The following is a 57,671-nucleotide window of genomic DNA, read 5'->3' on the forward strand; positions in this document are numbered from 1 at the left end:
GCACTCGTCGGGGCGGTGGGGGCTGCCATCGCCATGATCCCGCTGGGCCTGGTCCTGATGACCAGCGTGGCGTTCGCCGTGGGCGGTGCACGGCTGGCCCGCCTCAACGTGCTGGTCCAGGAGCTCGCAGCCGTGGAAGGACTGGCCCGCGTGGACGTCCTGTGCATCGACAAGACCGGCACCCTCACCGAGGGCAGGGTTGTCTTCGACGACGTTCACGACACCGGCCTTCACGGCACCGGACAGGAGCTTCCCCGGGGATGGCGGGAGGCCCTGGGATGGTTCGGTTCCGACCCCCACGCCAATGCCACCGCCCGCTGCCTGGCACCCGCGTTCGCGTTCGAGGGCGGCGCAGCACCGGCCGCCGTCGTTCCGTTTTCGTCTGCACGAAAATGGAGCGCCGCCAGTTTTGACCGCCCGCACGCCGCCGCCGGAACATGGGTACTTGGGGCCCCGGACATGGTGTTCGGGGCCGGCAGCCCGGCAGGCGCGCCCAGTGAGGCGCTCCTGGGTCAGTCCCGCCGGCTGGCGTCCCTGGGTTTGCGCACCCTGGTGCTGGCGTACACGCCCCACATGCTCCCCGGCGAGGACTCCGACGACGTTCGTCTGCCCGCCGGGCTGGCTGCTGCCACCCTCCTGACGTTCCGCGAAAAAGTGCGTCCGGACGCGGCCCGGACCCTCGCCTACTTCCGGCAGCAAGGTGTCGACGTCAAGGTCCTCTCCGGCGATGACCCCCGGACGGTAGCGGCCGTGGCACGGGAGGTGGGGCTCGGCGTTAGTGCCGGCTACGATGCACGGCACCTGCCGTCAGACCCGCATCTGATGGAAGAAACGCTGGACAGCTTTTCCGTTTTCGGCCGGGTCACGCCAGCACAAAAGAGGGACATGGTCCTGGCGCTCCAGAGAACGGGCCACACCGTTGCCATGACGGGAGACGGCGTTAATGACGCCCTCGCCCTCAAGGAAGCGGATATCGGGATAGCCATGGACACCGCCGCGCCGGCCACCAAAGCGGTGGCCCGCCTGGTGCTCCTGGACGGACGTTTCAACCGGCTTCCGGCCGTACTCGCCGAAGGCCGCCAGGTCATCGCCAACATCGAACGGGTCTCGGTGCTGTTCCTCAGCAAAACAACCTATGCAGTCTGCCTCTCAGTGATCTTTGGAGCACTCATGTGGAGTTATCCGTTCCTGCCGCGGCAGCTCTCCGCCACGGACGGCCTCACCATCGGCATCCCGGCGTTCTTCCTGGCTCTGATGGGAAACGCCCGCCGCTACAGGCCGGGATTTCTGCGGCGCTCACTGTCCCTGGCCATCCCGGCAGGGATTATTGTGGCGGCGGCGGTCATCGCCGTCCAGGCGTATGCCATGGCAGCGGGCGGCTTCACTGCCGGCGCGAACCGGACAGCATCAGTGCTGACACTTTCCCTGGTGGCCCTGACGATTCTGATGGCCGTCAGCCGCCCCGTCAGCGGCCTCCGTCTGGCTGTCGTCGCGGCCATGGCCACAGGGGTTGTCCTGCTGCTGACCGTCCCGTTCCTGACGGATTTTTTTATGCTGGAATGGCCTCCGCCCGGGCTCCTGGCCGCGTCCCTTACGGCCTCGGCCGCCGCCATCCTGGGCGTGCTCGTGCTGAGCCGGATCCACGCACGCAGGTACCCGGTCGGCCACGCCACGGAGCCGCCCGCTTAGAGCCAGTCGGCCGAAAAGTCCTGCGGCGGCCACCAGCGCGTCCGCGGAGACACCGCAAACCGCCGGCCCGAGATCTCTGCCGGGCGGATCTGCACCAGATGCTCCTTGAGGCCGGCCTGCCACGGTTGGCGGTCGGGCCCGGCTTCCTGCAGGCTGGCCGGATCCCCGCTGAAAACTCCCGGCTCCCCTTTGACCACAACGCTCCACACTTCGGTGCCGTAGGGGTTCAAGCCATCCACCTCGAAGGCCACGGCAGTGCCGCTGAGGAGGGCGCGGAACTTCGTGCCGGGCGCCGTCCGGAAGACCACCGTTTCGTCGACGACCACAAAGTTCACCGGAAAGATCTCCGGGACCGCACCGTTGATCACAGCCAGCCGCCCGATGTAGGAGGACTGCAGGTACTGCCAGCAGTCAGCCGGTCCGAGAACTTCGGCGTGCGACTCTGAGGTGGGGTTGCTCATGCACTGATCCTAGCCTCCAATCCCCGCACCGCCGGAGGGACCAAAGACTCTTGGTACCTCCGGTGCGTGGCCGGAGGCTTAAGTAGCCGGGCACTATCCATCCCCCGGCGCGGTCATCATTGCAAGGAGGCAAACAATGGCTGATTTGATGAAGTGGTTTGACACCCGGCGCTCCCCCGTCGAGATGATTGAAAGGCTGTTCGAAGGTGACACCGCGGCCTCGGGGATCCGGGTCGAGGAGTCAATCGAAGGCAATACCCTGGTGGTCCGGGCTGAACTGCCGGGCATTGATCCCGAGAAGGACGTCAACGTTTCCATCGTTGACGGGGCCCTGGAGATCAAGGCCGAGCGCAGGGAACAGTCTGAACAGAAGGAAAAGAACAGCTACAGGTCCGAGTTCCGGTACGGCTCGTTCGTCCGCCGGCTGGCCCTGCCTGAGGGCGTCCGGGGCGATGACATCACCGCCTCGTACAAGGACGGCGTGCTGGAGGTCAGGACTCCCGTTCCGGAAAAGGCCCAGCAGCCGCCCGCACGGAAGATCGAGATCACCCGCGGCTGACGGCGCCCCGCCCGCTCACCCGAAGCCCATGCTCAGCCGAAGAGGACCGCTGCCTCCTGGTAGCGGTCCTCCGGCACGGTCTTAAGCCGGCCAAGCGCGGCTTCGAAACCGACGTTTACAATGCTGGTGCCCCGCAGGGAGACCATGGTTCCCCACCGGCCCTCCGCAGCCGAGGCCACGGCCGCCATCCCCAGCCGGGTCGCCAGGACCCTGTCAAAAGCTGTCGGTGCGCCACCCCGCTGGATGTGCCCCAGGATGGTTGCCCTGGTCTCGATTCCGGTCATCGCCTGCAGCTCCTGTTCCAGCAGCAGGCTGATCCCGCCGAGCCGGGGCCTGCCAAAAGTGTCCAGGCCACGCGGCGAATACGGCGCCTGCCGGCCTTCGGGGACGAATGCCTCCGCCACCACCACCAGTGGTGCCCGTCCGCGGTGGTGCGCGGACTGCACCCACCGGGCCACCTGCTCCAAGGAAACCCTCTGCTCCGGGATGAGGATGGCGTGCGCACCGGACGCCATCCCCGAATGCAGGGCGATCCAGCCGGCGTTCCGGCCCATTACTTCGGCGATCATGCAGCGGTGATGCGACTCGCCAGTGGTACGGAGCCTGTCGATGGCATCGGTCGCCGTCTGGACTGCCGTGTCGAACCCGAACGTGACATCGGTGGCATCAAGGTCGTTGTCGATGGTTTTCGGAACGCCGATGACTTTGATCCCCGCGTTGGCCAGTTCCTGCGCTGCCGCCAGTGTGCCCTCTCCCCCGATGGCCACCAGGCCATCCACGCCCACCTCCTGAAGGCTTCTGCGCACCGCCTCTATCCCGCCGTTTTTGAGCGGGTTGGTGCGCGACGTACCCAGGATGGTCCCGCCCAGGCGGGCAAGCCCCCGAACGGCGTGGCGCGGCAGCGGGATCAGGTCCCGGTCAAGCACCCCCTGCCAGCCGTCGCGGAACCCGACGAAACCGTAGCCGTACGTTATGACTCCCCGCAGCACGGCACCGCGGATCACAGCATTGATTCCCGGGCAGTCCCCGCCGCTGGTGAGTATGCCGAGGCGGGTCACTGAATGGACTTCTCGGCGGAGGCAATCACGTGGACGGTCTTAAGGAAGGTGTCCGGGTTCAGCGAGATGGAATCAATGCCCTCCCGCACCAGGAACTCCGCGAAATCAGGATGGTTGCTGGGGCCCTGGCCGCAGATGCCCACCTTTGTTCCGGCTGCGTGGGCTTTGCCAATGACCTGCGCAATCATCGAGGTGACAGCTTCATCCCGCTCATCGAACAGCCCCACGAGTTCCTCGGAATCCCGGTCCACGCCGAGAACCAGTTGGGTCAAATCGTTGGAGCCGATGGAGAAGCCGTCAACGCGCCGCGCGAACTCCGTGGCGAGAATGACGTTTGAGGGGATCTCGCACATCATGTAGACCTGCAGGCCCTGCCGGCCGCGGGTCAGGCCGTTTTCCGCCATTTCCTTGATCACCAGGTCTGCCTCGAGGGGTGTGCGGCAGAAGGGAACCATGACAATGACATTCGAAAATCCCAGTTCCTCCCGCACCCGCTTCAGCGCCCGGCACTCGAGGGCGAATCCTTCCCGGTAACGCTCGTTGTAATAGCGTGAAGCGCCGCGAAAACCCAGCATGGGATTCTCTTCGGCAACTTCGAAGGAACTGCCTCCGATCAGATGGGCGTACTCGTTGCTCTTGAAGTCGCTGAGCCTGACGATGACAGGGTTCGGGTGATACGGCGCTGCGATCTTGCCGATGCCGGTGGCGAGGACGTCCACGAAGTACTCCTGCAAGTCCGGATAGCCGTGGGCGAGCTCCTTGATGCGCTCAGCCTCGCCGGGGCTGGTCACCCGTTCCGGGTGTACCAGGGCCATCGGATGGATCCGGATGAGGTTGCTGATGATGAATTCCATCCGCGCCAGGCCCACGCCCGCTGCCGGCAGGCGCCACCACTGAAAGGCGGCGGAAGGACTGGCGATGTTGACCATAATGGCGGTCCGCGTCTCCGGTAGCGTCCCGAGGTCAACCTCCTCGACGTCGAAAGCCAGCGTGCCCGCATAGACCTGCCCGTTCTCTCCCCCTGCACACGAAAGCGTAATTGGTGCCCCGTTCCCGAGCACCGAGGTTCCGGTGCCGGTACCCACAACGGCAGGAACACCCAGTTCCCTGCTGACAATCGCGGCGTGGCTGGTGGGGCCGCCATGGTCGGTGACGATGCCGGCGGCGCGTTGCATGATGGGAACCCAGTCAGGATCGGTCATCCGCGTGACCAGAATTGAGCCGTCCCGGAAATCGTCGATGTCTTTGGCGTCCCGCACCACACAGGCGAGGCCGTGCGCAATGGATTCGCCGACTGCGGCCCCTTCCGCCAGGAGCCGGCCCGACTCGCGGAGGTGATAGACGCTGAAGACTGAGCCGCTGCGCCTCGCCTGGACGGTTTCCGGCCGGGCCTGCACCATAAAGAGCTCTTCGGTGGAACCGTCCCTGGCCCACTCCATGTCCATCGGGCGGCCGTAGTGTTCCTCCACGGCTACTGCCCAGCGGGCCAGCGTCACAATCTCGGAGTCGGTGAGCACAAAGGAACGGCGCTCCTGCTCAGAGGTTTCAACGGTCCTGGTACGTGCATGCCCGCCGCGGCTGTAGACCATCTTGCGTTCCTTGGCGCCCATGGTCTTTTCGATGATCGGCATAAAGTGCCCGTCAGCCAGTAAAGGCTTGAACACCTGGTATTTATCGGGATTGATGCTTCCTTGAACCACGGTTTCCCCCAGCCCCCACGCGGCGCTGATCAAGACGCTGCGCGGGAACCCGGACTCCGTATCGATGGAAAACATCACCCCGGATGCGCCCAGGTCCGAGCGCACCATCCGCTGCACACCTACGGACAGGGCTACTTCCAGGTGGTCGAACCCCTTGATTTCCCGGTAGGAGATGGCCCGGTCGGTAAACAGGGAGGCGTAACACCGGCGGCAGGCCTCCAGGAGTTCCCGTTCCCCGGAAATGTTCAGGAACGTTTCCTGCTGGCCGGCGAAGCTCGCATCGGGGAGGTCTTCGGCCGTTGCGCTGCTGCGTACAGCCACCGAGGCCCTGGTGTGGCCCGTGCGTTCGGAGAGTGCCCTGTAGTGGTCCCTGATGGCGGCGGCGATCTCGGGCGGGAACTGGCTTTCGAGGATGAGCTCCCGGATGGATTCCCCGGTCTCGCGCAAGGTTGCCCGGCCTTCGCGGTAGTGCCCGATCGAGGTACGTATTCGCGGTTCGAGGCCGTTGGCCGCAACAAAGGAGCGGTAGGCGGAGGCTGTGGTGGCGAAGCCCTCGGGCACCCGGACCCCGGCATCCATCAGCGACCGGGTTAGTTCACCCAGCGACGCATTCTTGCCGCCGACGGCCGGAACGTCGTCCATTCCCACGTCCTCGAACCACACCACGTGATTGCTGTCCGTCGGCGTCATATCGGCCATGGCTCGATCCTTCCGGGCCGGCGGGCCGGGCATCAGAGTCTTTGGTCCCGTGCCGTGCGGGGTCATGCGGTGCTAACGCACACTGTTGGCAGCCTGCCTTAGCCTCTTGTGCGCCCAGTCCGCGGCCAGGACCGCAGGAACTGCCAGCGCGGCGAGGGCGAATCCGATGGGCGGCGGCGGGAGGTGCCCGAGCGCTGCGGACACGGGACCAACGAAGAGGCACACAGCGAGGGCACCAATTTCGGCAAGCACCGCCCAGAGCAGCAGGTGGTTCGTGAACCAGCCTTGGGTCCAGGGCGGACGGGTGGCGCTTCGGCAGGCGAACGCATTCGCCAGCTGACCAAGCACAACGGCTGTGAAGGCGGCCCCGGAAGCCGCCATCAGCAGGCCGGCATCGTGCTGTTCCCCGCGCATCCAGCCGCCGGAGAACAGCACTACCGAAAATGCTGTCATGGACACCGCCGCTTCGACCGGACCCAGCACGCAGAACACCCGGAACATCAGCCGGCGGTCCATCAGGTGGCGTCTCTCCGGTGGCCGCTTGAGGACTCCCTTCCCCGGCGGTTCCCCGCCGAGGGCGAGGGCGGGCAGCAGATCGGTGCCGATGTCCAGGGCCAGGATCTGAAGTACGCCAAGGGCGAGGGGAAACTGCCCGCCCGAGAGTGCCCAGATGATGAAGGGCGTCAGCTCGGCAACGTTGTCCGTCAGGTGGTAGGTCAGAAATCTGTGAATGTTGGCGTAGGTGGCGCGGCCCTGTTCGATTGCTGCCACGATGGTGCCGAAGTGGTCGTCCAGGAGAACCAGGTCTGAGGCTTCACGGGCAACGTCTGTTCCGCTGAGGCCCATCGCCACCCCGATGTCGGCTTCCTGGAGGGCGGGACCGTCATTTACACCGTCACCGGTCATGGCCACGATGTGGCCCCTGCTTTGCAGGGCCCTGGCTACGCGGAGCTTTTGTTCCGGGGAGACCCGGCTCACAACAATGCCGTCGCGGTCCAGCATGGCGCCAAGGATCTGTTCATCCTCGGGCAGTTGCGATCCTTCCAGAACCACTTCCGGTGTTCCGACAAGTCCGATTTCGCGGGCGATGGCGGCGGCTGTTGCCGGATGGTCACCCGTGATCATGCCGATCCGGATGCCGGCGTCCCGGGCGGTCCGGATCACCTCGTCGACGCCCTGCCTTGGCGGGTCGTGGAGGGCGATCAGCCCGAGCAGGACAAGGTCCGTTTCGGCTTCCTCCGCCCGGCATTCCAGCCAGTCCTGCAGAGGTCCGGGCAGGTCACGCGCAGCCACCGCTATGACCCGCAGCCCGCGCGAAGCCATGGCTTCAACTTCCTCCGCCGCAGCGTCCGCGGACGCGCCGCAAAGGGGCAGCACTGATTCCGGCGCCCCTTTGACAAAGAGGGTTGTGCCGGCCACAACTGACTCCCGGCGGCGCCTCGGGTCAAACGCGAACCGCCGGGCGGGCTTCGCAATCCCCGGGGCGTTTGGTGCAAGCCTGCGGGCCAGGACGTCAAGGGCGGCCTCCATCGGATCACCGTCAGCGCGCCACTCCCCGCCATGCAGGACGGCCCGGCCCTGGGAGGCTGCGCGTGCTGCGAGCGCGGTCCGCGTTGCGGCTGCCACCGCGGTTCCGCCGATCTCAGCTACCGGCCCGTACCCCTCCCCGGACACGGTTACCCTGCCGTCCGCCGTGAAGACTTCGACGGCGTTCATCCGGTTTTGCGTCAGGGTTCCTGTCTTGTCGGTACAGATGAAAGTCGTGGACCCCAGGGTTTCCACCGCTTCCAGGTTGCGGACCAGTGCGTTGCGCCCCGCCATCCGTTGGGCCCCCATGGCAAGGGACAACGTCACGGTCGGCAGGAGCCCTTCGGGGACCAAAGCAACGGCGACGCCGATGGCGAAGAGGAAGGCAGCGCTCCAGGGGATGCCCACCAGCAGCGACACAACAAAGAAAACCGCGGCGACAGCCAGTGCCGCAGCCGCTATGAGGCGGACGATCCTGCGCAGTTCGCGGGCCAGGGGGGTTGGCGGAGATACGGTCCCGCTGGTCAGCTTCGCAATGCCGGCCAGCCTGGTGTCCGCGCCGGTGCGGGTCACGACGGCCTCTGCCTCGCCATTGACCAGGAATGTCCCGCCCCAGGCAGGCTCGCCGGCGGCTTTCGGCACGGCGTCACTTTCGCCTGTCAGCAAGGACTCATCCAGGGCGCAGCCTGAGCCGAGAACCAGGACGACGTCGGCCGGCACCCTGTCGCCCGCCGTCAGGATAACGGCGTCCCCCGGGACCAGTTCGCTGGCGGGGATCCGCCGCGGGTGCCCGTCCCTGAGGACAGAGACCTCTGCCGGCAGCAGCCCGCGCAGTTTAGCTGTTGCGTGCTGCGCGCGTTCCTGCTGGATGTGGGCGAAGATCCCGTTGACCACCACTACCACGATGATTGCAGCACCCAGCTGCGGCATCCCGCCGACGAAAGCCAACACAGCGGCGCACCAAAGCATCAGGGCAAAGAAATGCGTCAGCTCGCCCACGAGCTTGCGCCACTGAGGCACCGGTTTCGCCGCCGGCAGAACGTTTGGCCCCGACTCCCGCAGCAGGGCGGCGGCACGGTCGGAGGTCAAACCGGTCGCGTCCGGCCCCGTCGGGGGCGGACCCTCGCGTTGCGCCACTGCTGCTCCATCGTCGCCGAAGCCTGGTCCGCTGACAGGCTGCACCCGCGGCGCAGCACTGACTAGGGCCAAAGGTCATTCGCGTCCTTCGCAGGAGCGGGAGGGGTGGTGACCTTGGACCCTGTTGGTCCAAACGGGCCGGGAACATGCTGTGAGGAAGCTGTGCACGCGAGGAGGCAATCATGGCCAAAGGCACTGAAGAAAAGATCATCGTTGGCGTCGATGGTTCAGCGGCTTCCGTCGAGGCCCTCCGGCTGGGGAACCGCCTGGCCATGGGTCTTGGGGTTCGCCTTGAAGCTTGGGCGTGCTGGGAGTACCCGGCGGGGTACGAAGGCTACCTGGCGATGGGCGTGGAAGGGTTCGCCCGCGAAACCGAGGAGAATCTTGAGCGTGCGCTCACGGAAGCCTTCGGTGCGGAACGTCCCAGGCATGTCACTGCCAGGCTCGTGCACGGGTCCGCACGGACGTCATTGGTTGATGGCAGCAGCCACGCCCTGATGCTGGTGGTCGGAAGCCGCGGTCACGGCGGTTTCACAGGACTGCTGCTCGGGTCTGTCAGTGCTGCGTGTGTTCACCACGCGCACTGCCCCGTCCTCGTGGTGCACACACCCAAGCCGGAAAAATCAGTGTGACCGAACAGGTGCTAGCCGGGGGCGAGGGTGAACTGCCGTGTGTCGCCGGCGCCCAGGAGGACGCGGTCGGAGCCCACCTGCAGCCAGATGGCGGGTGCATCTCCGGGAGCTGCTGAGAGGGTCAGGAGACCGTGTTCCAGGGTCACCGCCAACAGATGGTCCCGGTAGCGGACGTGGAATGACACCGTTCTTATCCCCTTGGGCATTCTGGGTGCGAAGAGGAGCGCGTCACCGGTAATCCTGAGGCCGGCAAAGCTCCGCTGCACAACATCTATTGTTCCTGCCATGGCACCAAGATGAATCCCCGTCCGGGTGGTACCGCCCTGGGTATCGTCAAGGTCTGCGCTGAGGGCTTCACGGAAGGTATTCCAGGCCCGGTCCGGATCCCTGGCGGCGAGTACTGACGCGTGGGCAACGCGGCTGAGGGTGGAGCCGTGCGCCGTGCGGGCGAGATAGTAGTCCACCGTCTTTTCAATTTGGGGACCGGAAACGTCATAGCCGAGGCCGGCCAGGAACCGGGTCAGTTCCTTCTCGCCCAGGACGTAGAGCAGCATGAGCACATCCGCCTGCTTGGCCAGGCGGTACCGGTTGGTGCTGTCCCCCTCGGCTTCCAGGATCAGGTCCAGGCGTTCGATGTTTGTGTACGCGGTCCGGTAGTGATCCCAGTCGAGTTCCAGCAATTGTTCGTAGCCGGCAAACTGGCTGATGATGCCGTCATGGAACGGTACGAACATTCTGGTGCTGATTTGGCTCCACCGTGCCACTTCGGCAGGGTTGACGGCCAGCCGTGCCTGCAGTTCTTCGAGGTCGTGTCCCTGGAGAGTTGTCATGATGCTGCAGGCCTGGGCACATGCCCAGGCGGCCATCACGTTTGTGTACGCGTTATCGTCAAGGCCTGCACCGGGGCTGTCCGGGTATCCCGTGTGATATTCGTCAGGGCCCATGATGCCCCGGAGATGGAACCTGTCAGCTTCCCGGTCATATTCGGCCATGGATGCCACCAGCCGTGCCACTTCCAGGACCAGTTCTGCGCCGTGCCGCAGGAGCCATTCCCTGTCCTGCGTGGCCAGGAAGTACTGCCACGCATTGAAGGCGACGGCAAGGCCTGCGTGCCGTTGCAGGTGCGAGTAGTCCGGCACCCACCGGCCCGAGCGCCGGTTGAAGAGCCAGAGGGGCGTCTCCTCGCGCCCGTCACTGCCGCTCTGCCATGGAAAAAGTGCTCCCTGAAGCCCTACTGCGGCGGCGGCTTCCCGGGCCGCCGGGAGCCTGCGCCAGCGGTAATTGATCAGGGAGCGGGCCACGAAGGGCATCCTGGACGTGAGGAGGGGAAGGACAAAGAGCTCGTCCCAGAAGATGTGCCCGCGGTAGCCCTCGCCGTGCAAACCCCGCGCGGGCACCCCCGCGTCCACTTCCGCGGTATGCGGGCTGAGTGTTTGGAGCACATGAAAAACGTGGAGGTTCAGGATGAGTTGTACCTGCGGGCTGCCGTCAATTTCGATGGCGAACAGGCCCAGGAGCCGTCCCCAGGCTTCCTCGTGCCCGGCGAGCAACTTCTCAAAATCGTGGCCGGCAGTCCGGAGCACGGACCTCGCAGCCACGGCAGGCGAGGAAATTGCGTGGTCGCGGGAGGTGACCACTGCCGCCGTCCTGGTAATCACTACGGGCGCTGCATCATGCAGCTCAAGATGCCAGGCGCGGAAGTAGACCCCTTCCTCCTCACCCGGCCCGCCGTCGTCGTCCTTCCCGGAGATCTCGGTGCGCACGGCAGTGGCGATCCGGATGTGGCTTTGGCTGGTTTTCACTTCCACAACCGGAACCGGCCCGTCCGCGTCTGACACTCCCAGCCGGACCAGATGGTGGTGGGACAGGAGCGCGTCCTCCGGGAGGTTCTCATTGGTAACTCCGCAGTCCACGCCGCTGCGGATCTCTGCCGTGCCGCTCCACCCCAGGGCAGTCAGGGATGTGCTGAGGCCCATCAGGTGCGGCTGGGCCATCGACACGAACCTGCGCTGGCTCACCCCCAGCCGCCGCCCGTCCGGTGCTTCCAGAACCACGTCCCGTTCGAGGATGGCCCGGCGCATGTCGAGCACCCGCCGCTCCCGCAGCACCTTCAGGCCGCCCCTGGACCACCAGTCCGAACCTTCCAGCCGGATGTCCAGCACCAGCCAGTTGGGGGCGTTGACCATATGCTCGTCCTCGACATCCTGCTCCTGGACCCGGCTCACAAGCCTGTTATAGATCCCGGCAAGATACGTTCCGGGGTAGTGGATGTCACTCATCCGGCCTTCGGGAGCAGCGCCCCGGACCGCCAGGTACCCGTTCCCCAGTGTGGTGAGCGCCTCCCGATGCCCCTCATGGGCGGGATCGTAGCCTTCATAGACGAGGCGCCACGGGTCGGTCAGCACCCGGCCCAGGTCCAGCTGGCCCACATCGGTCAGGACGACGTCGGCGCCCGCCGCCTCCAGTTCGGCCCGCCTTTCGGCCCTGTCGATGCCGACAACAAGGCCAAAGCCGCCGCGCCGGGCAGCCTCGACTCCGGCGATGGCATCCTCGATCACCACCGCGCGGGCCGGCGGGACGCCCAGACGGTGCACGATTTCGAGCAGCACCGCGGGGTCGGGTTTGCCGGGCAGCCCCAGTTCGGCGGCAATCACTCCGCCCATCACCAGGTCGAATGCGCCGGAAAGGCCGGCGGCCGCCAGGACAGCGGAGGCATTCCGGCTCGAGGTTGCCACGGCCACGGGGATCCGTGATGCCCGCAGCCGTTCGATCAGGTCCACCGTGCCGGGAAAGGTCCGGACACCATCGCGTCCCAGCAGTTCCTTGAAGATCCGGTCTTTAAGCCTGGCCAGGCCATGAACCGTGAGTTCCCCGGGGGCATCGCTGCGCCTGCCAACCGGCAAGGTGACACCCCGGGAGGCCAGGAAGGACTTCACGCCGTCTTCCCGCGGCCTGCCATCCACGTACTTCAGGTAATCATCGGCGCTGAACGGGTCTTTGCGGGCTGCATCGGGAATCCCGGGGTCTTTCAGCACGCCGTCAAAAAGTTGCTTCCAGGCTGCTTCGTGGACTGTGGCTGTATCAGTCACCACACCGTCGAGGTCAAAAATCACCGCGTCAAAGGGCGACAAAGCTGCAGAGGCTGTTGGCGAGCCGGCCATGGCTTATCCGTTCAGAGCCCGGACGGCTGGTTCACTGGGTGCCTCCCGGCGGACCGTCGAGAACCGTGGGGACGTACTCGAGCAGCTGGATCCGGCCGTCGAACGTCCTGCTGTCCGCCATCTCAAGCGAAACGTCCGGGTAGCCGTCGTAGATCCGCTCACTGCCGGTGCGGCCTGTAATCACCGGGAAGATGACCACCCGGAATCTGTCCACGAGGCCGGCGGCCAGCAGGGATCTGCAGAGGCTGAGGCTGCCCAGGGTGCTCAGGGGCCCGGTCCTGGTCCGTTTGATGTCCCTCACGGCCTCCACGGCATCCCCGTTGACCAGTTCCGAGTTGGGCCACGCCAGGGGCGCCGTCAAAGTGGAAGAGAAGACGATCTTTGGAACAGCTGCAAGTCCGGTCAGGCTGGCGCCCTCGTCCGCGGAGAAACCGGAGCCTTCAGCTGCGGCTTCCTCCGACATGCCGGACATCAGCCGATAGGTGTTGGCCCCCATCAGGAAGGTATAGCCCTTCTTCTCCTCCTGCCCGAGCCAGGCCAGGTACTCGGGCCCCTCCAGACCCCACCAGCCGGGCCACCCCTCAGCCGAGGCATACCCGTCCAAGGAAATGATCAGGTCGATCATCAGGGTCGCTGACGATGCTTCTGCAGATATGTTGCCCATGACCGTCTCCTCATTCGGATCCCCGCCCGTGGCGGCCATCGTATTCCTGCGCGATCAGGCGTTCAAGGGGCCGGTGCTAGGGGCTCGGCTGCTTCGGCCGGTCCGGGCCAGACCCGTTCGGCAAGTGCGAGGACCGGGGAGGAGCGCCACCGGTAGGAAGCCGTCACCGAAGTGTCCACCCATCACGGCGCTGTATTCAGAGTGATGGATGGGTCACAGGCAGAGGTGTTCCAATACAGCCCCCGCCGCTGTCCGCGGATAAAGCCGGCCCGGCGATCTTGAGCAAACCTTTCGCCAAGTTAGGTTGATTGCTGATTCTTTTGCTGCAGTATCAAGGCAGCATCCGGGAAATTCCCTCGATATGGTGTTCGCGGTATGAGAGTAAGGTGACCTGCCATGACAACGGATGACCCGCCGTCGGGACCCCCCGACGAATTCCCGTCAGACCAAGCGGCCCCATCCATGGGCACCCTCGTCATCCGCACCTGGGACGAACCGGACCAGCTGCCCGGTTTTCGCGCCCGGCTGACGTATAGCCAGGCTCCGGACGGCGTGACAACCAGTGTCTCGACAGCTGACCCCGAAGAGGTCCTGAGAATAGTGCGCCAATGGCTCAGTGCCCGGCCGGGGTCTCCGCACGGGGCCTAGTGCTTTCCCGCTCGACGCGCTCCAGGGGCACAGCCCCGGGAATGTCCGATACGAGGCGCCGGACGGCCTCGGACGGCGTCAGGCCCATGTCCCCCTGGAGTTTGGACGCATATCTTTCATAAGCGCGAAGTGCAACGGCATCATTGCCGCGCCGCCGTTCAGCCTGGATAAGGATCCCGACAGCACTTTCATAGAGCGGTTCAAGTTCCAGTGCCCCCTCCGCAGCTTCGAGGGCGGACTCATAATCACACCGTGCCAGGGACTCGCGGGCGATGACATGGTAGGCGTGGAGCCGGTCCTGCTGCAGCCTGCTCTGTTCGAAGAGCACCCAATCGTCATACCAGCCGGGCAGCAGGTCTGCATCCCGCAGCTGCTGGAGGCACGAGGGGACGTTTCCATTCAGTCCTGCCAGGCTCAGCTCCCGGATCTGCGCGCGCAGCCGGTGCAGGTCCACATCCACAAGCTCGCTCAGGGACAGCGTGGTTCCCCCATTGGTAAGCAGGCCGGGGATTTGCCGGGTGATCAGGTGTACGGTGACGCGAAGGCTTTCGAGGCCCCTGGACTCCGGGCTCTCAGGCCACAGCAGGCCGACCAGGTAGCTTCTGGGCCGCGACCCGCTGATTGCCAGCGCCGTAATAAGGCGTTGCTGCCGTACTGCGACATGTACTACCTCGGCGTCCCGACGAAGTTGCCACGATTGCAGCAGCCGCAACTGGAATCCATAGCCGTCATTGCCCATGGGTACCCCCAAATCCAGCGTGGGGCTGAAGAGCTGGAACAGATGTAACAACCACTTTCCGCAGTCCGGTGCGGCCTGTCAATGGCCTGCGCATCATCCGGCAGGGGGTGGCCCCTCACGGTCCTGCGTCTGCAGGCAGTCCACGAACCGGGCAAGCTCCCCCCGGAGCACCTTCCACCCGCGGGGGTCCAGGCTGGAGGGGAAGGCATGGGTGTGCGCGTGACGGACTGCGTTGAGGGCCGTACGGCCCGCGTCCGTAAGCCCTATAACCAGTTGGCGCCGGTCCCGGCGATCGCGTGTCCTGCTCACCAGGCCTTCACTCTGGAGGCGCGTCAGAATCTTGCCGAGCGTCTGGCTCTTGGCATGAACGGCAGCCGCAAGCTGCTCCTGATTGAGCGGGCCGGCCGCGAGGCCTTCCATGGCCACCGCGGCCGCCCAGGTCAGTCCCAGTGGCGCCAACACCTCATTGTGGCGGCGCTGTACCAGCCGTGCGGCCTGGGACAGGAGACGGTAGCCATCCTCGAGGTCATGCCCGGAGTCGGTGGTCATCGCGAACGGTCCTTCCCTAAGTATGCGGGTGTGCCGCGCTGGTATCTGTCTATCTGCGCAGTCCGTGCACGGCCTACCATAAGCATGCTTAGTATCAGCTTGGCAAGCGCATTTGCCGCCACCCCTTTCCGGCCCCGCCTAGCCAAAGCTCTTAATCGAACTCCGGCCGGCGTGAAGGCGGAAGCATTGCGCATCGCATAGCAAGTGTGCTTAGTATCTAATTAGTAACCTTGCTTACTAATTGGGAGCCAGCAGGACTGGCAGCTCCTCACGGCGAACTCCTTCACGAAAGAGAGCGATCATGACTGAAAACCAATGGCCACAGGCAGCACCGACCACAGGTGACCAGCTGGACCAGTACGGCAACCCGGCCCCGGCCACGACTTCCGGACCACAGGGCACGTCCGCCTCCAAAACCGGGGCAGCCAAGTCAGAGGCAACGGAAGTAGCCGGGCAGGCAGCCGGCGCGGTCCGTGACGTGGCAGAGACGGCGAAGGCGGAAGCAGCCGGCGTCGCCGCGGAGGTGAAAACCAACGCCCGGGACCTCCTGCACCAGGCCAAGTCGGACCTGACCAGCCAGGCAGGCACCCAGCAGCAGAAGGTCGCCGAGGGAATCCGTTCCATCTCCACCGAACTGCGCACCATGGCGGACACCTCCGAGCAGCCTGGCGTAGCAGCGGATCTGATCCGGCAGGCTGCCGACCGGTCCCAATCCGTGGCGTCGTGGCTTGACGGCCGGGACCCCGGCTCACTGTTGAACGAGGTGCAGACGTTCGCCCGGCGGCGTCCGGGAACGTTCCTTCTGCTGGCCGCCGGTGCGGGCATTCTGGCGGGACGGCTCACCAAGGGACTGGCGGCCGGCGCGCCGGAGGCACAGCGGAGCGCAGCCGGGCAGACATACCCTCCCGCACCCACGACAGCCCCGGCACAGAGGGGCGTCATCCGCCAGGAAACAGTATTCGCCGCCGGGGACGACCGTGGCCTCTTTGATGAGCCGGTGATCGCCGGCGCCAGCCCCGTCTCGACGCAGACCCTGCCGGCGGGCGGCCCTGCCGACACGCCGCTGCGGGAAGACGATGACCCGTTCCGCAACACCCCCGGCCGACGCACGGAAGGACGCCCCCTGTGAGCAGCCAGATACCCGGGACTCCCCCGTCGGAGGCACACGTGAAGGCGGACAACACATCGCTGGGTGATCTGCTCGGTGAGGTCACCCGCGACCTGTCCACGCTGATGCGGCAGGAAGTCGAGCTGGCCAAAGCCGAACTCAAAGAGTCCGCGTCCAAGGCCGGCAAGGGCGGCGGCATGCTCGCCGGCGCCGGCGTGGCCGGGCACTTCGTCCTGCTGTTCCTCTCCATCGCCCTCTGGTACGCCCTGGGCGAGCTGATGGGACTGGGCTGGTCCGCGGTCGTCGTCGCCCTCATCTGGGGCATCATCGCCGCCATCCTGGCCTCCATGGGCAAGAAGGAACTCAAAACGGTCAAGGGCATGCCCCAAACCACCGAAACACTCTCAGAAATCCCCCCAACCCTGAAACCCGGTGAGGTAAAACGATGAGCGAGAACCCGGACGCAATCCGTTCAGACATAGAAGCAACCCGCGCACGCCTGGGCACCAACGTGGACGCCGTGGCCGACAAAGTCTCCCCGTCCAACATCGTCCACCGCCAAACCGACAAAGTGAAAGAAGCCGTGTTCGGCGTGAAGGAGAAAGTCATGGGAACAGCCGACGACGTCACCCACCGCGTCCAGGGCGGGGTCCACACCCGCACCGACAGCGCCGGGAACGCCCTGCATGACGCCGGCGCAGCCATCAGCGACGCACCGCAACAGCTGAAGGCCAAGACCCAGGGCAACCCGATGGCCGCCGGCCTGATCGCCTTCGGCGCCGGCATGCTGCTGTCCTCCCTGATCCCGGCCAGCGAGAAGGAACGCGAAGCAGCGGACGCCATCAAAACCGCCGCCGAACCCATGACCACCCAACTGACCGAGGCCGCCAAGGACATGGCCGAAGGCCTGAAGGAACCGGCACGCGAAGGGATGGAAAACGTCAAGGCCACCGCCACCGACGCCGCCGACCACGTCAAAGCCGAAGGCCAGGTCGCAGCAGCCGACGTCAAAGACCGCGCCACCGACGCCAAGGACACCGTCCAGAACACGTAGGGCGGATTGAAGCCCTCAGGGCCGCCCTTCCTCCGCGAAGGGCGGCCCTGACGGCTGACCCGCCAGGACAGCCGGTCAACCGACGGGCTGGCTACACGAGACAAAGGGAAACAAGCCTCATGAAAAAACTGCTGCTCGCCCTCCTTCCCGCCATCATCAGCCGCGTGCTCCGCGCCCGGCGCGCGAAACAGAACCGCACCGCGACCGACCCCCGCCGGAACCGGTACTAAGGCCGGTCCGCCGGGCAACTCCGCGCGAAAGTTCGTGGTTGTCAGCGGTCACTACTAGAGTCGGATCGATGCAAGGCAATCTGAATGCTTCCGAACTGACGGGGCCGATCCTGCCCACTCTTGCTCCCGACCACACCGCGGATGGCTTTGTCCGGGTCCGCGGCGCGCGTGAGAACAACCTGCGCAACGTGGACGTGGACGTGCCCCGTGACGCCATCGTCGCGTTCACCGGGGTATCCGGCTCGGGTAAATCGTCCCTGGCGTTCGGCACCATTTACGCCGAGGCGCAGCGCCGCTACTTCGAATCGGTGGCGCCCTACGCCCGCCGGCTCATCCAGCAGGGGCACAACCCCAAAGTGGAACAAATCACCGGGCTGCCTCCCGCCGTCGCGCTCCAACAGCGGCGCGGTACACCGAGTTCCCGGTCCACCGTTGGCACGGTCACCACGCTGTCCAACTCGCTGCGCATGCTGTTCTCCCGGGCGGGCAGCTACCCCAAAGGCGCCAGCCAGCTGGATTCCGACGCCTTCTCCCCCAACACGGCGGCCGGTGCCTGCCCGGAATGTCACGGCCTGGGCACCGCCCACACCGTCAGCGAAGCCTCGATGGTCCCGGACACCTCCCTCAGCATCCGTGACGGCGCCATCGCCGCCTGGCCCGGCGCGTGGCAGGGTAAAAACCTGCGCGACATCCTGATCCATCTGGGGTACGACGTCGACACGCCGTGGCGGAAGCTGCCCAGGAAGCAGCGCGACTGGATCCTCTTCACGGCGGAACAGCCGGTGGTGGAGGTGACGCCGGAACGCGACCGCGTGGAGAAACCGTACAAGGGCCGGTTCTGGAGCGCCAAAAGCTACGTGATGCACACCCTGCTGGACTCCAAAAGCACCGCCATGCGCGAGAGGGTTCTGCGCTTTATGGAAACCGGTCCGTGTCCGCGCTGCGGCGGCAGCGGGCTGAGGCCGGAAGCCCTGGCTGTGACGTTTGCCGGGCGGACCATCGCCATGCTCAATTCCGTGTCGATGACCGAACTGGCCGAGATCATCCGTCCCACGACGGAGCTCACGGCAGCCGGGACAGCCTCGCGCAAGCAGGCCTCAGGTGAAGGCAACGAGGTGGCCGTCGCCATTACCCGGGACCTGCTCGCGCGCGTTAATGTCCTGCTGGACCTTGGTCTTGGCTACCTCGCACTGGGCCGTGCCACCCCGACACTCTCGCCGGGGGAAATGCAGCGGCTCCGGATCGCCACCCAGCTCCGTTCCGGCCTGTTCGGCGTGATTTACGTGCTGGACGAGCCCTCCGCCGGGTTGCATCCGGCCGACGCCGAGCCCCTCCTCGCGGTCCTGGACCAGCTCAAATCCTCCGGCAACTCCGTGTTTGTGGTGGAGCACAACATGGATGTGGTCCGCCGTGCCGACTGGCTGGTGGACGTCGGACCCCGGGCGGGGCAGGGCGGTGGCGAGGTGCTCTACAGCGGCCCCGTTGACGGTCTTGCCGGGGTGGAACCGTCAGTGACGCGTCCGTTCATGTTTCCGGACGGGTCCAAGTCGAAGAACGACGGCGGCGCCCGCCGCAGTGCCACGGGCTGGCTGGAGCTGCGGGACATCAGCCGCCACAACCTCCGCGGCCTCGATGCCGAGTTCCCCCTGGGCGTGCTGACGGCGGTGACGGGAGTCTCCGGCTCAGGCAAGTCGACGCTGGTCAGCCAGGTGCTGGCCGGTGTGGTCGGCGCCAGGCTGCATCCCGAAGGCGAAGCGGCGAAACCGGCCCAGGAGGACCCCGACGCCGGCGTGTCCGCACCCGTCACCGCGGGACCGGTGTCCGGGCTGGAACAGCTCGACAGGCTGGTGACGGTAGACCAGAAGCCAATCGGCCGTACCCCGCGCTCCAACCTCGCCACCTATACAGGACTGTTCGACGCCGTCCGCAAGGAATTCGCGGCCACGGACGCTGCCCGCGCCCGCGGTTTCAGTGCAGGACGCTTTTCCTTCAACGTGGCCGGTGGACGCTGCGAGAAATGCCAGGGCGAGGGCTTCGTGGCCGTCGAACTCCTGTTCCTGCCCGGCAGCTACGGCCCGTGCCCGGAATGCAACGGCGCGCGCTACAACCCCGAAACCCTTGAGATCACGTACCGCGGAAAGAACGTGGCCGATGTGCTGGGCATGAGTGTTGACACCGCCGCCGGGTTCCTGGCGGACGTGCCCGCAGCCGCGCGCAGCCTCAAGACCCTCCAGGAGGTGGGCCTGGGCTACCTGCGGCTCGGCCAGCCCGCCACCGAACTCTCCGGCGGCGAGGCCCAGCGGATCAAGCTCGCCACCGAGCTGCAGCGCGCCCAGCGCGGCCATTCGCTGTACCTGCTGGACGAACCCACCACCGGCCTGCACCCGGCCGACGTCGAACTCCTGATGGCCCAGCTCAACCGCCTGGTCGACGCCGGCAACACGGTGATCGTGGTCGAACACGACATGGACGTTGTGGCGTCAGCGGACTGGGTGATCGACATGGGCCCGGCAGGCGGTGACAAGGGCGGCAGGATTATCGCCACGGGGACACCCGCCGTCGTCGCCCGTTCGCTGGACAGCCGGACGGCGCCGTACCTCGCCACCGCAGGGCGGTGAGCAGGGCTAAGCCGGCCGGAGTCCTGGCCTGAGGTTCAGGTTCCGCAGAAGGTCCGGTACGGGCCGAAGCTTTCCGGGGCCGGCGCAGCGTAGTGCTCGAGGCCCGGGCGCTCAACGTAGGGGGAAGCCACAGCGTCCATCAGCCGTTCCAGCGGTCCGGTGTCCCCGCCGGTAGCGGCCGTCAGGGCTTCCTCCACGAGGTGGTTCCGCGGAATGTATACGGGATTGACGCGGTCCATGGCGTCAGCGTCCGGAGTCAGAGCCCGCCAGCGCGCCAGCCAGGCATCAAACGCTGCCAGGTCCAGCATCGTGCCGCGGGCAGGTTCCGCCTGGCCGCGGGCGGCCTTGCCGAGGTGCCGGAAAAACGACGTATAGTCCGGGCGGGACTCCTGCAGCAGCGCCACCAGCCCGTCCACAACAGGTGACGTGACGTCGTCGTGCAGTTCTTCACGCAAACCCAGTTTGGCCCTCATGCCCGCAGCCCAGGCGGCGCTGTACTGCCCGCGGAACCCCTCGAGTGCCTCGACGGCCAGGGCCAGTGCGGTTTCCTCGTCCATGTGGAGCAGGGGCAGGAGCGACTCAGCCAGCCGGGCAAGGTTCCACTCCGCCACCAGCGGCTGGTTGCGGTAGGCGTAGCGTCCGGTCTCGTCGATGGAACTGTAGACGGCCGCGGGATCGAAGCCTTCCATAAAGGCGCACGGCCCGTAGTCGATGGTTTCGCCGGAGATTGTCATGTTGTCCGTGTTCATGACCCCGTGGACGAAGCCCGCAAGCATCCAGTGTGCGACGAGCGTTGCCTGCGCGGCAATTACTGCCTGGAGCAGTGCGAGGTAAGGGTTTTCGGCTGACGCCGCGGACGGGTAGTGACGGTTGAGTGCATGGTCGGCCAGGCGGCGCAGCAACCCGGTGTCCTCGGTGGCCCGCGCGTATTGGAAGCTGCCGACGCGCAGGTGGCTGCCGGCAATCCGGGTCAGGACGGCACCCGGCAGGAGTGCCTCGCGCTGCACCGGATTCCCTGTCCCGACGACGGCGAGGGATCGTGTTGTGGGGATGTTCAGGGCGTGCATGGACTCGCTGAGGATGTATTCGCGCAGCATGGGGCCGACCACTGCCAGACCGTCGCCGTTTCGTGCGAACGGGGTCCGCCCTGAGCCTTTCAGGTGAATGTCGCGGAGCTGCCCGTCAGCGTGCGGGATTTCGCCGAGCAGGAGTGCCCGCCCGTCTCCGAGCCGGGGCGAGTACCAGCCGAACTGGTGCCCGGCGTAGGCCTGAGCCACCGGTGTAGCCCCGGCGGGCAGGGCATTGCCGATCAGCAGCCGCAGCCCCTCAGGGCTCCGGAGAAAATCCGGATCGAGGCCGAGTTCGGCAGCGAGGGCGTCGTTGAGGACCAGGAGTCGGGGGTCCGGAGCCTCGTCCGCCCGCCACGGAATGGCCATCTCCTTGAAATCCCGGGCGAAGCGGCTTTCGAATGTGACCGTTGCAGGCGCTGTGTCACTCATCCCTCAAGGATACCGGCGGCGGCGTCGGCTCATGCCGGCGGCGCCCAGCTCTGCAGCTCGACGGCGTTGCCTTCGGGGTCCGTGACGTAGCACCAGGTGACCCGGCGCCCGTCGGCTGTGGTGAGGGTGACCACCTCGCCCACCGGGCCCCCGCCGTCGTCGAGGACGCGGCGTCGGGCGGTGTGCACGTCCGCCACCGCAAACGCGATGTGGCGGAAGCCTGGCCGGTCAATGCCCGTTTCCGATGCGCCGTCCGCCGATGAAGAGGCGTCCTCTGTCGAGGCGAACGTGTAAATCTCGAGCGTCGGGCCGTCCTCGCCGTGGCCGGGCAGCCGCAGATGCACACCCTGGAGGGCGGCATTGGGCACGGCAGTGCCCCGCTCAAGGTCCGCCCCGGCATAGTCGCGAACCGGGGGAACCGGCGTGCAGCCAAAGAGGCGCACGTACCAGTCGGCGAGGCTGCGCCAGTCGCGGGCGATCAGGTTCGTATGCCCGAAGCGGGCACCGTCGATGGGTCCATGTGCGTCACCGGTCATGGACGCATCGTACCCATTGCCGGCCCCGGAATGAACCAGCTCATGAGAATGCCCGCCCGGGGGTTCCCCCGGGCGGGCATTCAGAGTGGCACAGAGGGTCAGCGCGAGCCGGCGCCTACAGCCGCACCGGCCTCGGCGCCGTCGGCCGCGCCGGCGAGCCTGAGCCACGTATCCACCACGGTGTCCGGGTTCAGGGAAACGGAATCGATGCCTTCCCCGACCAGCCATTCGGCGAAGTCCGCGTGGTCGCTGGGGCCCTGGCCACAGATGCCGACGTACTTCCCGCGTGCCTTGCAGGCCTTGATGGCCATGGTCAGCAGCTTCTTGACTGCGGGGTCGCGCTCATCGAAACTGTGCGCGATGGTTGCCGAGTCCCGGTCCAGGCCCAGGGAGAGCTGGGTCATGTCGTTGGATCCGATCGAGAATCCGTCGAAGTATTGGAGGAATTCATCGGCAAGCAGCGCGTTGGACGGAATCTCGCACATCATGATCACCTCAAGGCCGTTTTCGCCTCGCCTCAGGCCGTTCTCCGCCAGCAGCTCGATGACGCCGCGGGCCTCGTCCAGGGTGCGCACAAACGGGATCATCAGCTTGACGTTGGTCAGGCCCATCTCGTTGCGGACGAAGGACAATGCCTCGCACTCAAGGTCGAAGCAGTCCCGGAAGGACGGATCCAGGTAGCGTGAGGCACCGCGGAAGCCGAGCATCGGGTTTTCCTCGTGCGGCTCGTAGGCCGGCCCGCCAATGAGGTTGGCGTACTCGTTGGACTTAAAGTCGGACATACGCACAATCACCGGTTCCGGCGCGAACGCTGCCGCGATGGTGGCCACGCCTTCGGCGAGGCGTTTGATGTAGTAGTCCCGCGGGCTGTCGTAAGCGGCGATGCGTTCCCGGATTTCCGCGGCCACATCCGGAGACTGGTCATCGAGGTTCAGCAGGGCCTTGGGGTGGATGCCGATCTGGCGGTTGATGATGAATTCCAGCCGGGCCAGGCCCACACCGTGGTTGGGCAGCTGGGCGAAAGTGAACGCCTGCTCCGGGGTGCCGACGTTCATCATGACCTTGACCGGCGCCTCGGGCAGCTGGGTGATCTCGGTTTCCTCGACGGTGAAGTCCAGGAGTCCTTCGTAGATGATGCCCGTCTCACCGTCGGCGCAGGTGACGGTGACCTCGAGGCCGTCGGTCAGGGCGTGCGTGGCGTCGCCGGTGCCGACGACGGCGGGAATCCCCAGTTCGCGGGCAATGATGGCCGCGTGGCAGGTGCGTCCGCCGCGGTTGGTGACGATCGCGGAGGCGCGCTTCATGATCGGTTCCCAGTCAGGGTCGGTCATGTCGGCGACCAGGACATCGCCGGTCTTGAACGCGGCCATCTGGTCGATGGCCGTCAGGATGCGGACGCTGCCGGCACCGATACGCTGGCCGATGGCGCGGCCTTCGGCGAGGACCCGGCCGGTTCCGTTGAGGCGGAAGCGGCTCAGGCTGCCGGAGGCACGGCGGGACTGCACCGTCTCCGGGCGTGCCTGCAGGATGTACAGCCCGCCGTCGATCCCGTCTTTGCCCCATTCGATGTCCATCGGGCGGCCGTAATGGTTCTCGATGGCGACGGCGTGCCTGGCGAGCTGCTCGACGTCGTCGTCCGTGAGGCTGAAGCGGTTCCGCAGCGAGGCCTCCACGGGGACGAAGTCGATGGTGTGGCCCACTTCGCGGTTGGTGGTGTAGGTCATCTGGAGGGCCTTCTCGCCCAGTCCGCGCTTGAGGATGGCGGGGCGGCCGGCCTGCAGGGCGGGCTTGTAAACGTAGAACTCGTCCGGGTTCACGGCACCCTGGACCACTGCTTCGCCCAGGCCGTAGGAGGACGTGACGAACACAGCATCCTGGAATCCGGATTCGGTGTCCATGGTGAACATGACACCGGAGGCCCCGACGTCGGAGCGCACCATCCGCTGGACACCGGCCGAGAGTGCCACATCGGCGTGCTCGAACTTGTGGTGTACGCGGTACGCGATGGCGCGGTCGTTGTAGAGCGACGCGAACACGTCCTTGATGGCGAGCAGGATGTTGTCGATGCCGCGGACGTTGAGGAAGGTCTCCTGCTGGCCTGCGAAGGAGGCGTCAGGCAGGTCCTCTGCGGTTGCGCTTGAGCGGACGGCCCAGGAGAGGTCCTCAGAGCCGCCGTGCTTTTCCACCAGCTGCTGGTAGGAATCCCGGATCTGCTTCTCGAAGTCCGGGAGGAAGGGCGTTTCGCGCATGAGGGTGCGGATCTCCTGGCCGGCGGCGGCAAGGGCCGTCACGTCATCCGTATCCAGGCCGAGCATGCGGTCGGCGATCTTCTGGTCCAGGCCGGAGTCTGCGAGGAAGCTGCGGTAGGCGTCGGCTGTCGTGGCAAAGCCGTCGGGGACCTGGACGCCGGCGGAGGTCAGGTTTTGCACCATCTCACCGAGCGAGGCATTCTTACCGCCCACCCGGTCCAGGTCCTTGAGTCCGAGTTCTGAGAACCACAGGATGTCTGTCGTCATAAGTTACTGCTCCTTTGCAGATGGTGGCATGCAGATGTGCCGCCCACTCTTGGTTATGGCCGGTTGATGGGCGCGAATCCCGTCCACAGTGACAGGAATCGGGCGCTGTTGCCACATGATATGCGCCACATTTAGTTTGTGAAAAATTTCCCTAATGCTTGAGGTTCATGCGCTGCAGGATGGTCGCGGCCATTTCCTCTACGGACACCGAGGCTGAATTCAGGTACGGAATCCGGTGTGAGACGTAGAGCTGCTCGGCGCTTCGCAGCTCGAAGCCGCACTGCCGCAGGGACGCGTAGGGTGAGCCGCGGCGCCGTTCGGTGCGGATCTGGCTGAGGCGCAGCGGGTTGGAAGAGAGTCCGAAACATTTCTCAACGAATGGCCGCAGGGGCTTCGGAAGGCCCTCACGCGCAAAGTCCTCGTCCACCAGCGGAAAATTCGCTGCGAAGATTCCGTGCTGCAGCGCGAGGTACATGGTGGTGGGCGTTTTCCCGCAGCGCGACGGTGCCACCAGGATGACCTGGGCTTTTTCCAGTGCGCGCAGGCTCTGGCCGTCGTCGTGTTCCATGGCGTACTCGACGGCGGCCATCCGGGATTGATACCGCTCCGCGTTGCCCAGGCCATGGGCCCGGCCGGGTTCGCCGCTGGCCGGTGTCCCGAGGGCCTGCTCCAACTGCCCCACGTGAGTCCCGATCAGATCCACGATGATCCCCTGACACGTGGCGAGGGCCTGACGGATCTCGCTGCTGACAGCCGTGGAAAAAACGATTGGACGTTTGCCGGTGGCGGCCAGGTGATCGATGGTACGCACCACGGTGAAGGCCTGCTCCACCGTGGTGATGAACGGAACCGTGATGCGGTCAAAGTTATTGGCGGGGAACTGCGTCAACAAAGTGTTGCCGAGTGTTTCGGCGGTAATGCCGGTACTGTCCGAAAGGAAATAGACAGGCCGAAGATCGTCATTGGTCATAAACGCATTCTGTACCAGAAGGGGCCCGGTCTCCGAACGGAAGGCCCCGGGTGCCACTGCATGTGACGTGGTGCGGTCCGTCCGGTCACCGGAGGGGCGCTGCCCCGGGCGCTCAGGCCTGGACGATGACGAGCCGGAAGTGATCTTCCGGGCTGTAGTTCCAGGCGAAGCCCAGATCGCGCCAGCCGGCGTCAGTGGGTTCAGTTGTGGAGGTGGTGAGCTTCATCATCGACCGGACATCGTCCGGGACCTCCAAGGCGCCGAGGACGCACTGGACGTCTGCCATCTGTGCGCCGGTGGATTCCTTGGGGCCCTTGGTATCGATGGAGAGCTTCGTCCCGGCCGCGGTCAGGTCGACGCCGTCGGCGCCATCAAGTCCGCAGCCGGACACCGCGGCCGGGAGGTCGGAGGCGGCGGGTGCCGATGAGGCGGAGGGTGAGGTTTCGGCTGTCGTTTCGGGCGCCGGGGCGGGTGTGGCGATGGAACAGCCGGAGAGGATAAGCGCCGCCCCGACGGCGGTCGCAGCAGTGATCGTGTTCCTGATCATGTGAAGCCTTTCGATAAAGAGACCTGGTGGCAGCGTCCGGCCCAAAACCTGACGCGCATTGTCGCCCCCGGTGTTCGCCGGACTGCCGCGGCTGATCTTCAGGCTACTGGACGCCGGGCATTCCGGAATCATACGGGGCGTCCAGGAGCTCATGCCGGTCAGTATCAGGAATGCGTTCTGGCGCCGCCACCACGGCGGCGGTAGCTTTGGAATACTTTTCCTTCGAAGCAGCCAAGGTACCGGAGGTACCGCTGATGCAGGGCTTGTCCATCTCACTGGTTCTGATCGCGTTGCTGGCGATCGCAGCGCCCCTCGCGGCCCGCTCCCTTGACCGGGTGGTCAAGGTGCCGATCGTGGTTTTCGAAATTGTCCTGGGAATCATGCTTGGGCCCAGCCTGCTGGGATGGATCCGGCCCACAGAGTTCATGGACACACTGGCCCAGTTCGGCCTGGCCATGCTTTTCTTTGTTGCCGGCAACGAGATTGATTTCGCCGCCATCCGCGGCCGCCCGGCCATCCGCGCATCTGCTGGCTGGGCCATCTCTTTGGCCGCAGGCATTGGCGCCGGCCTGGTCCTGGCCCCTGGCCCGGAGGCAGCCGTGATCATCGGCGTCGCCTTGTGCTCCACAGCGCTGGGGGCACTGCTGCCAATCCTTCGCGACGCCGGCGAATCCAAATCCCCACTGGGCATCGCTGTCACGGCACTGGGTGCCGCCGGGGAGTTCGGTCCGCTTGTTGCCATTTCGCTGTTCTTCAGCGGCAGGCAACCGGGCCCGGCAACAGCGGTACTCCTCGGATTTGTGCTCCTGACCGGCTTTGCCGTCTATCTCGCCTCGCGCGCACGGCACACACTGCTCCACTCCCAGGTGACCAGAACCCTCCACACCAGCGGCCAGTTCGCCGTCCGGTCCATCATGTTCATCCTCACGGTGCTGGTTGTCCTCAGCATGGTGCTGGGACTGGACATGCTGCTCGGTGCCTTCGCTGCCGGGGTTCTGTGGAAGGTGGCCATCGCGCGCGCTCCCGAACTCGACCGGCACGTCATCGAGACGAAAATCGATGCCATTGCGTTCGGATTCCTGGTGCCGATCTTCTTCATCGACACCGGCATAGACTTCGACCTGCGTGCCCTCACAGCCAGCCCGTCCGCTTTCGCACTGGTACCCCTGTTCCTGCTCCTCCTGCTTATCATCCGGGGCCTGCCGTCGCTGCTCGCGGCTCCTCCCAGGTCTGCCCCCGCCAGCAAACTGGCCGTCATTCTGTTCGGGGCCACGGGCCTGCCTATTATCGTCGCGGTGACAGCCATCGGCCGGGACGAGGGGCTGATCTCCAGCGGAATCGCGTCTGCGCTCGTTGGCGCTGGCATGCTCTCAGTGCTCCTGTTTCCGCTGCTCGCACTCCGTGTGCATCAACGCAGTCCTTCGGGGATCGAGGCGCGGCCTGGGAAAGTTGGCGAGTAGGCCGCGCCCGGGCCGACGTCCTCTAGCAGCTCCTCCAGTCCCCGCTTGAAGCCGGAGCGCCCGCCATGGGCGGGGTGCCTGACTTTGGGTGCGTCCATCCCTCTTTTCACCAGGCTGCGATGGGCGACGTTTCCCACCGCCACGACGGTTTCGATGCTGAAGAGTTCTGCCAGTGCCAGCCAGTAGGGGGCTCCGAGATCTGCTTCGGCGGCAGTCGGCGTGCGGTTGGTCCGGGGGCGGTCCGGCGCATGGGTATGCCACGGGCAGGCGCTCCACAGCAGAGGAAGGAAGTGCAGTTCCGTCAGGACCTCCCACATCACTGTCGCGGTCGGTTCGGACGCTACTCCCGTGGCCTCAGCCGGCAGCCGGTAGCCCTTGCCCGGCCCAAACAATCCGAAGCTGTTGGCCGGCCCCTCGAAGACGGTCCGGTTAGTGAAGGGAACTCCGGTGATCCGCATGCCCCTAAAGCCGGGGGCTTCACCCAGCAGCATCACCTTCGGAGCCCGGTCCTGCATTTCGTGCAGATAAATTTCAAGGTTCCGTCGCCGAAGCGCATTTTCCGCCAGGGCGTGATCAAAGAAGTTGTTCCGCCCCGGCCCGGCCGGTACTCCCGACACCCACGCCACAAAATCGCCGATCGAAGAAGCAGTCATTCCCGCACTCCCATGCCACGACTATATTGGCTGCCGCCGTCTTCGCTCTGGCCGGGGCATCCGTTCGTTGCTAGCGTGGCGCCATGAGCCCGTCGAAGACTCCGGCCGAAATCCTCACCATCGATGGCACCGAGGTCCGCATCTCGAGTCCGGACAAGGTGGTGTTCCCCGGGCCCGGCCTGACCAAGCTGGATCTGGTTCGCTATTATCTCGCGGTGGCGGATGGCGCGTTGCGCGGGGCAGGTGGCCGGCCGATGGTGCTCAAGCGCTTTCCGAAAGGCATCGATTCTGAGCCGTTCTTTCAGAAGCGCGTGCCCGAGAACCATCCGGACTTCATCGACACCGCGACGCTGCACTACGCGTCAGGGACCTCGGCCGAGGAAGCCGTCATCCGGGACGCGGCCGGGTTGGCGTGGGTGGTGAATCTGGGCTGCCTCGACCTCAACCCGCATCCGGTCCGCGCCGAGGATCTCGAGCACCCGGACGAGCTCCGGGTGGACCTCGATCCAATGCCGGGGGTGGACTGGGCCCGGATTGTCGATACCGCATACGTCGCGCGGGACGTGCTTACCGACGTCGGCCTGGTGGGCTGGCCGAAGACAAGCGGGTCGCGAGGGCTTCATATCCTCGTGCGGATCGCCCCGCAATGGACGTACCGCGACGTGCGGCTCGCCGCCGAAACCCTCGCCCGCGAGGTCGAAAACCGTGCTCCCGGCCTCGCCACCGCACGGTGGTGGAAGGAAGAACGCGGCGAGAGTGTGTTCGTGGACTTCAACCAGAATGCCAAGGACCGCACGGTGGCATCTGCATACTCGGTCCGGCCCTTGCCCGACGCGCGGGTCTCGACACCGCTCAACTGGGACGAGGTCCGCTCCGTCCGGCCGGAACACTTCACGGTCCGCACGGTGCCGGGGCGCGTCGCAGATCTGGGCGACCGGCACGCCGGGATCGACGACGCCGTTGGCTCGCTGGAGGAACTCCTGACCCTGGCCAAGGAGCTGGGCCCGGCGGAAAAAGCACCGCGCAGCGGGGACGGCTCCGGCCGACGGCAGTCGGTGATGCCGCTCGTCGAGGTGGCCCGCACCAGGACCAAGCCCGAGGCTTTGGCGGCGCTCGATGAGTGGAAGGCCCGGCACGCGGACCTGGTCCCGGCACTGCACCCGGCTGACGTGCTCGTCGACGGTATGCGCGGCTCGAGTTCACTCTGGTACCGCGTGCGCGTGAACCTGCAGCACGTCCCCGCGGCTGAACGTCCGCCCCAGGAGGAGCTCATCGCGGATTACGACCCGTGGGCCGGCAAGGAATGGCCCGGACGGGCGGGGTCCTGACGGCTCCCCGGTATTGTGATCCTGCCGTCGCCGGGTCTAGCGTTCTGTCCATGAATGAGCCACGTTCCCTGGCCGTTGTGGTTGCCCATCCGGACGACGATGCATACGGTTGTGCGGGCTCGATCGCCCTGCACGAGAACGATCCCGGGTTCCGGTTCTGCCTGGTGCTTGCTACCGACGGCGGGGCCGGACAGATCGCCGAGGGTGTCCCGACGACGGCTGCGGAGCTGGGTGCCTGGCGCCGCCGGGAGAGCGCCAACGCGTGGCGCGCCCACGGCAGAATCCCGGACCGGCACGAATGGCTGGACTACGCGGATGGGCGGGTGCACGAGGTCGACTTGGAGGAACTGGTAGGCAAAATATTGGACATTCTGCTTCAGGAACGCCCGCAGGTGGTGGCCACTTTCGGGCCGGACGGAATCACCGGGCATCGTGACCACATCGCCGTTGGCAAGGCTACGGATGAAGCCTTTGCCAGGGCGCGTGCGACGGCCGGCCCCGGCTTGCGGCGGTTGGTGCACGGAGCCCTGCGTGCCTCCACCTTTGAACGCTGGAACCTTCGGCGGCAACAGGAAGGGCTGGCTCCGTGGGACCCGTCCGTTGAATATCACCTCCGTCCGGTGCCCGACGAGTGGATAGACATCGAGGTGGACACGAGCCCTGTGGCAGACCGGATCGTGGCGGGTCTGCTGGAGCACAAATCGCAGCGGGATGTCCTTGTTGGCCCGAACATGGATGAACGCCGGTGGGCCAGGATGGCGTCCCGTGAGTCGTCGGTCCTGGCGTGGCCGGGCCGGCCGCCGGGCAGTCCGTTGCTTACTGACCTTTTCCAGGGGCTGTGACATGACGCAGTTGCATCCATCGTTGGCTCAGGGCCTGGACAGGCAGCTGGCCCGGCACCCGGACGACTGGGAGCAGACGTTCCGCCAGATGGCTCTGTTCGACCTCGCAGAGGACATCAAGCTCGGCTTCTTCCTGGCCTACTACCGGAACTTCGCCATTCCGTCCGGTTCAGCCACGCTCGTGAAGAACGGGGAAATCCCCGCCCGGCCCATGAAGCGGTCAATTGACACCGGCGTCGTCATCTATGAACTCATCGCCGGCGGACTGGACTCGGAGCGCGGCCGGCACATGACGGACTTGCTCAACCGCGTCCACCGGTATGTTCCGGGCAGCCAGGAGGATTTCCTTTATGTGCTGATGACGCTCCTGGTGGTTCCCCTGCGATGGACCGACCGTTACGGCTGGCGGAAGCCAACACAGACAGAACGAGACGCCGCAACACGGTTCTTCCGCGAACTGGGAACGAGAATGCATATCGTGGACATTCCCCAAACGTTCGAAGAGGCCGAATCATTCTTCGACGATTACGAGCGCCGGCGGATGGCCCCCAGCACCGCCGGCAAGACACTGATGAGTGCCACGGTCCAGGTGTTTCAAAGCATGCAGCCAAGGCTTCTCCATCCGGTCACGAAACGCATGATCGCGACAATGCTCAACGACGCGGAGCTGGCCGAAGCGCTCGGACTCCCCCGCAGCACCTGGTGGTCACGCCTCGCGCTCAGCGCCGGGATGGGCGTGCGCAATGTGATCCGCCGCCGCACTCCCCTGAGCACGGTGCCCAGCTTTATTCCCGGACAGGCTGCCCCGCCGGTCTACGCAGGGGGCTACTCCCTGGCCGATGTCGGACCGCGCAACGTGATGGGGCCCAGGGACAGCGACAGGGCATAACTGCCCTCAGGCCGTAACGGGCCCGTAACGGCCAGCGGCTAGATTTCAGTGATCGACCGTTCCGGGCTCCATTACGGCAATCATTGCGCTGGCCGGATTGGTAGTAAGCATCCAACTTCTGGATTAGTGCAGGAACGATCAAAATGCTCGCCCAAACAGCTCGGTTCAGCCGCATAACAACGGCCGCGGGACTCTTCGCCGGTGCACTCGGCATGCTCGCCGGCATGGCTCTCACGCCGTGGGAGCCTGAAGACAGTGCCGCAAGCATGATCCAGACCATCAGCGCCAACCAGGTCCAAGGCGAGGTTGCCCCGCTCTTCCTTCATTACGGCATGGTCTTTCTCTCCATCTCAGTGCTGGGACTGATGACGATGATTCGCCACCGGGCGGTCGTCTGGGGGCGGGCGGCCGGGCTGCTGGCGTTTGTTGGCCTCGTCAATTTGAGCGGCATGCTCCTTGTTGACTGGTTCGCCATCGCACTCGGCCAATCCGGGATGCCCATTGCAGATGCCGTAGGAATCCTGGAGAAGTCGGCGACACCGCTAAATATGGCCGCCTGGCAGATTCCGGGGATCATCGGTGTCTACGCCGGACTTCCGCTGTTCCTCCTGGCGCTTTGGCGCAACGGCTTCATCCCGTGGTGGCCGGCGGTTGCGGTGGCGGCATTCATCATCGCGTCGATGATCCTGCCGGCTACGCTGGCAGCCAGCGTCCTCGGCGCAGTGCCCTACGCCGCGGCACTCTCGTTTGTGGGCTGGAAAACGCTCGCGACGGCGGACGCTGCATGGGTCGAAGGACCGCACTCATCCCCGGCACCCACGCCCTAGCCCCATCCAGGCTGGAGGGCGGCCGGGCGCGCATAAACGCAACCCGACGAGGCTAGCCAGGTGCCGTCGTCGTGCGCTGGTTCCGTTGCTGCAGGCAAATATCAGCAAGCCTCTGGACTCTTGGGCGGGGCCGACCCAGACTGTCTACAACAGCTGGCCCGGCAGGCCGGCCGCGGTTCCTGTTCCACATCTTGAAAGGACCTGGTTATGCCGGACTTCTCAGCATTCTTTCCTCTCATTGCCGCCATCCTGGGCGTGCTTGTTGCCGCTGCCTTTATCTGGGTGGCAACAAAACTGATGTGGAAGGTGGCGGAACCCAACGAAGCGCTCATCATCTCCGGGCTGACCCGTGGAACCCTGGAAACCCGGGCGGGGATGGATTTCAAGATCGTCACAGGAAAGGGCGCTTTGGTCCTTCCCGGCCTCCAGACGGTTCGGACGTTGTCGCTCACTTTGAATGAAACTGAGCTCAAAGTCTCCTGCGTTACTTCCCAGGGCATCCAGGTGATCGTGGAGGGCGTGGTCATCTACAAGATTGGCGACGCCCCGCCCTTCATCGCCAATGCGGCACGGCGCTTCCTGGGACAGCAGCCCAAGATGGAAAGCCAGGTCTACAACGTCTTTGAAGGCCACCTCCGCTCAATCATCGGCAGCATGACCGTGGAGGAGATCATCCGCGAGCGGGACAAGCTCGCTTCGCAGGTCCGCAGCGCCAGCGGCGTGGAGATGGAAAAACTGGGGCTGGTGGTGGATTCCCTGCAGATCAAGGACCTGCAGGACCCGACGGGGTACATCCAGAACATCGCCAAGCCGCACATTGCGCAGGTAAAAATGGAGGCCCGCATCGCCGAGGCCACCCGCAACCGCGAAGCGGCCGAGAAGGAAGCGGAGGCGGCGGCGCTGATCGCGGACGCGCAGAGCGTTTCAGCGATCAGGCAGTCGGTGGCTCAGGCCAACGCCGAGCGCGCCAAGGCCAACGCTGCCCAGGCCGGCCCGCTGGCCGACGCCACAGCCAGGCAGCAGGTGGTGGTTCAGGAAACCGAGGTAGCCAAGCTTGAGGCGGACCGGGAAGAGCAGAAGCTCCAGACCACCATCCGGAAACCCGCGGACGCCAAAGCCTACGCCAAACGAACCGACGCGGAAGGCCAGAAAGCGGCAGACATCAGCGCCGCCGAGGCACTCGCACGCCGAACCGAGCTTGAAGCCCAGGCCAACGCCCGCCGGACGGAGCTGCAGGCCCAGGCAAATGCCACGGCAGCGGCAGCCGCTGCCGGAGCCACCAAGGTCACCGGCGAAGCGGAAGCAGCGGCCACCAAAGCCAAGGGTGATGCCGCGGCCTCAGCGATCAAGGCCAAAGCGCTGGCCGAGGCAGATGGCATCAAGGCGCGGGCCGAGGCGTTGGGGACCAACCAGGACGCGGTGATTTCCCAGCAGCTCGCCGAGAACATGCCCGCGATCATCGCGGCAGCTGCCGAGCCGTTCTCACATGTGGGCCAGATGACTGTCCTGAACGGCGGCGAAGGCGTCAACAAAATGCTTGGCGGAATCCTCGCGCAGGCTGGAGATTACCTCCCGGCACTCGCGTCCGCGCTCAAGAAGGGCCAGGATGCCAAGCGCCAGCCCAAGTCTCCCGACGCCTAGGAGGCAGGCGTGCACAGGAATGTTGACCGGAGCCTGACAGGCAAAATCGGGCGGGTGACAGGGCGGATCGGGCCGGGCATCATCGGGGAAGTGATGCTGCCCTACCTCGGCGGCATCATGGCATTCCATGCCCACCCGTTCGACAGGACGAGCGGCTTCGCAGTGGGTGATGAGGTGCTGGTGATCTACTACGAGCCGCCGCAGACGGTTTACGTGGACGAACTTCCGGAGGTGCTGAGGCACGGCGGGTAGGGCATTTCGACTCTTCGCGCTGCCCGCCGTCGGGATTAGCCTGATCCGCATCAGCGTCCACCGCCGTCGAGGAGCCGTTATGGCCGGGTTTGTGCAGTTCATCGGGTGTGGACCACCGCCTTCGAGGACAACGGCTAGGGGCAGGACATGGATTCTGTAGGTCTCGATACGGAGCGCGGAGACGCCGGTTCCGGCCTGGTTCTCGACCTCAGCCAGCTGGCGTCAGCGTCGCTGGCCACAGTGGGCGGCAAGGCCCTGAACCTTGGCCGCCTCGTCGCCGCGGATTTTCCGGTTCCCCCCGGTTTCTGCCTGACGACGGCGGGCTACAGGATCTCCGCGCCGGCGGAACTGGATGCCATTGCCACCCGCCTCGACGGGGCTGGTCTCGACGGGGCCGGCCTGGCCGGCGCTGCCGTTCTGTCTGACGGGGACCGCGACGATCTTGCGCGGCGTGCGCGGGAGGCGGTGGCGGCTGCGCCGGTGCCACCCGCCGTCGATGCCGCAGTCCGCGACGCCTATGCTGCGATGGGCGGCGGGCCGGTGGCGGTGCGTTCGTCCGCCACCGCCGAGGATCTGCCCTTTGCCAGCTTCGCAGGGCAGCAGGATTCCTTTATGGACGTGGCGGGAGCCGATGCCGTCGTCGACGCCGTCCGGCGCTGCTGGGCCTCCCTGTGGACGGACCGTGCGGTGGCCTACCGCACAACGAACGGGATTAGTCAGCGCGAGGTGGGCCTCGCCGTCGTTATTCAACACATGGTCCACGCCCGGACGGCCGGTGTGCTGTTCACCGCCAATCCGGTGACAGGCACCCGCACCGAGACCGTCATTGACGCCGCTCCGGGACCGGGACAGGCGGTGGTGTCCGGCGCCGTGAATCCCGACCATTTCGTGGTGGACACGGCATCGGGCCGGCTCCTGCAGCAGCCGGACGGCACGGCTCCAAGCCTGACCGGGGCACATCTGCGTGAGCTGGCGTCCCTTGGCGACGCTGCCCAGCGGCTTTTAGGCGCGCCCCAGGACGTGGAGTGGGTGATCGACGCCGGCGGTAAGGCCTGGCTGACCCAGTCGCGGCCCATCACCACGCTGTATCCCCTGCCCGCCGATGACCCGCTCAACGGTCAGGCCGGCACCGATGGCACGTCTGACGCAGCCTCCGGCGCGGATACCCGCGTCTACCTGTGCGGCACGCTGCTCCAGGGCCTCACTCGTCCGATCACGCCGATGGGACTCTCCGTCCTGGGCCTCATGAGGGGCAGCAACAAGGGCCCGTGGAAGTACGTGAATCCGGGACTGCGGATGTACGTCGACCTGACGCCGCTTCTCCGCAACAAATCCGGCCGCCAGTCGCTGGTTAAGGTGCTGCCACTCGCGGACGGAAGGTCAGCTGCCCTCTTGCCTGTGCTCCTGGACGACCCTCGGTTCAGTGTTGTCCGGCGTCCCCGGAACAAACGCGGCGGCGAGGGGCCCATTACTCCTGCCACGGTCCGGTCCAAGGGCACTGAAGGCACCCAGAGCCTGGGCCTGTTCCTCCGGCTCATTCCCCCCATGGCCCGCGCGCTGCTCTGGCCGGAGCGGGAACTTCGGCGGGCACGGCGGTACCAGGACCGTCTCGCCGCCCGGCTTATCCTCCCGTTGCCGGCTACCGCAGCCCGCCGGCTCCAGCACACCGAGGACATCATGGCCACCACGATCAACGGGCTGATCCAGGCCACGCTGCCGGCGCCGTCCGTTGGTTACCTGATGCTGGCCGCGGCCCGCAGGCTGCTGCGCGGAATTGCGAAGCCGCGCGAGCTCGAGGCCGTCCTCCGCGGGCTTCCCCACAACGTGACCACCATGATGGACCTGGAGTTATGGAACCTGACAGTGTCCCTGGGCAGGGACCCGGAATCCCGCCGTGTGTTCATGGAACTGAAGCCTGACGGGTTGGCTTCGCGCTACAAAGCGGGCATGCTGCCGGCGGCTGCCCAGTCCGGGCTGCAGGAATTCCTGGCCAAGTACGGTCACCGGGCCGTGGCGGAGATCGACCTGGGGATGCCGCGGTGGTCCGAGGAACCTGACCACATCCTCGGCATGATCTCGAACTATCTCCGCGTGGACGACCCCGAACAGACTCCGGACCGCCGATTCGCGCGGGCCGCTGACCATGCGGAGGCCCGGATCGGCGACCTGGTGGCGCGTGCCGGGTCAGCGGGCCGGTTGCGGGGGCGCCTGGTGTCGTTGTGCCTGCGCCGGACACGTCAGCTCGCCGGCCTGCGCGAGTTCCCCAAGTTCTGCATCATTCTGGTGCTCGCGGAGATGCACCGGCAGCTTAGGGAAGTCGGGGCCGAGCTGGTCAGGAACGGAGTAATCGACGCCGCCGGTGACGTGTTTTTCCTGGACTTCGACGAACTGCGTGTTGGCCTTCGCGGTGCGGACCTGAAGGGAATCGTGACACACCGCCGCCGGCTGTACGACGTCGAACTCCGCCGGCGGCGCGTTCCGCGCCTGCTGCTCTCGGACGGCACCGATGTGGAGGCCGCCGCGAAGCCGCTGCCGGCTGCCGGAGACCACCTGACGGGGACGCCGGCCTCTGCGGGCACCGCGACGGGGAAGGTCAGGGTAATCATGGATCCGGTGGGCGCCCGCCTCGAACCGGGGGAAATCCTGGTGGCCCCCTCCACCGATCCCGGCTGGACGCCGCTTTTTATGACGGCCGGCGCCCTGGTGATGGAGATGGGCGGCGTGATATCGCACGGGGCGGTGGTGGCCCGCGAGTACGGTATTCCCGCAGTAGTGGGTGTTGCCGACGCCACCACGCGCCTGCGCGATGGCCAGAGCATCACCGTGGACGGGGCCTCGGGGACTGTTGTGTGGTGAGGGTCTTTTCAGCGCCGAACCCACAGTCCGTGCATCAGCGGAACCACTGACGCAATCATCAGGATGTTGCCGAGCACTGTGTCGTCCGCCCGGACCACGGAACCTGCAATGAGCAAGGCGCCGAAAATCACTGCCGATACCGATCGCCGGGCCGTCCGGTTCAGCCGGGCCACCTGCCGTTCAAGACGCGGATTGGCCGCCGAGAGTGACCCGTCCTCGATCCGCGTGACAAGGCCGTCCAGGCGTTTCGGCAGCCGCAGGGCGACGCCGGCCGCGTCGAACGCCTGCTGTGCCACGTCCTGCACGATATTGCCGCGCTCGTCGCGCAGCAGCTGCGCTGCATAGGGTTCCACGGAGTCCCACAAATTGAAGCGTGCATCCAAGGAACTGCAGACTCCCGACGTCAGCGACATCGCGCGGATGATGAGCAGGAAGTTCTCCGGAAACTGGAACGGCAACGAGCGGACCAGGTCGCCGAACTCCACCGCGAAATCAAGGAACTCCCGCGGATCCACCTCGCGAAGCTCGGCAAAGCCCATCCCGCCGAACCTGGCGAAGAGATGGGTCATGGCCCGCTCGAGCTCCGCCGTATCGGCCGAGGGCACCAGCACCCCCACATCGCTGATCGCCGCCACCAGACCTCTGCCGTCACGCGAGGCAGCCGCAATCAGCAGCCTCCGCAGGCCGCTGCGCGTACTGGGGGGAACCTCGCCCATCATCCCGAAGTCGATGAACGTCAGCTTCCAGGGGTGCTCTGCGGCTGAATCGGTATTCGGCGTGACAAAGATATTGCCGGGGTGCGGATCGGCATGGAAAAAACCTTCCGTAAACATCTGGTCAAACATGACAGAGGCGAAAACCGGGGCAACCTCCGCCGGATCGATCCCCGCCGCAAGGAGCGCCGGCAAGTCGGTGATCTTGATCGCCGTGACATCTTCGAGGGTAAGCACGCGGCGGGTGCTCCGCTCCCAGACGATCTCAGGCACGGTCACCCTCTCGTCGTCGGCGAAATCCGCCGCGAAGCGCTCAGCATTCACTGCCTCGTGCAGGTAGTCGATCTCCTCAAGGCTGGTTTGCGCAAACTCCTCAACCAGGGCGGGCATATCGGCACGGTCGGACACAAGGCGCACATGGCTAAGCCAGCCAGCCACCTTGCGAAGTGCCGCCAGGTCGACGTCGACAATCGCGTCGATGCCCGGTCGCTGCACCTTCAACACCACCCGGTGGAGCCCGGCATCGGCGGCGTTGGCGGGCATGAGTTGTGCGCGGTGCGCCTGGCCGAGGGAGGCTGCAGCGATTGGCGTTTCATCCACCGAGGCGAAGATCATGCTCAGCGGCGCCCCCAGCTCCGATTCGGCAAGGGCGCGGATTGCGGCGAACGGGACCGGGGGCACCTCGTCCTGGAGGCCCTCCAGTTCAGCGGTGATTTCCGGCGGGAGCACATCGAGCCTGGACGACAGGAACTGGCCAACCTTGATCATCAGGCCGCCAAGGTCCACCGCAAGGTCACGGAAGCGCTGTGCGAAGCGCCGCATCCTCCGAGTCCTTGTGTGTTCGGCGATCCTGATAAGACCGATGCTCGGGAGGAACAGCTCAAACCACCATGTCACCGCCAGGTGCCACGCGGCGAACCGCAGGATGCGGCGGTAACGGGCGCGGTTGTTCCCGGCGCCGGCGCCCGGACCTGCACGTTCCCGGCGAGCCGGCGCCACCCCGTCAGTCCTGGGCGAGGATCGAGTACAGCCGGCGGCGTGCCTCGTCGAGCACCATGACCGCCTCCTGCACCTGCTTCGGAGAGCCGGTGCGGCCCACCTGGGCAGCAGCCTGCGCGAGCTCGATGCCGGCCTTGGGCAGCGCCGCAAACCCTGTGCCGGATCCCGGGCCCGTTGACTCCCAGAGCGCGGATGCATCGGCACCCGCTACCTCTTCCCTGCCTGCTTCGGTCAGGGAATAGATCTTGCGCCCGTTGGATTCCTCGGCACTGATGAATCCCTCATCGGCGAGCAACTGCAGGGTGGGGTAGATCGATCCGGCGCTGGGCTTCCAGCTGCCACGGCTGCGCTCCTCAATCTCATTGATGATCTGGTAGCCGTGCATCGGCCGCTCCGCGAGCAGGGCCAGTATGGCCGACCGCACTTCGCCCCGGCCCGCGCGGGTGCCCGAACGCTTCTCAAACCGCGAGCGCAGCTCCTCGACGGCCTGCCATACACCGTCTATGTTGGGGCCGCCGAATCCGCCCGCCGGGTACGAATTATGCATGTTGCTCTCCTCTAACGAGTCGCGAACGATAGTCAACGATACATCCGTGCCCGCAAAACCAACAGGGAGAAACCGACGCCCGCCCAGCCGAAGGTGGCAGCATGGAGAGATGAATCCTGCTGACGGTTTTCCCGGCCTTTTCCGGCGTCCCAAGCCCGTGAAACCCAAGCCGGGTCAGGAATCGGTGTGGGATTACCCGCGGCCGCCAAGGGTCGAGGCACGGTCCGAAAGGGTCGTCGTGCGGCTCGGCGGCCAGGTCATCGCCGACACCACCGATGCACTGCGCGTCCTTGAGACCAGCCATCCGCCTGTCTACTACTTGCCCCTGGACTCCTTTGCTGACGGTGCGCTCGTCCCGGCCGGGGGCACCACCTTCTGCGAGTTCAAGGGAGAAGCGCACTACTTCGACGTCGTTGCCGGCGGAGTCGTCGCGCCCCGTGGCGGGTGGACCTATCCGGAACCTGCCAGCGGTTTCGGGGAGCTCCGTAACCGGGTGGCCCTCTACCCGGGCCGGATGGACTCCTGCGAGGTCGATGGCGAACAGGTGGCCTTTCAGGAAGGTGATTTCTATGGCGGGTGGATCACCAGCAGGATCGTTGGCCCGTACAAAGGCGGACCGGGTACGGCAGGGTGGTGAGCAAGCCGCCGTCGAAACCGGGCGCCGGCATTAGCCGGCCCGGCGGTTACCCGTCCGGCAGGAGCCGGTAGACGGCGCCATAGTTGGAGGGTACGCGGACCGGACTTACGTGGCCCCCGGCTGGAATCAGGAGTGGCGGCCCGGGATTCTCTGTCCTGTCAATCTGTTCTTCCCACCGGCCGGCCTTCGGCCAGCGAATCCAGGCCTCGACGCTGTCGTCCGAAAAATTGAGCACCACCATAAACGCCTCCGCGGGGAGCGCACCAGCTGCGGGGGCTTCGCGGCGGAAGACAATAATCCCTTCTTTGCGGTGGTTCGGATCGTCCTCGTAGTAAAAGAAGCCCCGGCTGCCGAGAGCCCTGTACCGGGACCGCAGGCCGGCCATGATCCGGTACAGCCGGATGAGTGCCTTTCCGGACAAATCGTAGAAGTACTCCCAGTGGAGGGGACGGCTGTACAGGATCCGCTCATAGCCGCCCGGCCGGTGTGGTGTCACACTCCAGTTCTCGGCGAACTCCTGGCCGTGCCAAAGCATGGGCACGCCTTTGGCGGTGTACAGCGCGATGACGTAAGGCTGCGTTTTGTAGAAAAGTTCGCGGTTTCCATAGGGCTGGCCGACTGGGTCAGCCAGCTTTTCCAGTCCGAACCGCGTGATGAACCGGCTGTGGTCGTGCGACTCAAGATACTGGAACGGAGCCACGGGGAAGTGTTCTCCGGTGGTGGGGTTCTTGTAGAGGTTGGGGAACCCGATGAGTTCGGGGTCCAGTTGGCGGGCGAAGGAGGCTTGGACCAAGCCCCCGCCGGCCTGCCCGGCCGCCTCGTCAAGCAGGCCGTTCTGCCAGCATGTGTTCGAGTAGGTGGTGCGCAGGATTCCCCTGGCGTCAGACAGGTGCTCCGCGCATTGGATCACCAGGCTCCGTCCGTCGCCGGCATCAAAACGCGGGTAGCGGGAGGGCTGCCGGGTGTGCTGGTAGGTCCGGTAGACAAGCTCGGCGTAGCCCCGCCCCGCGGCCCCGTCGAAGATGCCCGGCACGTAGTCGTAGCGGAACCCGTCCACATGGTATTCGTCCAGCCAGTACTGGCTGGCCGCCATAAAGAAGTCGCGGGTGAACTCTTTGGTGAAGTCGGTGCCGGGCGACTCAGAGAACTCCTCCCCGAACAGGCCCATCATCGGATTCGGCCTGCCGGACGTGTTGTAGACGAGGTTATAGGCGAATTCGGGGTGTGAATGGGAGTACACGGCATCCAGGATCACGGCGATGCCGTTGCTGTGACAGGCATCGACAAGGCGTTTCAGGCCCTCCGGACCGCCATAGCGGTCATCGGGCGCGAAGTAGGAAAGCGGTGTGTAGCCCCATTCCACGTCGTCCTTGACGTTGGTCACCGGCATGAGCTCCAGTGCGTTGACGCCCAGGCCCTGCAGGTAGGCCAACTGGCTGGCCACCCCGTCGAACGTGCCGTTGAATTCACCAACGTGCAGTTCGTAGACAACAAGGTCATCGACTTCCGGAACAACAAACCCGTCATCATGCCAGGTGAACGGCCCGCCGGGGCTGCCGATGTCGAAAGCGGACAACGTGCCGCGGCCGGTGGCGCGGGCGAAGGGATCGGCGAACCAGAATGCGACGGTCCGGGCGCCGCGGAGCAGCTGGAACCGATACAGGTAGACACCGTCCTGGCCGAAGTTTCCGTCGCTGTCCGCGGTCAGGTCAACGGTGATATCCCACAAGTCCAGGGCCGTGCCGCCGTGCCAGTACAGGTCAAATACCTTTGGTTCAATACCCCGCACAAACTGATCGCGCTCGTGGATGACACGGACCCGGACCCGGTATCCGTCAGGATAGGTAATGCCGGGCAGGTAGATGCCGAAGTGCACAAGCCAGTGACCCGCGGCATTCTTTACCGGGGCCGCCCCGACCTCGTAGATGTCAAGTGTCATGGCGGCCACACCTACGTGATGCCAACAAGCTGGTAGGCCTCCCTGATGGCGGCGATCTTTTCTGCCTTGCGGACGTCGCCGCCGAAGTACGTCTGGCCGACGTCGACCACCGACTGGAGCGCCTCAGGGAAGGTCGCCCGCGGAGTCAGCCGTGCCATGCCCAGGTACGTCAGCACAGCCACGTCCTCGACGCTGAACACCGGAGCGCCGTTCTTGGTCATGGTCAGCAGGTTGTGGACTGCTTTGTTGTGGATATTGCTGTTGAAGTGGACCCAGCCCTGGTCATTGGACGGTCCCGGCAGCTCGCCTGGGGCCAGCCGGCGGAACCCGTCCATGTGTTTGGGGTGACCTGTGCGGGCGGGGTCGGCAAAATTCCGGAGCGGGCGCCCGTCCGCCCTGAGTCCGGGGCCGATCTCCCAATCCCAGGTCCCTACATCACTTCGGTCCGGCGCCTCGTACCAGTTCTTGATGATGACCCCGGCAACGTCGGCGAATGACTCGTTGAGCGCACCGGACTGGGTGGCGTACACCAGGTTCGAGGTCGTTTCGATCACGCCGTGGGTGAGCTCATGCCCGATCACGTCCAGGAAGCGCGAGAGGCTGACAAGGCGGCCGTTCTTCCTGATCTGCCCGTACCACATGCGGTGCCGGTACCAGAAGGCATTGAGGAGGGTGGGCGGAGTCTGCATGCTCGCCGCCGTGACGTTGACCAGGGAGACGAGGTCCATCCCGTTGTCGTCGATTCCCTTGCGCTGCAGGACCACGTTGTAGAAGTCCAGCACCCGGGAGGCGTTGGCGTGGGCGGACACGGCCGCCCGGTTGATGTCACCATAGGCACTGTCCGGGGCCTCCACAGGGAAGTCGGGATCGGGCGGATCGTCGTCGATGTCTGCGAATTTCAGGTCGTAGGTGCGGACCCTTCGCCGCGGGTCGTTCAACCGGCACGTCGTGGCGGTGGGTGCGACCAACTCACCAAAGAAGGCCTGCTCGTCGTCGTTCTCGTCGATTCCGGTACACCTGGCGGGGATGGCGAGCGCAGTCGGTGCGGCGCTGTAACAGAACAGGATTTCGCCGTCGTGCGCGTCCACGAGGTAGTTGAAGCTGGGTGGTAATGGCCGCCGCCCCAAGCCGTGGCCCAGCAGCGCTTCCTCATTGCCGCCGTTGCCTTCGTCGTTGGCGGGCGGCTCCGCGGGAAGTTCCTGGAAGAACCACGCCAGGTGCCAGGACCCGTCGTCGTCCTTTTTGTAGAAGTTGAGTGCGGCGCCGACTCCCGCGTCGGCCGGAATGTCCGCGCCGGTGAAGTCGGCCACTTTCGCCAGCGCCTCGGCACGGCTGAGGGATTCGACAGGACTCACGCCAGGTGCTTCGCCGAGTTGCCCGTTAACGCTCACGAGGTCACGCGACGCCGTCAGCTCAACCAGGGCCATGGCGCCGAAGATCGGAATGTCCCGATATCTCTGCGAAAAGCGCATCGCGTGGGTTCCCAGTGCAGGCAGGTCCCGCTCACTCTCAACCACCAGGCTTGGGACGCGCTCCGGGCGCTCGGGTTCAGTCAGGGACCGCATGCTCTCACGGTGGTCCTGCTGGAGGAGCTGGTCGAGGTAGTACCTCGCTGCCCCCTCATTGCTGTTGAAGGTCATGGCGGGCGCGTCATCGGCGCCCTCCGGCGGGCGGTCAAACGATTCAGGGGAACGCGACTCCGTGTTGTCTTCCCCGGCGTGATAGTGCAGTCCCTCCAAAGCTTCAGACATCTCCGTCTCTTCCCGCTCGGTCCTGTTTAGGTCTGTGGATCAGCCGGGAACGCAGCCCCCCGATCCCTCCCGCGTCGAGTCTAGGGGTGTGGCGTTACTGCCCCGTTACTCCGGTGTTGAAGCAGCGGTAACGCCGGAGTAACGCGTGATGGTCCACACTCGCCACGAAGAGTCCTTCGGACACTTCTTCGTGGGGCCAAACCCGGGAGCCTGTTGTGAAACTCATCCTGTTCGATCTCGGGGACACGCTGGAAAGCAATGGCGTCCTGCTGCCAGGGGCACTCGAAGCGCTGGAGTCCATAGCCTCATTCTGCGCTGACGGGGAGACGGCAGCATTGCTGGGTCTGGTGTCGGATTTTCACATGCCGGCTGAGCCATCGGACGTGGCCGTCATCCAGCAGCAGTACTACAGCCTTCTTGACGACCTCGGCATCCGGCCGTTCTTCGAGCCCGTCGCGGCGCGCGTCACGTTGTCCACGGAGGTGGGCGTGTCCAAGCCCCATGAGGCGATCTTCCGCGCTGCGGCTTCGAAGGCGGGTCCCGACGTCGAATTCGGCGACGTTCTGTTCATCACCGAGAACCGCAGCCATGTGCGCGCGGCCCGCCGCCTGGGAATGGCTGCCCTCCATGTCCGGGGTCCGGGGCAGGTCCAGGGCGAGGTGCATACCCTGGACGAGGTGGTACCGGTGGTGCAGGCGTTCCTCGCCGGCGGCTCTCCCCCGCCGTCCGGGCAAACCTGAACCGGCGCGTGCACCGCTGAAAGGATCATGCGTCCGGATGGTGCTCGGAGAGCCACTCCTCACCCATCAATTGGCGGACGGCCCAATGGACGGACACAGCTTCCGGGTCGGTGAGCATGGCTTTGACGACGTCGCCAAGCTGATGGGCGCGGCTTGCCACACCCAGGACTTCGCGCGTGATCCGGCGACCGGAGCTGGCCCAGCTAATCAATGTCTGGTCCAGGCCCGCCCGCGAGGCCAACGACAGGAGATCAGTACTTGTCGGGTAGGCCGTGAGGATCAGCTCTTCGAGCTGCAGAACCTCCGGGCGGGACCAGTCGATGGGATCATCGGTCCGGAGGTGCACCGGTGGAGCACCGCCTCCTCCGGCCGAATGGCTGAACGCGGGGCTGCCCGGGGCACCCGGCGAAGCCTCGACGGCGGCCATCGGCTTCCCGACCGCCCACCACAGGTAGATCTCGCGCAGCCGCTCACGGACGACAACTGACGGGCGGATCTGTTCCCACACCCGGTCAAGCACGTGGGTGGCATCCGTTCCCAGACCGGACAGGGCGGACCATGCGCGCCGTACTGAGCCCGGATCCCCTCCTTCAAGCCGGAGGTTCGAGGCGCTGGCAAGCTTCCCCGGCGGGTCAAGCGACGAGTCCCAGTCCGCGAGGGCCTCGATGAGCAACGCCACCCGGGCCGGGTCCTCTTCGTGTCCGAGCCCTATGAGCCGGAGCGCTTCCCGGAGCCTGTCCGGCTCCTCGGCGCCCAACGCCGCCGCCAGCAACCGTACGAGCGCTGAGTTGCCCGCAAGTTCACGTGCACTGGCGCGCTGCATCAGTGAACGCGCCTGCATCTCAAGGAGCCACCGGTCTTCCTCATTCTCCAGACGGGTACGTTCGCGAAGATTCATCCGGTTAAGCAGCAGTTCAAGACGCAGCAGGACCCACCCGGCGAGGGTCTTTGCATCGTCGGCCGCCCGGAGGACCTCGTCGGCGGCGGACCCCAGGCCACTCAGCTCGTTCAGGTTGGCCAGCCGCAGTGCGGCCGCGGCAAAGCGCGTGGGATCGGCAGCTGCCTCGGCAGCCTTGAGGTCGCGGGCCGCGGCGTCGGTCGCGGCGGGGAGGTCGTGTTCGGCCTGGGCCAGGCGCGACTCGAGCCTGTACAGCTCTGTGCCAGGACTGCGGTCCGGCCGTTCGGAGAGCAGTCTGCGCGCTTCTGCCACCCGCCCTTCCCGCAGCGCCGCGTCAACCACCGGGAAGATGGAGTTTTCCCATTCCTCCAGCATCCTTGCCGTGACGAGGCGTGCAGGGTTTTTGACAGCGTCGTGAAGGGTTGCGGCAGAGGACGGCGGAAGGTCGTCGGTGGCAGGCGCCAGCCGTCGCAGGGTGGCCTCGTCGAACTCGTCCGGTGGTGTGCCGAGCGCCAGCCGATGATAGGCGAACTCAAGTTTGTCTTCCTCCCCCGGACGCCCGCGATAGAACTCCGCGGCCTGTTCGTGGACGTGCCGCACCAGTCCCGGGTCCGCGAGGCGCAGCGCAACCAGCGCGGGCACCCGCAGCTCCTCGCGCAGGCGCAGGACGCCGCCGTCGAGCTCTACGAACGCCACTTCACCGGCAAGCTCCTCGAACAGTTCGGTGGCGGTGCCTGCGGGGGCGGGTGCCAGGGAGGGCACCAGCACGCGCTCCACAAGCGCGACAGTGATGCGGCGCAGCACTATGCTCACGCGCGCCAGGCGGCGGAGGTCGGGGGTAGTGACGGGCGGGTGATGCGCCGTGATGTGGTCGAGGATGCGCTGATAGAGGAAGCCCCGGACAAACTCTTCGCGAAGATGGTCCAGCGCGCGCGATCGTGAACGCAGGTTTGTCAGGACCGCCGGCCCCTCCTGCACGAGTACCCGGGCGGCCAGGCGAAGGGTCAGCGGGATTCCGCCGATGAGGTCCACAATTTCGCGTCCGAGTTCATCTCCGACCTCCACCGCCGGCCGCCTGGCCCGCTCTGACTCTTTGTGCACAAAGTGCCGCAGCAGCGCCAGTGCGGCGGGCTCCTCGAGTGCGGGAACGCGCATCACCCGGTCCGGCCGGGCCGGGTCGAGGAAAGCCGTCGCGGGAGACCGTCCGGAGACCACAAGCCGGAAGCCCGGGAGGTCGGCCGCCAGGAGCCCGAAGAGCTCGTAGACCGGGCCGCGCTGCTCGGGATGGTTGCGTTCCAGCTGCTCGTAGGTGTCGAGGACGACGGCGATCGCACCCCCGGCGAACAGCCGAAGGTCTGCCACCAGCTGGCTTGCCTGCTGGCGGTACGAGCCCGCGGAGTCCGATGCCTCAAGCCCGGCGCCGCGCTGGAGCCGGCGTTTGACCTCTGCGTTGCGCGCAAACTGCCGTCTGTGGCCGGTGAGCTGTGCAGCCACCTGCTCGGTGATATCGGTCAGGAGCACCTCAGGGTCGCAGTCGGCGAGCGTTGGCCGGTCCAGGTCCAGGTAGGCGAACACTCCGGTCGCGGGGTCAAACCGTTCGTCGTAAAGGTCCAGGACGAACCGGGCGACCAGTGTTGACTTGCCCACCCCGCCGATCCCGTAGACCACCATCGCGGGCTCCGCCCGCAGGTCGTGCGGGCCGGAGTGGCGGCGAAGATACCCATGAAGCCGGCCGAGCTGGACCTCGCGGCCCAGACAGCCCCCGGCTGCCAGGCGCCGGACGGCGCGGGTGACATTGAGCAGCGCCAGCCTGCTCTCGATGGCGTCCTTTCCCGGCGTGACAGGAGACAGTCCCACCAGGTGGGCTCTGGCCACCGCTTCCGTCGCCCAGCCCCACACATCTAGCGAAGCAATCAGCTCGTCCTCGTCCCGTTCTTCCAGCTCCGGCCCGCCGCCGAGGACGAACGCGTCCAGCATGCGCTGAAGCGGGCTGTCAGAAACGTTGCTGATGGTCCGGCGAACACGGGCGAGCTCGGGGTGGCCGCCCCGGCTAAGCATCCGCGTCAAGGCGTTGATGCGGGGCAGGTCCTCCAGCATCAGCTCCCCCGAGGGCAGGCGCCGGCTGAGCAGTTCCAGGACGCTGCGCGGGTCGCCCTCGCCTTCGTCATCGGCTGCCAGGGCGGTGGAGAGCCGGTCAGGGCTGAACGTCCCGAGAAGCGCGAGCTGCTCCGCCAGGGCGGAGCGGCCGAGCAGGCTGCGGCGCTGCGCCTCGGCAAGGAGGACTTCGGCGTTCTCAAGCTCACTCATGACGCGAGCACTTCCTCCAGCGCCGCCGGCAGGCACAGCGCGAGCTGTTCCGGTTCGGGAAGGGGACCGGGAGGAAACAAGCTGGTGAGCTTCGCGGCAAGCTTTGCCTCGTCGATCCCGCGCATCTCCTCGTCGGCGCGTTTGCGGAGCCAGGCCTCGACGTCGCCGCGGGTCAGCCCGGCTGCCGCATCACGGGCGGCCCAGGCGGTGTGTTCATCGGCGAACTTCTGCGCTTCCCGGCCGGCCACCACCACCCGCAGCGGCACCGGCACGTCGTCGGCCAGCTTGATGAGGGCGTGGACAAGCTCGTCGACATCGCCCTGCTTGACGGCCTGGACGTTGTCGAGGCTGTCGAAGAAAATCCACCACTGCGCATCCGAGCGCCGCAGCTTGGCGCTCAGTGTTGCGACCAGGGTGGCCGTTCCGCGGGCAGCCTGCGCGTCGATATCGGAGGGGGCTGAAATGATTCCAAGCTCAAGGAGCATCGCCAGGCCGATGTCCGTCCGTGCCCTCTCCACCCCCGCCTTGAGGAAATCCCGAAGGTCGATCTTGACCACCTTGATCCCGCCCGGGGCGGCCGCCCTGAGGGCAGCGCACAGGGGGGCCTGGTCCGAGACATGCGAGGCGAGCTGGTAGGAGTATGAGACGCCGGCACGGCTGCTGGCCCCGTTGATGGCGAGCGTGCGGTAACTGTCCCGGCGCTCCACCATTTCACGCATGAGCTTCCGCAGGTTTTGCCGGTCGACGAACGGACGCCGCAGCACGGCAACGGTAGCGAAGGGGTCCACTTCGCGAACGGCCGCTGCCGCTGCAACGGGTCCCGCGCCCGTGAAAAGCGAACTGTGGGCACCGTTGAGCAGGGCGCGCGCGATCATCCAGATCGGAATGCCCTGGTTGCGGCCGGGCGTGGCGTAGTGGTGGAGCCCGACCAGCCTCCCGCGGAAGTCAACGACAGGCGACCCGGACGAACCGGCAAGGGTATTGCCGGCGTAGCGCATCCGCGTCCCGCCGGCGCTCAGCAGGGGGCGGCCGCTGAAGGAGGAAAGCTGGACAAAGCCCCCCAGGGGATGCTGCAGGATGTAGTACTGCCGCTGGGCGGCGAAAACATATTCGTCCGGCAGCAGCGAGTAGAACCCCCGCTGCGTCGCCGTTCCAGTGGTCGCGTTGAAGTCCGGCACGGTGCGGGCCAGCCTAAGAAGGGCAAAGTCCAGCCGATCCGCCGGGGCATCCCAGTTGTCGATGGCGGAATTGGCCGCTTCGTCCTGAGTGGGAAGACTGCCGGTGATGAACTCCTTGACCTGGACCGGGGTCCCCGCTTCTGCGGCACTGCGGCCCGCGTCTTCGAAGTCGAAGATGGCGCGCACGGCCGGCAGCGGGGAGGGCGGCCAATGGTACCGGTCAAGCACATGCGCGGCCGTGAGGAGGAGGTCCTCGCCCACGAGGAACCCGGTTCCGGCCGGAAACCCGCCCACTTCGATCATGGCAGTGCGCCTGAGCATGTCACCCATCGCCTGCAGGTGTGCCCGAGGGTCAACGAATCCCTGCCCGGGAGAGGTGATCGTCTGCAGCTCGCCGTGCCTGCCGGGAACCACCTCGGCAGCGAGGATACTGTCTACGAAGGTATCGGCACCCTCGGCAGGCCGGGGCGGCAGGCCGTAGTGCAGGAGAATGCGGGCGTTGACTTCGCCCAGCCGGTCTCCGAGGAGGCTTCGCAGCGGGGCGTGGAACTCCGAAACGCCCTGGTCATGCAGCACGTGGGCTGCAAGGTCAAGGACCTGGCCCCGCCGCGACGCCGCAGCGAGAAACGACCTCCAGCCGGAGGAAGCCATGTCACCTTCCGCGGAGCGGCCCCCTGCTGAGGGGTCAAGACCAATCGCGACGCCGGCACGCCGGACATCGCCGGCGTCGGTGTAGGCGTGCTCCAGCAGGAGCACCAAACGGCGGGGCCCGGGATCGTCCCAGTTGGTCGCAGGATCGTCCCACCACGCCGTCGGACTGGCCACGGCGTCTGTCACCCTGCATGCTCCCTGATGATCTCCCGCAGGCGCCACGCCTGCACGGCCTCATTGCGTTGCCCTTGGATGCCCCCGAAATGCAGCGCGGCGGCCTTGCCTGTGCTCAGATCAAAGACCACGGAGCCCGAGTTTCCGCCCAGGGTGGTGGCATCGTGGAAGAGGACAGGCTGTTCGGAGCGGAAGGTGATCTGCCCGGGCGCGAGGCGCTTGACGTTGAAGTTTCCGTCGAAGATGCGCTGCTGGTCGGCGGCGTCATTCCGGCTGTCGAAGGCAGGGTATCCGATGACGGTGACCCACTCCCCCGGCGGCGCGGCGCGCAATTCGTCGCGGGTCATCAGCGGAATCGGTGCGGGCGCCGGCTCGCCGTCCTCGCTTTCCGGTGAGATCCGCAGGAGCGCCACATCAACTGAGTTTCGCGGCTCGATCCACACCACTTCCTTGACCCGGAACCGCGACTCGTGGCCGCGCTGGAACTCGTGGCGCCAGTCCACGGTGGCGGCGACTTTGGATCCGTCGAAGTTCTCCTGGAAAACAAACTGGCCGTTCCGGGCGCCGGCGAACTCTGAGGCGACGTGCCTGTTGGTCACCAGAAGATCCGGGCCGACCAGCCAGGCTGTGCCCACCCAGTCGAGACGGTGGTTGCGAAGGTCGATGCGCCCCACGCTCGGGATGGCCCCTTCGACCAGGCTACGGCCCGTATCGAGTTTGCCGGCGATGACCTCGCTTTCAGGGAAGCTGTCCGGCGGAACAGTGAATGTGGCGTCCTGGATGAGGTAGACCGGCCGGGTGAACCGCTCGATGATCGCCTCTACGCCCCAGTGGCTCCCCGGCGCGTAGCTGCCCTCGGCCATGCTCTCGGCGACTTCAGCGGCATCGTCGATGCTGAGGCCGCCCTCCAGCCCCTCCAGTCCCCCGCCGTCCCGCGCATGGGACCGCAGCTCATCGAACCGGTCCAGGAACTCGTCCTTGATATCGGACTCCTGGAACACCTGCCTGGGATCCATACTGCCTGCCTCCCTGATATTCGCTCAATCACCGCACGGCATATCTGGCTCAACGCTAGGAGGCGCGCGTTACTGCGGCGTTACTGCCCGCTGACGGAAGAGCGCGATACCCGGACACGTGCGTTTCAGCTCAAGCTCAAGGCGATCGACGCCAGTAACGGCCCAATAACGCTCCCCGAGGTTGACTGATGGCGTCACGTTTCAGGGAGTTTCGCCATGACCGGATTCAATCGCAGCATCGGGATCCTCAGCGTCGGTATGGTCCTGTCCACGCTGCTGGCCTGCAGCCCGGGTGCCACCGTGCCGAGCGGCAGTGGTGCGCAGACAGACGCCCCGTCACCGGTCGAGTCTCGTTCACCTACCGGGGCGCCGACTGTCACGGCGTCGTCGCGAAGTTCGGCCCCGGGCAGCCAGCGCTCGGCGCCGGCCGTCGAGAGAACGCCCGTCCAAAGCCAGAGTCCTCGGCCCGACGAACAAGAGACTCCGGCGGCGGCGCAAGTGCTCCCTTCGGAGCTCGAAGGTCTGTGGACCAGCGTCGGACAAGGCAGCGCCGAAACCATCTATCGTTTCCGCACTGACGGCAGCTATGACAAAGTGTCCATCCTGTTGCAGCGGCGTCCCAGCGGGACCTTTTCGTTCACCATTACTGCCTCAGGGTTTGCCGAAATTGACGGTGACCGGCTCACGTTGACCCCGGTGGAGGGGACGCAGGCCATGGAGGATCCGGATTCCCCGAGCAGCAACTTCAATAAACCGCTTTCTGACCTCATCCCGGATCAATTCGTATGGTCGTTCCAGGACGGTAGCTTGATCCTCGCTGATGAACGGGGCACCGTTGCCTACACGTGGGAACCGGACCAATGAGGCGGAATGGACGCGCAAGGAAAACGTCGTCGCGACTGGTGGAGAATTCTTCGCAGGGAATCCATAAGGGGCCAACTGCTGGTGACCGTTGTAGTCGCCCTTCTGTTGGGCGGTGCCACGTATTCAGCCAACCAGGCGGCCGACAGTTGGCAGAAGTCCACGACTGAAGAAATCAAGTGGTCCGCCAGGGCGTTGGAGCAGCTGCGATTTGTGTACCTGGACGAAGCTTCGGACGCGGCCCTCATTGCGCGCTGGGAAAATCGCGCCGCTGTCCTCGGCGACCTCGCCGCAACTGGTGCTGCCGGCCTCCTATCGGCCGAAGCAGAGACCGCCCGGAAAATAGCGGAGCAGAAGGTCTTTGGCCTCAGCGGTACGAATTCCCTTGTTGCGGAAAAGTTCCGGCTGCCCGGTGGAGGCTTCGATGTCGTACGCCGGCTTGCTGAATTGCGCCAACAGGAGACCGGCGTTGCGGCAGCGTCAGCACCAACGCTGATGGACGACGGCGACCGGTTGAGTCTCGTCGCTGCAGTGCTGACCTCCTCTGCCGTCCTATCGGTCCTCGGCTGGCTCTTGTTTCAGGGCGTCGTCTACGCACGAAAAAGCGGCCGGAGAGTTGCGGCCGAACCGTCGGCACCGGACAACGCGGGGTTGGTGCCCCATCCGTGGACGGCGCCGCAACGCAGCAGGAGATTGACGGCTATAGCGTTGGCTGGCTGGACTCTCGTCACGCTCATCCCGGCAGGAGGCTTGTACGTTTCGGCCGCCGGGCAGCGCTCGGGCGCCGACGCAGCCCGCATGGCCGTCACTATCTCCACCTACATTCAGGCGAGCAATCTGTATTCGTCCCAGGCGCTCCTGCAGCACAGGATCGCCATCGACCAGGCACAAGCCGGACTGTCCCGGAAATTGGCGGCTATCAACCTAAGCGATGCGGCACAGGATGAGCTGGGGACAGCCGAAGTCCAGGCGGCTGACGCTTGGTCGGTCATTGGGAAGGAGATGATGCGGCTTCCCACGACCGGCGACGGGATCGATACCGGTCTCGTCCTGGCAATGTCGGCGACGTCAGAGACCTGGGCTGACGCACTCAAAGTGCAGGCAGCGGCATCTCAGGTGTCGGAGGATGCCAACCGGGCAACAAACCTGTTCACGCTCGCGGCAACCCTGGCGGCGCTGGCGATGAGCCTCGTAACCTTGGCCCTGGCAAGGCCGGGCTGGCCTGTTGCTGTGCCGTTCGCCGGCATGGCCCTGCTTGCAGCGGCCGTCGTCACAGCCGTCGCCGGAGTCCTCGCATTCTTCTAGCCGGTCATCTACCGCACCCTCGTTACTCGGTGCTCGTTATTCACTGAGGTCAAAGACGTCGGCGCGGACGCCGTGGTCTCCGGTCTTGCGTTCGCTTGCCGGCGTGTCGTAGACCACCAACACCGACCTGCCGTCCTCCAGCACGGTGACCCCCTCGGCCCGGTCCTTGCCGTGTCCGAAAGGTATGTCCAGTTCGCCTTTCAGCTCGCCCCTGGGGAGGACGGCCTCGCCGTCAGACACCAGCGCGTCCCGCCACCGGAACAGGGTGGTGCGGCCGTCCAGTTCCATGGTGGGTCCCGCCAGGACGAGCAGGTCATTGCGGTGACGGCACAGGTCCCGCACACCCAACCCACGCAGATCGAGGAAGTGCTTGCGGTAGCGGCGGCCCCCCGGACCGATCGGCTGCGGCGCGATGCCGGGACCGTCGCCGGCCTCGAGTTCGATAATCACCGCCCATCCGCGCAGCACCGGCCCGCGCAGGCCGATGAACACCCGGCCGCCCGCCACCGCGAGCCCCTCGCAGTCGATGCCGTTGTCCTTGCCCGGAATCGACGGCGACCGTATAAAGCTTCCAAAGTGAGGGTCCTCGGCCAAAAGATCCAGCAGGCCCCCGCCAGCGCCTTCCCCGGTGCCGAACACAGTAGCCTTCTGCTGCCCGCCGTTCCGGCTCCCGTCCGCGTCTGCGAGGGTTCCGGTCGAGAGCCGGGCCAACACCTGCCGGCGCTGGCTGACCCCGACTGTCGCCAGGGCTTTCCGTGCCTGGTCCGGGCTGTGTTTGTCCTTGACCCGCTTGCGGACCGCGCTGTGTGACCCGAGCAGCCACAGGGTGTCACCGGCGATATCGAGGCCTTCGATGTCGATCTCCCCTTCCCCCGGCAGCGTCAGGAACGTAGTGAGATCGAAGCTGCGATGGCCGGCGGCGTGGTCGCCGTCGATTGTGAGCCGTTCGAGGCTGGTCGTCTCGTCGTTGGCGACCCAGAGGTGGTCGCCCTCGCGGACAATGGCAGACAACCCGTCGCGAAGGTCATCGCCTGGCTTGATGGTGCTGGGCTGATCGAGGACCAGCGAGATGCTGCCCGACGGTTTGTCAGCCCGTTGGCGTCCGGTCATGCCGTGCGCTCCTTCATCGTGGCTTCAGGTGAGCAGCGGGATACGAAAGATTTGACCGGGAAAGATCAGGTCGGGGTTATTGATGCGGTCCCGGTTCGCCTGAAAAACGTCCTCAACGGTCGTATTTTGACCCTGCTCACGAGCGATCCTGGTCAGCGTATCGCCGGGCTGGACTTCGTACAGTTTGAAGCCATCCAATGCCGTAAACAGGGTGACGGGAACCAGGTTAAGGTCGGTCCCCGGGGGATGAATGCCGGACGCATCCTCGCCGAAGACCTGAAGCGTCATGTGGGCAGCGCGGGCGGTGTAACCGCCCACCGAAACCTGATGGCCAAAGTCCAGGATGACTCCCATGGAACCGGCGCCCTGAATGTTTCCCCGGGCTACGCTTTGACCGTTTTTGTCAAGCAGCTGCCACAGGACGGTGGCTTCGAAGCCGGTCCCGAAGCCGGCCACCGTAAAGGCGCTGCCGATAACGTCGTTCGGCTTCGGCTGGCGCACTTCGATGAGTCGCGGGGCCATGGCTAACTCCTTAGGGTCGGTTAACGTCCAACAAACCGGATCTGCCGGACATCGGTCAGTTCAGATACCAGACCCTCGGTGTCCTCAAGCGGGTCGAGTGCGGCAAGCGGACCGAACGAGAGTCCCGTGCGTTGTTCGATGGAGGCGATTGATCGCTGCGACGTCTTGTGCTTTCCGAAAACGAACTCCTCCTCACGCAGGAAATCCTGTTGGGACATCGTGTAACCGGTGGCACACAGCTGCCCCGTCCCGTCGTGAATAAACGCGATGACCTTCCAGAATTCCGTCGGGATCTGCACGCCGAACCTTGTTGGGTCCCCCGGCGTCAGGAATGGACCGGTGAAGACGGAGATCCTCATGTCGTCCTTGCGCGCGTTCTGCAGCGCGTAATTCTCAAGCTCGAGCCACACTCCGCCGTTGAAGGGCTGCATCTGCGGGACCGCGTTAGTGACGTGCATGGAATCCGCATTCGCTTTCGACGCGGCACCGTTGGGACCCCACACCGGGTCTTCCCGCCGGGTCATGTGACCCCGGGAGAACTTTGGTTCGGCGCCGTAGCACTCATGGCGGATCTGCGCTCCGAGCGGAATACGCGGATCCGTGCGCCAACCCGTGCGCGCCATCGAGATCGACTGCAGCCCGTCGATGTTCACTGCGCTGAACAAGCACAGCCGACGGCTCCTGCTCATCATGACCGCGAAATGTTCGTAGCGCAGCACCTTCTCAGGGTTTCCATCGACGGTGAAGGCGAGGACGTCATCCTGGCCGCTTGTTACCACCGGCAGGGGCACGGGAGTGCCGAGAAATGTCTCGTCGTAGCCCAGGCGGTCCCGGTAGTCGGCCGCAACCGCCTCTGTGAACACGTCCTCGTCTGTGTCGGTTGTCGACGCCGAGCCGTTCGTAGCCTGGTCGCCGGCGGTGCCATCCGGGTACGGGTTCCCCACTTCCACCGTCACGCGCAGCGGAACCACGAAGGAGAATTTTGTTTCCGGGCGGGGAGCCGCGGGCGCGTGGTGATTTGTCGGCGTCGGGCCATCCGGAACTGATGGACGAACAGGACCCTGCCTCGTCCGGCCGTTCAGGACCTCATCGAGCCGCTCCCGCACGATGGTGCCCGGTACCGCGAAATTGCTTCTGAGGAAACGGCCAGCGAAATGCAAACCCACCGCTTCGCCGGTTTTCAGGGACAGCACCACCGATCCGGAGTTGCCGCCAAGAGTCGAACAATCATGGCGGACCGACGTCGGATCTGATCCGATCAGCTGTCCCGGGGCGAGGCGCTTCTTGTTATAGACGTTCCCGAAGATCTCATCCATCAGCTGCTGGTCCGGTATGCGGCTGTCCCGGGCCGGGTAGCCGATCACCGCTACCATCTCGTTGTCCTCGGAATGTGTGGACAGCCCGATAGGCGTTGCGAGGGAGTGCTCCCGGGTTGGCCTGACGCTCACAAACGCCACATCAGGTCCGTCCGCATCCTCGATGTGCAGGATGCGGTCCAGCCGAAACGTCCGGTCCCTGGTGCCTCCGATTTCTTCCAGGAAATCGATCGAAGCGTTCATCCGGCTGCCGCTGCTTCCCTGCTTGAACACGAAGGACGTGCCGTCGTGGCGCCCGAACTCGGCGGCCACATGACGGTTCGTGACCACAACATCCGGCCTCACCAACCAGCCAGTCCCCAGCCAGGCAAGGTCGTGACCCTCAACTTCGATGCGGCCGACTGCCCGCGCGGCGTTCTCCAAAAAAGCTGAAGCATCCCGGAGACGCGACTCCCAGACAGTGCTTTCCGGATCGGAGAACACGAGCTGGGCCTCATCACCAAGGATGGCCAGCACAGGCCGCCCGGTGCGCAGGACTATGGTTTCCTGCGCGAACTCGGTTCGATCGACCGTCTGCCCACCGACGTCAAGCGTTGGCCCGGGATCCGGGTGGGCGCCTTCGAGGCCCCGGCCGGCCAGTTCGGGGATCAAGGCTGCGGCTTCGCGGCGTTCGAGCATTTCCTCGCCAAGCAGGCCATCCCTGCGTTCGATCCGGGCGTTGGCGGCCTTGAGGCGGCCGATGAGATCCTCCACGTGCGTGCCTTTCAATCGATGGTGTGGTGACGGCCGGTATCGGGTTCAGGCAGCGCTACCGAGCATGGCTGCGACTGCGGCGGTGTTCATCCGGAGGATGCTGATGGCCACCGAAAGATCCAGCCCGGCGAGAGTGTCCCGGGGTGTGTGCTCATCGGTGTTCAACTGGTCCTCGCCCTCGATGGTCAGCACAGCCGGAAGGTCGGCATCGATGAATGACACGTGGTCCGACGCGAAGGGCTCGAGCGAGACAAACACTTCCAGGTCCGACGTGTCATGGGCGGCCTGAGCCAATGCATCGATCACATGTTGGGAGACCGGCGCTCCCTCCAGCAGGACTGAGGGTGCGGGGGTGTTGAGCCGACCGATCATGTCCATGTTGACAACCATGGTGATCCGGGACCGGTCCGCCTCTGCCAGGGCGGCCACGTGAACACGACTCCCGTGGAGCCCCTGTTCCTCGCCGCCGAACATAACCAGGCGCAGATCGTGCTGCGTAACGACGGCGGCCAACACCCGGGCGATCTCCAGGACTCCCGCCGCACCCGAGGCGTTGTCATCTGCCCCGGGTGCCGCTGCGTTGACTCCGCCGGCCTCGTTAATTGAGTCCAGGTGCGCGACGACGTAAACCAGCCGCCGCTCATCCTCGGGGGCAGCGCCCGGCTTGTCGGCGACGATGTTGAGTGTCTGGCGAGCGCCGACGGCGACCGGCTCATTGCGGGTGGCATAGCCAAGCGCGGCAAACCGGCCGGCGACCATTTGTGCCGCGTCCTGATACGCCGATGAGAACGAATGCCGGGTGGGGTGTTCCGTGAGGGCTTCGAGAACCTCCAGATAGGTGTCGGCCGAGACCTCATCAACCAGCCCGGTTTCCGCCATTTCGTCAGCGCGTGGCGAGCCGGCCTGCGACCGCGGCAGCAGGACGGGTTGCGGCCGCCCGCCTTGCCTCCGGCGGCAACCCGACGGCGGCTTTGGTGTGTCCATGATTCTCCCCGTGATCGGCTGTTCTTGACGGTCTGCGGGCCGGGCCTGCTTAGGAACCCGGCACAGCGAAACTCTCCACGACGCCTTTCAGGTCGGTGGAGTTCTGTGGCGGCGCGACTGCCCCGGCTCCCATGCCACGCTTGGCGAAGCCCGCCCAGATTTCGGGCAGGTCCTCGGGGTTGAGGGCGGTCGCGGCCGTGATGATCCCGTCGCGGGCGTGC

The 57,671-nt window shown here is 65.7% G+C and carries 46 protein-coding genes (2 of these 46 cut by a window edge); 20 read left to right on the forward strand and 26 right to left on the reverse strand.

Going from position 1 to position 57,671, the window contains the following annotated elements:
- On the forward strand, nt 1–1,689 hold the 3' portion of the coding sequence (locus GUV69_RS04265) for an HAD-IC family P-type ATPase (RefSeq protein ID WP_164200039.1). The gene continues 750 nt to the left of window position 1, outside the view; 1,689 of the gene's 2,439 nt are visible here — the last part of the coding sequence; its start codon lies beyond the left edge, outside the window; the stop codon is at nt 1,687–1,689.
- Here GUV69_RS04265 and GUV69_RS04270 read toward each other — a convergent pair.
- Nucleotides 1,686–2,150, reverse strand: coding sequence for a pyridoxamine 5'-phosphate oxidase family protein (locus tag GUV69_RS04270; protein ID WP_164200041.1), 465 nt, complete (start codon nt 2,148–2,150; stop codon nt 1,686–1,688). The two genes, GUV69_RS04265 and GUV69_RS04270, sit on opposite strands and share 4 nt — an antisense overlap.
- Before the next feature lie 136 nt (nt 2,151–2,286).
- Here GUV69_RS04270 and GUV69_RS04275 point away from each other — a divergent pair, with 136 nt between their 5' ends.
- A complete protein-coding gene (locus GUV69_RS04275; RefSeq protein ID WP_164200043.1) occupies nt 2,287–2,709 on the forward strand; it encodes an Hsp20/alpha crystallin family protein in 423 nt (140 codons plus the stop codon).
- 32 nt (nt 2,710–2,741) lie between these two features.
- Here GUV69_RS04275 and GUV69_RS04280 read toward each other — a convergent pair whose 3' ends face one another.
- The 3 genes from GUV69_RS04280 to GUV69_RS04290 form a co-directional block, all read right to left on the reverse strand.
- Complete coding sequence (locus tag GUV69_RS04280) at nt 2,742–3,767, reverse strand: ATP-dependent 6-phosphofructokinase (RefSeq protein WP_164200045.1); 1,026 nt, start codon at nt 3,765–3,767, stop codon at nt 2,742–2,744.
- Nucleotides 3,764–6,166 carry a phosphoenolpyruvate synthase gene (gene ppsA, locus GUV69_RS04285; protein ID WP_244292606.1) on the reverse strand — a complete coding sequence of 801 codons (2,403 nt, stop codon included), beginning with the start codon at nt 6,164–6,166 and terminating at the stop codon, nt 3,764–3,766. Before ppsA (GUV69_RS04285) ends, GUV69_RS04280 begins: the two co-directional genes overlap by 4 nt.
- 72 nt (nt 6,167–6,238) lie before the next feature.
- On the reverse strand, nt 6,239–8,830 hold the full coding sequence (locus tag GUV69_RS04290; protein WP_164206223.1) for a cation-translocating P-type ATPase: 2,592 nt from the start codon (nt 8,828–8,830) through the stop codon (nt 6,239–6,241).
- A gap of 182 nt (nt 8,831–9,012) precedes the next feature.
- On the opposite strand from GUV69_RS04290, the gene GUV69_RS04295 reads away from it, so the two are divergent.
- The gene (locus GUV69_RS04295; RefSeq protein ID WP_164200047.1) at nt 9,013–9,462 is read left to right on the forward strand and encodes a universal stress protein; all 450 of its coding nucleotides are present in this window, start codon (nt 9,013–9,015) and stop codon (nt 9,460–9,462) included.
- An 11-nt stretch (nt 9,463–9,473) separates the two neighbouring features.
- On the opposite strand, the gene GUV69_RS04300 is transcribed toward GUV69_RS04295, so the two are convergent.
- Both GUV69_RS04300 and GUV69_RS04305 read right to left on the reverse strand, forming a co-directional pair.
- Nucleotides 9,474–12,623 carry an HAD-IA family hydrolase gene (locus GUV69_RS04300; protein WP_164200049.1) on the reverse strand — a complete coding sequence of 1,050 codons (3,150 nt, stop codon included), beginning with the start codon at nt 12,621–12,623 and terminating at the stop codon, nt 9,474–9,476.
- Between the two features lie 31 nt (nt 12,624–12,654).
- Nucleotides 12,655–13,287, reverse strand: a complete 633-nt coding sequence (locus tag GUV69_RS04305; protein ID WP_164200051.1) for a dihydrofolate reductase family protein — start codon at nt 13,285–13,287, stop codon at nt 12,655–12,657.
- 396 nt (nt 13,288–13,683) lie between these two features.
- Between GUV69_RS04305 and GUV69_RS04310 the strand changes: the two genes are divergently transcribed.
- Complete coding sequence (locus GUV69_RS04310; RefSeq protein WP_164200053.1) at nt 13,684–13,935, forward strand: hypothetical protein; 252 nt, start codon at nt 13,684–13,686, stop codon at nt 13,933–13,935.
- Here the strand turns inward: GUV69_RS04310 and GUV69_RS04315 are convergent.
- Both GUV69_RS04315 and GUV69_RS04320 read right to left on the reverse strand, forming a co-directional pair.
- Nucleotides 13,901–14,674, reverse strand: a complete 774-nt coding sequence (locus tag GUV69_RS04315) for an AfsR/SARP family transcriptional regulator (RefSeq protein ID WP_164200055.1) — start codon at nt 14,672–14,674, stop codon at nt 13,901–13,903. The two genes, GUV69_RS04310 and GUV69_RS04315, sit on opposite strands and share 35 nt — an antisense overlap.
- 93 nt (nt 14,675–14,767) lie before the next feature.
- On the reverse strand, nt 14,768–15,223 hold the full coding sequence (locus GUV69_RS04320) for a MarR family winged helix-turn-helix transcriptional regulator (RefSeq protein ID WP_164200056.1): 456 nt from the start codon (nt 15,221–15,223) through the stop codon (nt 14,768–14,770).
- 301 nt (nt 15,224–15,524) lie between these two features.
- Between GUV69_RS04320 and GUV69_RS04325 the strand changes: the two genes are divergently transcribed.
- From GUV69_RS04325 to uvrA, 4 genes are all read left to right on the forward strand, one after another.
- Entirely contained in the window at nt 15,525–16,352 is an 828-nt protein-coding gene (locus tag GUV69_RS04325) for a hypothetical protein (protein ID WP_164200058.1), read from the forward strand.
- Nucleotides 16,349–16,780 (forward strand): phage holin family protein, encoded by a 432-nt coding sequence (locus GUV69_RS04330; protein ID WP_164200060.1) that lies wholly within the window; start codon nt 16,349–16,351, stop codon nt 16,778–16,780. Before GUV69_RS04325 ends, GUV69_RS04330 begins: the two co-directional genes overlap by 4 nt.
- A complete protein-coding gene (locus GUV69_RS04335) occupies nt 16,777–17,385 on the forward strand; it encodes a DUF3618 domain-containing protein (RefSeq protein WP_164200062.1) in 609 nt (202 codons plus the stop codon). The genes GUV69_RS04330 and GUV69_RS04335 overlap by 4 nt, the downstream gene beginning before the upstream one ends.
- 298 nt (nt 17,386–17,683) lie before the next feature.
- On the forward strand, nt 17,684–20,233 hold the full coding sequence (gene uvrA, locus GUV69_RS04340; protein ID WP_164200064.1) for an excinuclease ABC subunit UvrA: 2,550 nt from the start codon (nt 17,684–17,686) through the stop codon (nt 20,231–20,233).
- 35 nt (nt 20,234–20,268) lie between these two features.
- Here the strand turns inward: uvrA and GUV69_RS04345 are convergent, their stop codons facing one another.
- The 5 genes from GUV69_RS04345 to GUV69_RS04365 form a co-directional block, all read right to left on the reverse strand.
- Nucleotides 20,269–21,732: a protein adenylyltransferase SelO gene (locus GUV69_RS04345; protein ID WP_164200066.1), complete on the reverse strand. Its 1,464-nt coding sequence runs from the start codon at nt 21,730–21,732 to the stop codon at nt 20,269–20,271.
- 29 nt (nt 21,733–21,761) lie between these two features.
- Complete coding sequence (locus GUV69_RS04350) at nt 21,762–22,268, reverse strand: VOC family protein (protein WP_164200068.1); 507 nt, start codon at nt 22,266–22,268, stop codon at nt 21,762–21,764.
- Nucleotides 22,269–22,366: 98 nt separating this feature from the next.
- Nucleotides 22,367–24,784: a phosphoenolpyruvate synthase gene (gene ppsA, locus GUV69_RS04355; RefSeq protein WP_164200069.1), complete on the reverse strand. Its 2,418-nt coding sequence runs from the start codon at nt 24,782–24,784 to the stop codon at nt 22,367–22,369.
- A gap of 151 nt (nt 24,785–24,935) precedes the next feature.
- Complete coding sequence (locus GUV69_RS04360) at nt 24,936–25,754, reverse strand: pyruvate, water dikinase regulatory protein (RefSeq protein WP_164200071.1); 819 nt, start codon at nt 25,752–25,754, stop codon at nt 24,936–24,938.
- A gap of 112 nt (nt 25,755–25,866) precedes the next feature.
- Nucleotides 25,867–26,301, reverse strand: coding sequence for a hypothetical protein (locus GUV69_RS04365; protein ID WP_164200073.1), 435 nt, complete (start codon nt 26,299–26,301; stop codon nt 25,867–25,869).
- Between the two features lie 170 nt (nt 26,302–26,471).
- Here GUV69_RS04365 and GUV69_RS04370 point away from each other — a divergent pair, with 170 nt between their 5' ends.
- Entirely contained in the window at nt 26,472–27,761 is a 1,290-nt protein-coding gene (locus GUV69_RS04370; protein WP_244292607.1) for a cation:proton antiporter, read from the forward strand.
- On the opposite strand, the gene GUV69_RS04375 is transcribed toward GUV69_RS04370, so the two are convergent.
- Nucleotides 27,710–28,414: a uracil-DNA glycosylase gene (locus tag GUV69_RS04375; protein WP_164200074.1), complete on the reverse strand. Its 705-nt coding sequence runs from the start codon at nt 28,412–28,414 to the stop codon at nt 27,710–27,712. The two genes, GUV69_RS04370 and GUV69_RS04375, sit on opposite strands and share 52 nt — an antisense overlap.
- Nucleotides 28,415–28,497: 83 nt before the next feature.
- Between GUV69_RS04375 and ligD the strand changes: the two genes are divergently transcribed.
- From ligD to GUV69_RS04410, 7 genes are all read left to right on the forward strand, one after another.
- Nucleotides 28,498–29,742, forward strand: a complete 1,245-nt coding sequence (ligD, locus tag GUV69_RS04380; RefSeq protein WP_164200076.1) for a non-homologous end-joining DNA ligase — start codon at nt 28,498–28,500, stop codon at nt 29,740–29,742.
- A 50-nt stretch (nt 29,743–29,792) separates the two neighbouring features.
- Entirely contained in the window at nt 29,793–30,584 is a 792-nt protein-coding gene (locus GUV69_RS04385; RefSeq protein ID WP_164200078.1) for a PIG-L deacetylase family protein, read from the forward strand.
- Nucleotide 30,585: 1 nt separating this feature from the next.
- A complete protein-coding gene (locus GUV69_RS04390; RefSeq protein ID WP_164200080.1) occupies nt 30,586–31,473 on the forward strand; it encodes an oxygenase MpaB family protein in 888 nt (295 codons plus the stop codon).
- A gap of 143 nt (nt 31,474–31,616) precedes the next feature.
- Entirely contained in the window at nt 31,617–32,300 is a 684-nt protein-coding gene (locus GUV69_RS04395) for a hypothetical protein (protein WP_164200096.1), read from the forward strand.
- A 207-nt stretch (nt 32,301–32,507) separates the two neighbouring features.
- Nucleotides 32,508–33,941 (forward strand): flotillin family protein, encoded by a 1,434-nt coding sequence (locus GUV69_RS04400; protein WP_164200098.1) that lies wholly within the window; start codon nt 32,508–32,510, stop codon nt 33,939–33,941.
- 9 nt (nt 33,942–33,950) lie between these two features.
- The gene (locus GUV69_RS04405) at nt 33,951–34,193 is read left to right on the forward strand and encodes a hypothetical protein (RefSeq protein ID WP_164200099.1); all 243 of its coding nucleotides are present in this window, start codon (nt 33,951–33,953) and stop codon (nt 34,191–34,193) included.
- A 147-nt stretch (nt 34,194–34,340) separates the two neighbouring features.
- Nucleotides 34,341–37,049 carry a PEP/pyruvate-binding domain-containing protein gene (locus tag GUV69_RS04410; protein WP_164200101.1) on the forward strand — a complete coding sequence of 903 codons (2,709 nt, stop codon included), beginning with the start codon at nt 34,341–34,343 and terminating at the stop codon, nt 37,047–37,049.
- 8 nt (nt 37,050–37,057) lie between these two features.
- On the opposite strand, the gene GUV69_RS04415 is transcribed toward GUV69_RS04410, so the two are convergent.
- Together GUV69_RS04415 and GUV69_RS04420 are read right to left on the reverse strand one after the other, a co-directional pair.
- Nucleotides 37,058–38,584: an ABC1 kinase family protein gene (locus GUV69_RS04415; RefSeq protein ID WP_431197094.1), complete on the reverse strand. Its 1,527-nt coding sequence runs from the start codon at nt 38,582–38,584 to the stop codon at nt 37,058–37,060.
- Between the two features lie 181 nt (nt 38,585–38,765).
- On the reverse strand, nt 38,766–39,308 hold the full coding sequence (locus GUV69_RS04420; RefSeq protein WP_164200105.1) for a PadR family transcriptional regulator: 543 nt from the start codon (nt 39,306–39,308) through the stop codon (nt 38,766–38,768).
- 109 nt (nt 39,309–39,417) lie between these two features.
- On the opposite strand from GUV69_RS04420, the gene GUV69_RS04425 reads away from it, so the two are divergent.
- On the forward strand, nt 39,418–39,945 hold the full coding sequence (locus tag GUV69_RS04425) for a DUF427 domain-containing protein (protein ID WP_164200107.1): 528 nt from the start codon (nt 39,418–39,420) through the stop codon (nt 39,943–39,945).
- 46 nt (nt 39,946–39,991) lie between these two features.
- Here GUV69_RS04425 and GUV69_RS04430 read toward each other — a convergent pair whose 3' ends face one another.
- Complete coding sequence (locus GUV69_RS04430) at nt 39,992–41,884, reverse strand: alpha-amylase family glycosyl hydrolase (RefSeq protein ID WP_164200108.1); 1,893 nt, start codon at nt 41,882–41,884, stop codon at nt 39,992–39,994.
- 11 nt (nt 41,885–41,895) lie between these two features.
- Entirely contained in the window at nt 41,896–43,635 is a 1,740-nt protein-coding gene (locus GUV69_RS04435; protein WP_164200110.1) for a M4 family metallopeptidase, read from the reverse strand.
- A 215-nt stretch (nt 43,636–43,850) separates the two neighbouring features.
- Between GUV69_RS04435 and GUV69_RS04440 the strand changes: the two genes are divergently transcribed.
- Nucleotides 43,851–44,375 (forward strand): HAD family hydrolase, encoded by a 525-nt coding sequence (locus GUV69_RS04440; RefSeq protein ID WP_164200112.1) that lies wholly within the window; start codon nt 43,851–43,853, stop codon nt 44,373–44,375.
- A 25-nt stretch (nt 44,376–44,400) separates the two neighbouring features.
- On the opposite strand, the gene GUV69_RS04445 is transcribed toward GUV69_RS04440, so the two are convergent.
- The 3 genes from GUV69_RS04445 to GUV69_RS04455 are packed head-to-tail and all read right to left on the reverse strand — an operon-like array spanning nt 44,401 to nt 50,599.
- Nucleotides 44,401–47,580 carry a hypothetical protein gene (locus tag GUV69_RS04445; RefSeq protein WP_164200114.1) on the reverse strand — a complete coding sequence of 1,060 codons (3,180 nt, stop codon included), beginning with the start codon at nt 47,578–47,580 and terminating at the stop codon, nt 44,401–44,403.
- Entirely contained in the window at nt 47,577–49,595 is a 2,019-nt protein-coding gene (locus GUV69_RS04450) for a trypsin-like serine peptidase (RefSeq protein WP_164200117.1), read from the reverse strand. Before GUV69_RS04450 ends, GUV69_RS04445 begins: the two co-directional genes overlap by 4 nt.
- A complete protein-coding gene (locus GUV69_RS04455) occupies nt 49,592–50,599 on the reverse strand; it encodes a trypsin-like serine peptidase (protein ID WP_164200119.1) in 1,008 nt (335 codons plus the stop codon). The genes GUV69_RS04450 and GUV69_RS04455 overlap by 4 nt, the downstream gene beginning before the upstream one ends.
- Nucleotides 50,600–50,815: 216 nt before the next feature.
- On the opposite strand from GUV69_RS04455, the gene GUV69_RS04460 reads away from it, so the two are divergent.
- Nucleotides 50,816–51,463 carry a hypothetical protein gene (locus GUV69_RS04460; protein WP_164200120.1) on the forward strand — a complete coding sequence of 216 codons (648 nt, stop codon included), beginning with the start codon at nt 50,816–50,818 and terminating at the stop codon, nt 51,461–51,463.
- 81 nt (nt 51,464–51,544) lie between these two features.
- Nucleotides 51,545–52,765 (forward strand): hypothetical protein, encoded by a 1,221-nt coding sequence (locus GUV69_RS04465; protein WP_164200122.1) that lies wholly within the window; start codon nt 51,545–51,547, stop codon nt 52,763–52,765.
- A gap of 36 nt (nt 52,766–52,801) precedes the next feature.
- Here the strand turns inward: GUV69_RS04465 and GUV69_RS04470 are convergent, their stop codons facing one another.
- The 5 genes in view from GUV69_RS04470 to GUV69_RS04490 are tightly spaced (at most 49 nt apart) and all read right to left on the reverse strand, a layout consistent with a single transcriptional unit that may run on beyond the window.
- A complete protein-coding gene (locus tag GUV69_RS04470; protein WP_164200125.1) occupies nt 52,802–53,875 on the reverse strand; it encodes a DUF3616 domain-containing protein in 1,074 nt (357 codons plus the stop codon).
- Nucleotides 53,876–53,899: 24 nt separating this feature from the next.
- Nucleotides 53,900–54,397: a LysM peptidoglycan-binding domain-containing protein gene (locus GUV69_RS04475; protein WP_208786577.1), complete on the reverse strand. Its 498-nt coding sequence runs from the start codon at nt 54,395–54,397 to the stop codon at nt 53,900–53,902.
- Nucleotides 54,398–54,417: 20 nt separating this feature from the next.
- Nucleotides 54,418–56,466, reverse strand: a complete 2,049-nt coding sequence (locus tag GUV69_RS04480; RefSeq protein ID WP_164200127.1) for a DNA/RNA non-specific endonuclease — start codon at nt 56,464–56,466, stop codon at nt 54,418–54,420.
- Nucleotides 56,467–56,511: 45 nt separating this feature from the next.
- Nucleotides 56,512–57,450, reverse strand: a complete 939-nt coding sequence (locus GUV69_RS04485) for a M28 family metallopeptidase (RefSeq protein WP_164200128.1) — start codon at nt 57,448–57,450, stop codon at nt 56,512–56,514.
- A gap of 49 nt (nt 57,451–57,499) precedes the next feature.
- Nucleotides 57,500–57,671: the 3' end of a M36 family metallopeptidase gene (locus tag GUV69_RS04490; protein WP_164200130.1), read on the reverse strand. It continues 1,913 nt past the right edge of the window; the window shows 172 of its 2,085 coding nt (coding positions 1,914–2,085); its start codon lies beyond the right edge, outside the window — the gene reads right to left on this strand; its stop codon occupies nt 57,500–57,502.

It is taken from the genome of [Micrococcus luteus] ATCC 49442, assembly GCF_010367585.1.
Lineage (GTDB): Bacteria > Actinomycetota > Actinomycetes > Actinomycetales > Micrococcaceae > Arthrobacter > Arthrobacter luteus_A.

Coding starts and splice junctions, on each gene's coding strand:
- GUV69_RS04435 (WP_164200110.1), bottom strand. CDS start 43,635: ATGTCTGAAGCTTTGGAGGGACTGCACTATCACGCCGGGGAAGACAAC.
- GUV69_RS04300 (WP_164200049.1), bottom strand. CDS start 12,623: ATGGCCGGCTCGCCAACAGCCTCTGCAGCTTTGTCGCCCTTTGACGCG.
- GUV69_RS04470 (WP_164200125.1), bottom strand. CDS start 53,875: ATGACCGGACGCCAACGGGCTGACAAACCGTCGGGCAGCATCTCGCTG.
- GUV69_RS04475 (WP_208786577.1), bottom strand. CDS start 54,397: ATGGCCCCGCGACTCATCGAAGTGCGCCAGCCGAAGCCGAACGACGTT.
- GUV69_RS04270 (WP_164200041.1), bottom strand. CDS start 2,150: ATGAGCAACCCCACCTCAGAGTCGCACGCCGAAGTTCTCGGACCGGCT.
- ppsA (WP_164200069.1), bottom strand. CDS start 24,784: ATGACGACAGACATCCTGTGGTTCTCAGAACTCGGACTCAAGGACCTG.
- GUV69_RS04335 (WP_164200062.1), top strand. CDS start 16,777: ATGAGCGAGAACCCGGACGCAATCCGTTCAGACATAGAAGCAACCCGC.
- GUV69_RS04460 (WP_164200120.1), top strand. CDS start 50,816: ATGACCGGATTCAATCGCAGCATCGGGATCCTCAGCGTCGGTATGGTC.
- GUV69_RS04360 (WP_164200071.1), bottom strand. CDS start 25,754: ATGACCAATGACGATCTTCGGCCTGTCTATTTCCTTTCGGACAGTACC.
- GUV69_RS04430 (WP_164200108.1), bottom strand. CDS start 41,884: ATGACACTTGACATCTACGAGGTCGGGGCGGCCCCGGTAAAGAATGCC.
- GUV69_RS04485 (WP_164200128.1), bottom strand. CDS start 57,450: ATGGACACACCAAAGCCGCCGTCGGGTTGCCGCCGGAGGCAAGGCGGG.
- GUV69_RS04370 (WP_244292607.1), top strand. CDS start 26,472: ATGCGTTCTGGCGCCGCCACCACGGCGGCGGTAGCTTTGGAATACTTT.
- ligD (WP_164200076.1), top strand. CDS start 28,498: ATGAGCCCGTCGAAGACTCCGGCCGAAATCCTCACCATCGATGGCACC.
- GUV69_RS04345 (WP_164200066.1), bottom strand. CDS start 21,732: ATGAGTGACACAGCGCCTGCAACGGTCACATTCGAAAGCCGCTTCGCC.
- GUV69_RS04275 (WP_164200043.1), top strand. CDS start 2,287: ATGGCTGATTTGATGAAGTGGTTTGACACCCGGCGCTCCCCCGTCGAG.
- GUV69_RS04305 (WP_164200051.1), bottom strand. CDS start 13,287: ATGGGCAACATATCTGCAGAAGCATCGTCAGCGACCCTGATGATCGAC.
- GUV69_RS04295 (WP_164200047.1), top strand. CDS start 9,013: ATGGCCAAAGGCACTGAAGAAAAGATCATCGTTGGCGTCGATGGTTCA.
- GUV69_RS04310 (WP_164200053.1), top strand. CDS start 13,684: ATGACAACGGATGACCCGCCGTCGGGACCCCCCGACGAATTCCCGTCA.
- GUV69_RS04320 (WP_164200056.1), bottom strand. CDS start 15,223: ATGACCACCGACTCCGGGCATGACCTCGAGGATGGCTACCGTCTCCTG.
- GUV69_RS04410 (WP_164200101.1), top strand. CDS start 34,341: ATGGATTCTGTAGGTCTCGATACGGAGCGCGGAGACGCCGGTTCCGGC.
- GUV69_RS04420 (WP_164200105.1), bottom strand. CDS start 39,308: ATGCATAATTCGTACCCGGCGGGCGGATTCGGCGGCCCCAACATAGAC.
- GUV69_RS04425 (WP_164200107.1), top strand. CDS start 39,418: ATGAATCCTGCTGACGGTTTTCCCGGCCTTTTCCGGCGTCCCAAGCCC.
- GUV69_RS04445 (WP_164200114.1), bottom strand. CDS start 47,580: ATGAGTGAGCTTGAGAACGCCGAAGTCCTCCTTGCCGAGGCGCAGCGC.
- GUV69_RS04400 (WP_164200098.1), top strand. CDS start 32,508: ATGCCGGACTTCTCAGCATTCTTTCCTCTCATTGCCGCCATCCTGGGC.
- GUV69_RS04365 (WP_164200073.1), bottom strand. CDS start 26,301: ATGATCAGGAACACGATCACTGCTGCGACCGCCGTCGGGGCGGCGCTT.
- GUV69_RS04315 (WP_164200055.1), bottom strand. CDS start 14,674: ATGGGCAATGACGGCTATGGATTCCAGTTGCGGCTGCTGCAATCGTGG.
- GUV69_RS04385 (WP_164200078.1), top strand. CDS start 29,793: ATGAATGAGCCACGTTCCCTGGCCGTTGTGGTTGCCCATCCGGACGAC.
- GUV69_RS04325 (WP_164200058.1), top strand. CDS start 15,525: ATGACTGAAAACCAATGGCCACAGGCAGCACCGACCACAGGTGACCAG.
- GUV69_RS04375 (WP_164200074.1), bottom strand. CDS start 28,414: ATGACTGCTTCTTCGATCGGCGATTTTGTGGCGTGGGTGTCGGGAGTA.
- ppsA (WP_244292606.1), bottom strand. CDS start 6,166: ATGGCCGATATGACGCCGACGGACAGCAATCACGTGGTGTGGTTCGAG.
- uvrA (WP_164200064.1), top strand. CDS start 17,684: ATGCAAGGCAATCTGAATGCTTCCGAACTGACGGGGCCGATCCTGCCC.
- GUV69_RS04455 (WP_164200119.1), bottom strand. CDS start 50,599: ATGGATCCCAGGCAGGTGTTCCAGGAGTCCGATATCAAGGACGAGTTC.
- GUV69_RS04415 (WP_431197094.1), bottom strand. CDS start 38,584: ATGCGGCGCTTCGCACAGCGCTTCCGTGACCTTGCGGTGGACCTTGGC.
- GUV69_RS04390 (WP_164200080.1), top strand. CDS start 30,586: ATGACGCAGTTGCATCCATCGTTGGCTCAGGGCCTGGACAGGCAGCTG.
- GUV69_RS04395 (WP_164200096.1), top strand. CDS start 31,617: ATGCTCGCCCAAACAGCTCGGTTCAGCCGCATAACAACGGCCGCGGGA.
- GUV69_RS04350 (WP_164200068.1), bottom strand. CDS start 22,268: ATGACCGGTGACGCACATGGACCCATCGACGGTGCCCGCTTCGGGCAT.